57 protein-coding genes, 1 tRNA gene and 1 pseudogene are annotated in these 55278 nt (G+C 71.4%); 36 read left to right on the forward strand and 23 right to left on the reverse strand.

The genetic code is table 11. From position 1 onward, the window contains the following. Positions 1 to 91 precede the first annotated feature (91 nt). From ABZW32_RS04135 to ABZW32_RS04165, 7 genes are all read right to left on the reverse strand, one after another. On the reverse strand, positions 92 to 292 hold the full coding sequence (locus ABZW32_RS04135; protein WP_356210875.1) for a hypothetical protein: 201 nt from the start codon (positions 290 to 292) through the stop codon (positions 92 to 94). A gap of 58 nt (positions 293 to 350) precedes the next feature. Beyond that, entirely contained in the window at positions 351 to 719 is a 369-nt protein-coding gene (locus ABZW32_RS04140) for a hypothetical protein (RefSeq protein WP_356210877.1), read from the reverse strand. 121 nt (positions 720 to 840) lie between these two features. Next, positions 841 to 1425, reverse strand: coding sequence for a class F sortase (locus ABZW32_RS04145; RefSeq protein ID WP_356210879.1), 585 nt, complete (start codon positions 1423 to 1425; stop codon positions 841 to 843). 255 nt (positions 1426 to 1680) lie between these two features. Next, positions 1681 to 2790 carry a helix-turn-helix domain-containing protein gene (locus ABZW32_RS04150; RefSeq protein ID WP_356210882.1) on the reverse strand — a complete coding sequence of 370 codons (1110 nt, stop codon included), beginning with the start codon at positions 2788 to 2790 and terminating at the stop codon, positions 1681 to 1683. 77 nt (positions 2791 to 2867) lie between these two features. Beyond that, positions 2868 to 3113, reverse strand: coding sequence for a hypothetical protein (locus ABZW32_RS04155; protein ID WP_356210884.1), 246 nt, complete (start codon positions 3111 to 3113; stop codon positions 2868 to 2870). Between the two features lie 43 nt (positions 3114 to 3156). Further along, entirely contained in the window at positions 3157 to 3909 is a 753-nt protein-coding gene (locus ABZW32_RS04160; protein WP_356210885.1) for a CbtA family protein, read from the reverse strand. A gap of 204 nt (positions 3910 to 4113) precedes the next feature. Continuing rightward, positions 4114 to 4329: a CbtB-domain containing protein gene (locus tag ABZW32_RS04165; protein WP_356210887.1), complete on the reverse strand. Its 216-nt coding sequence runs from the start codon at positions 4327 to 4329 to the stop codon at positions 4114 to 4116. A 243-nt stretch (positions 4330 to 4572) separates the two neighbouring features. Between ABZW32_RS04165 and ABZW32_RS04170 the strand changes: the two genes are divergently transcribed. Continuing rightward, on the forward strand, positions 4573 to 5052 hold the full coding sequence (locus tag ABZW32_RS04170) for a histidine phosphatase family protein (protein WP_356210889.1): 480 nt from the start codon (positions 4573 to 4575) through the stop codon (positions 5050 to 5052). Positions 5053 to 5115: 63 nt separating this feature from the next. On the opposite strand, the gene pucL is transcribed toward ABZW32_RS04170, so the two are convergent. Together pucL and ABZW32_RS04180 are read right to left on the reverse strand one after the other, a co-directional pair. Beyond that, positions 5116 to 6033: a factor-independent urate hydroxylase gene (gene pucL, locus ABZW32_RS04175; protein ID WP_356210892.1), complete on the reverse strand. Its 918-nt coding sequence runs from the start codon at positions 6031 to 6033 to the stop codon at positions 5116 to 5118. 262 nt (positions 6034 to 6295) lie between these two features. Further along, positions 6296 to 7648, reverse strand: coding sequence for an aspartate aminotransferase family protein (locus ABZW32_RS04180; RefSeq protein ID WP_356210894.1), 1353 nt, complete (start codon positions 7646 to 7648; stop codon positions 6296 to 6298). Between the two features lie 276 nt (positions 7649 to 7924). Between ABZW32_RS04180 and ABZW32_RS04185 the strand changes: the two genes are divergently transcribed. Next, entirely contained in the window at positions 7925 to 8344 is a 420-nt protein-coding gene (locus tag ABZW32_RS04185) for an ATP-binding protein (RefSeq protein ID WP_356210896.1), read from the forward strand. A gap of 24 nt (positions 8345 to 8368) precedes the next feature. On the opposite strand, the gene ABZW32_RS04190 is transcribed toward ABZW32_RS04185, so the two are convergent. After that, a complete protein-coding gene (locus ABZW32_RS04190) occupies positions 8369 to 9325 on the reverse strand; it encodes a SigB/SigF/SigG family RNA polymerase sigma factor (protein WP_356210898.1) in 957 nt (318 codons plus the stop codon). Positions 9326 to 9695: 370 nt separating this feature from the next. Here ABZW32_RS04190 and ABZW32_RS04195 point away from each other — a divergent pair, with 370 nt between their 5' ends. Together ABZW32_RS04195 and ABZW32_RS04200 are read left to right on the forward strand one after the other, a co-directional pair. Then, a complete protein-coding gene (locus tag ABZW32_RS04195) occupies positions 9696 to 10691 on the forward strand; it encodes a DUF5937 family protein (RefSeq protein ID WP_356210900.1) in 996 nt (331 codons plus the stop codon). 68 nt (positions 10692 to 10759) lie between these two features. Continuing rightward, positions 10760 to 11152 (forward strand): TOBE domain-containing protein, encoded by a 393-nt coding sequence (locus tag ABZW32_RS04200; protein WP_356210901.1) that lies wholly within the window; start codon positions 10760 to 10762, stop codon positions 11150 to 11152. A 104-nt stretch (positions 11153 to 11256) separates the two neighbouring features. On the opposite strand, the gene ABZW32_RS04205 is transcribed toward ABZW32_RS04200, so the two are convergent. After that, positions 11257 to 11910 (reverse strand): TetR/AcrR family transcriptional regulator, encoded by a 654-nt coding sequence (locus ABZW32_RS04205; protein WP_356210904.1) that lies wholly within the window; start codon positions 11908 to 11910, stop codon positions 11257 to 11259. A 98-nt stretch (positions 11911 to 12008) separates the two neighbouring features. Here ABZW32_RS04205 and ABZW32_RS04210 point away from each other — a divergent pair, with 98 nt between their 5' ends. The 3 genes from ABZW32_RS04210 to ABZW32_RS04220 all read left to right on the forward strand — a co-directional run bounded on the left by ABZW32_RS04210 (position 12009) and on the right by ABZW32_RS04220 (position 14641). Then, positions 12009 to 13043 (forward strand): aldo/keto reductase, encoded by a 1035-nt coding sequence (locus ABZW32_RS04210; protein ID WP_356210906.1) that lies wholly within the window; start codon positions 12009 to 12011, stop codon positions 13041 to 13043. A 144-nt stretch (positions 13044 to 13187) separates the two neighbouring features. Beyond that, complete coding sequence (locus ABZW32_RS04215; RefSeq protein ID WP_356210909.1) at positions 13188 to 13616, forward strand: hypothetical protein; 429 nt, start codon at positions 13188 to 13190, stop codon at positions 13614 to 13616. A 149-nt stretch (positions 13617 to 13765) separates the two neighbouring features. After that, complete coding sequence (locus tag ABZW32_RS04220) at positions 13766 to 14641, forward strand: YhjD/YihY/BrkB family envelope integrity protein (RefSeq protein ID WP_356210912.1); 876 nt, start codon at positions 13766 to 13768, stop codon at positions 14639 to 14641. Positions 14642 to 14653: 12 nt separating this feature from the next. On the opposite strand, the gene ABZW32_RS04225 is transcribed toward ABZW32_RS04220, so the two are convergent. Continuing rightward, complete coding sequence (locus tag ABZW32_RS04225; RefSeq protein WP_356210914.1) at positions 14654 to 15937, reverse strand: hypothetical protein; 1284 nt, start codon at positions 15935 to 15937, stop codon at positions 14654 to 14656. Between the two features lie 302 nt (positions 15938 to 16239). Here ABZW32_RS04225 and ABZW32_RS04230 point away from each other — a divergent pair, with 302 nt between their 5' ends. The 11 genes and pseudogenes from ABZW32_RS04230 to ABZW32_RS04280 all read left to right on the forward strand — a co-directional run bounded on the left by ABZW32_RS04230 (position 16240) and on the right by ABZW32_RS04280 (position 26919). After that, positions 16240 to 16608 carry a hypothetical protein gene (locus tag ABZW32_RS04230; protein ID WP_356210917.1) on the forward strand — a complete coding sequence of 123 codons (369 nt, stop codon included), beginning with the start codon at positions 16240 to 16242 and terminating at the stop codon, positions 16606 to 16608. 339 nt (positions 16609 to 16947) lie between these two features. Next, positions 16948 to 19119: an RNA polymerase recycling motor ATPase HelR gene (helR, locus tag ABZW32_RS04235; protein ID WP_356210919.1), complete on the forward strand. Its 2172-nt coding sequence runs from the start codon at positions 16948 to 16950 to the stop codon at positions 19117 to 19119. 136 nt (positions 19120 to 19255) lie between these two features. Further along, positions 19256 to 20089 (forward strand): alpha/beta hydrolase, encoded by an 834-nt coding sequence (locus ABZW32_RS04240; protein WP_356210922.1) that lies wholly within the window; start codon positions 19256 to 19258, stop codon positions 20087 to 20089. A gap of 303 nt (positions 20090 to 20392) precedes the next feature. After that, positions 20393 to 21349, forward strand: coding sequence for a hypothetical protein (locus ABZW32_RS04245; protein ID WP_356210925.1), 957 nt, complete (start codon positions 20393 to 20395; stop codon positions 21347 to 21349). A gap of 96 nt (positions 21350 to 21445) precedes the next feature. Beyond that, positions 21446 to 22492: an FAD-dependent oxidoreductase gene (locus ABZW32_RS04250; RefSeq protein WP_356210928.1), complete on the forward strand. Its 1047-nt coding sequence runs from the start codon at positions 21446 to 21448 to the stop codon at positions 22490 to 22492. A gap of 22 nt (positions 22493 to 22514) precedes the next feature. After that, a complete protein-coding gene (locus ABZW32_RS04255) occupies positions 22515 to 24320 on the forward strand; it encodes a carbamoyltransferase C-terminal domain-containing protein (protein WP_356210931.1) in 1806 nt (601 codons plus the stop codon). A gap of 14 nt (positions 24321 to 24334) precedes the next feature. Then, positions 24335 to 24823 carry an SRPBCC family protein gene (locus ABZW32_RS04260; protein ID WP_266840116.1) on the forward strand — a complete coding sequence of 163 codons (489 nt, stop codon included), beginning with the start codon at positions 24335 to 24337 and terminating at the stop codon, positions 24821 to 24823. Between the two features lie 11 nt (positions 24824 to 24834). Continuing rightward, positions 24835 to 25446: pseudogene (locus tag ABZW32_RS04265) on the forward strand (histidine phosphatase family protein); the annotation flags it as partial. 200 nt (positions 25447 to 25646) lie between these two features. Then, a complete protein-coding gene (locus ABZW32_RS04270) occupies positions 25647 to 26165 on the forward strand; it encodes a hypothetical protein (RefSeq protein ID WP_356210935.1) in 519 nt (172 codons plus the stop codon). A 196-nt stretch (positions 26166 to 26361) separates the two neighbouring features. After that, complete coding sequence (locus ABZW32_RS04275) at positions 26362 to 26517, forward strand: hypothetical protein (RefSeq protein WP_356210938.1); 156 nt, start codon at positions 26362 to 26364, stop codon at positions 26515 to 26517. Positions 26518 to 26703: 186 nt separating this feature from the next. Continuing rightward, entirely contained in the window at positions 26704 to 26919 is a 216-nt protein-coding gene (locus ABZW32_RS04280; protein ID WP_356210941.1) for a DUF6243 family protein, read from the forward strand. Between the two features lie 123 nt (positions 26920 to 27042). Here ABZW32_RS04280 and ABZW32_RS04285 read toward each other — a convergent pair whose 3' ends face one another. The 3 genes from ABZW32_RS04285 to ABZW32_RS04295 form a co-directional block, all read right to left on the reverse strand. After that, positions 27043 to 27579, reverse strand: a complete 537-nt coding sequence (locus ABZW32_RS04285; RefSeq protein WP_356210943.1) for a GNAT family N-acetyltransferase — start codon at positions 27577 to 27579, stop codon at positions 27043 to 27045. Continuing rightward, positions 27576 to 28835 carry an MFS transporter gene (locus ABZW32_RS04290; RefSeq protein ID WP_356210945.1) on the reverse strand — a complete coding sequence of 420 codons (1260 nt, stop codon included), beginning with the start codon at positions 28833 to 28835 and terminating at the stop codon, positions 27576 to 27578. Before ABZW32_RS04290 ends, ABZW32_RS04285 begins: the two co-directional genes overlap by 4 nt. A 112-nt stretch (positions 28836 to 28947) precedes the next feature. Next, a complete protein-coding gene (locus ABZW32_RS04295; protein ID WP_356210948.1) occupies positions 28948 to 29382 on the reverse strand; it encodes an Rrf2 family transcriptional regulator in 435 nt (144 codons plus the stop codon). A 549-nt stretch (positions 29383 to 29931) separates the two neighbouring features. Here ABZW32_RS04295 and ABZW32_RS04300 point away from each other — a divergent pair. From ABZW32_RS04300 to ABZW32_RS04320, 5 genes are all read left to right on the forward strand, one after another. Further along, on the forward strand, positions 29932 to 31035 hold the full coding sequence (locus tag ABZW32_RS04300; RefSeq protein ID WP_356210950.1) for a DUF262 domain-containing protein: 1104 nt from the start codon (positions 29932 to 29934) through the stop codon (positions 31033 to 31035). 11 nt (positions 31036 to 31046) lie between these two features. Then, entirely contained in the window at positions 31047 to 31718 is a 672-nt protein-coding gene (locus ABZW32_RS04305; protein ID WP_356210952.1) for an MAE_28990/MAE_18760 family HEPN-like nuclease, read from the forward strand. Positions 31719 to 32548: 830 nt separating this feature from the next. Next, a complete protein-coding gene (locus ABZW32_RS04310) occupies positions 32549 to 32755 on the forward strand; it encodes an SDR family oxidoreductase (protein WP_356210955.1) in 207 nt (68 codons plus the stop codon). A gap of 29 nt (positions 32756 to 32784) precedes the next feature. Continuing rightward, entirely contained in the window at positions 32785 to 33222 is a 438-nt protein-coding gene (locus ABZW32_RS04315) for an NUDIX domain-containing protein (RefSeq protein WP_356210957.1), read from the forward strand. Between the two features lie 55 nt (positions 33223 to 33277). Further along, a complete protein-coding gene (locus ABZW32_RS04320; RefSeq protein WP_356210959.1) occupies positions 33278 to 33418 on the forward strand; it encodes a hypothetical protein in 141 nt (46 codons plus the stop codon). Between the two features lie 47 nt (positions 33419 to 33465). Here ABZW32_RS04320 and arsM read toward each other — a convergent pair whose 3' ends face one another. Continuing rightward, positions 33466 to 34248 (reverse strand): arsenite methyltransferase, encoded by a 783-nt coding sequence (gene arsM, locus ABZW32_RS04325; RefSeq protein ID WP_356210962.1) that lies wholly within the window; start codon positions 34246 to 34248, stop codon positions 33466 to 33468. Between the two features lie 115 nt (positions 34249 to 34363). Between arsM and ABZW32_RS04330 the strand changes: the two genes are divergently transcribed. The 3 genes from ABZW32_RS04330 to ABZW32_RS04340 are packed head-to-tail and all read left to right on the forward strand — an operon-like array spanning position 34364 to position 35917. Beyond that, positions 34364 to 34738 (forward strand): metalloregulator ArsR/SmtB family transcription factor, encoded by a 375-nt coding sequence (locus ABZW32_RS04330; protein WP_356210965.1) that lies wholly within the window; start codon positions 34364 to 34366, stop codon positions 34736 to 34738. After that, complete coding sequence (locus tag ABZW32_RS04335; RefSeq protein WP_356210967.1) at positions 34735 to 35475, forward strand: MIP/aquaporin family protein; 741 nt, start codon at positions 34735 to 34737, stop codon at positions 35473 to 35475. Before ABZW32_RS04330 ends, ABZW32_RS04335 begins: the two co-directional genes overlap by 4 nt. A gap of 19 nt (positions 35476 to 35494) precedes the next feature. Beyond that, positions 35495 to 35917: an arsenate reductase ArsC gene (locus ABZW32_RS04340; RefSeq protein WP_356210969.1), complete on the forward strand. Its 423-nt coding sequence runs from the start codon at positions 35495 to 35497 to the stop codon at positions 35915 to 35917. A 325-nt stretch (positions 35918 to 36242) separates the two neighbouring features. Here the strand turns inward: ABZW32_RS04340 and ABZW32_RS04345 are convergent, their stop codons facing one another. Further along, on the reverse strand, positions 36243 to 37745 hold the full coding sequence (locus tag ABZW32_RS04345) for a helix-turn-helix transcriptional regulator (protein ID WP_356210972.1): 1503 nt from the start codon (positions 37743 to 37745) through the stop codon (positions 36243 to 36245). Between the two features lie 329 nt (positions 37746 to 38074). Here ABZW32_RS04345 and ABZW32_RS04350 point away from each other — a divergent pair, with 329 nt between their 5' ends. Next, entirely contained in the window at positions 38075 to 38794 is a 720-nt protein-coding gene (locus tag ABZW32_RS04350; protein ID WP_356210975.1) for a DUF4232 domain-containing protein, read from the forward strand. A gap of 164 nt (positions 38795 to 38958) precedes the next feature. Here the strand turns inward: ABZW32_RS04350 and ABZW32_RS04355 are convergent. Continuing rightward, positions 38959 to 39032, reverse strand: a tRNA-Gly gene (locus ABZW32_RS04355). Positions 39033 to 39509: 477 nt separating this feature from the next. Between ABZW32_RS04355 and dcd the strand changes: the two genes are divergently transcribed. Both dcd and ABZW32_RS04365 read left to right on the forward strand, forming a co-directional pair. Next, on the forward strand, positions 39510 to 40097 hold the full coding sequence (gene dcd, locus ABZW32_RS04360; protein ID WP_249766703.1) for a dCTP deaminase: 588 nt from the start codon (positions 39510 to 39512) through the stop codon (positions 40095 to 40097). Then, positions 40094 to 40591 (forward strand): phosphoribosyltransferase, encoded by a 498-nt coding sequence (locus ABZW32_RS04365; RefSeq protein ID WP_030228732.1) that lies wholly within the window; start codon positions 40094 to 40096, stop codon positions 40589 to 40591. The genes dcd and ABZW32_RS04365 overlap by 4 nt, the downstream gene beginning before the upstream one ends. 56 nt (positions 40592 to 40647) lie before the next feature. Here ABZW32_RS04365 and ABZW32_RS04370 read toward each other — a convergent pair whose 3' ends face one another. From ABZW32_RS04370 to ABZW32_RS04380, 3 genes are all read right to left on the reverse strand, one after another. Next, complete coding sequence (locus ABZW32_RS04370) at positions 40648 to 41580, reverse strand: Yip1 family protein (protein WP_356210980.1); 933 nt, start codon at positions 41578 to 41580, stop codon at positions 40648 to 40650. Between the two features lie 395 nt (positions 41581 to 41975). After that, positions 41976 to 44747 (reverse strand): (Fe-S)-binding protein, encoded by a 2772-nt coding sequence (locus tag ABZW32_RS04375; protein ID WP_356210983.1) that lies wholly within the window; start codon positions 44745 to 44747, stop codon positions 41976 to 41978. 110 nt (positions 44748 to 44857) lie between these two features. Beyond that, the gene (locus ABZW32_RS04380; RefSeq protein WP_356210986.1) at positions 44858 to 45433 is read right to left on the reverse strand and encodes a sugar transferase; all 576 of its coding nucleotides are present in this window, start codon (positions 45431 to 45433) and stop codon (positions 44858 to 44860) included. Positions 45434 to 45800: 367 nt separating this feature from the next. Here ABZW32_RS04380 and dnaK point away from each other — a divergent pair, with 367 nt between their 5' ends. The 4 genes from dnaK to ABZW32_RS04400 are packed head-to-tail and all read left to right on the forward strand — an operon-like array spanning position 45801 to position 50015. Beyond that, positions 45801 to 47648, forward strand: coding sequence for a molecular chaperone DnaK (gene dnaK, locus ABZW32_RS04385; RefSeq protein ID WP_356210989.1), 1848 nt, complete (start codon positions 45801 to 45803; stop codon positions 47646 to 47648). Next, positions 47648 to 48319: a nucleotide exchange factor GrpE gene (gene grpE / locus ABZW32_RS04390; RefSeq protein ID WP_356210992.1), complete on the forward strand. Its 672-nt coding sequence runs from the start codon at positions 47648 to 47650 to the stop codon at positions 48317 to 48319. Before dnaK ends, grpE begins: the two co-directional genes overlap by 1 nt. 39 nt (positions 48320 to 48358) lie before the next feature. Further along, positions 48359 to 49549 (forward strand): molecular chaperone DnaJ, encoded by a 1191-nt coding sequence (dnaJ, locus tag ABZW32_RS04395; protein WP_356210994.1) that lies wholly within the window; start codon positions 48359 to 48361, stop codon positions 49547 to 49549. A gap of 1 nt (position 49550) precedes the next feature. After that, positions 49551 to 50015: a helix-turn-helix domain-containing protein gene (locus ABZW32_RS04400; protein ID WP_356210997.1), complete on the forward strand. Its 465-nt coding sequence runs from the start codon at positions 49551 to 49553 to the stop codon at positions 50013 to 50015. A gap of 121 nt (positions 50016 to 50136) precedes the next feature. On the opposite strand, the gene ABZW32_RS04405 is transcribed toward ABZW32_RS04400, so the two are convergent. Next, positions 50137 to 51168: a helix-turn-helix transcriptional regulator gene (locus tag ABZW32_RS04405; RefSeq protein ID WP_356210999.1), complete on the reverse strand. Its 1032-nt coding sequence runs from the start codon at positions 51166 to 51168 to the stop codon at positions 50137 to 50139. Positions 51169 to 51357: 189 nt separating this feature from the next. On the opposite strand from ABZW32_RS04405, the gene ABZW32_RS04410 reads away from it, so the two are divergent. Beyond that, entirely contained in the window at positions 51358 to 51606 is a 249-nt protein-coding gene (locus tag ABZW32_RS04410; protein ID WP_356211001.1) for a hypothetical protein, read from the forward strand. Beyond that, positions 51606 to 51920 (forward strand): hypothetical protein, encoded by a 315-nt coding sequence (locus ABZW32_RS04415; RefSeq protein WP_030228709.1) that lies wholly within the window; start codon positions 51606 to 51608, stop codon positions 51918 to 51920. The genes ABZW32_RS04410 and ABZW32_RS04415 overlap by 1 nt, the downstream gene beginning before the upstream one ends. 173 nt (positions 51921 to 52093) lie before the next feature. Here ABZW32_RS04415 and ABZW32_RS04420 read toward each other — a convergent pair whose 3' ends face one another. Next, positions 52094 to 52498, reverse strand: coding sequence for a TIGR03618 family F420-dependent PPOX class oxidoreductase (locus ABZW32_RS04420; RefSeq protein ID WP_266840066.1), 405 nt, complete (start codon positions 52496 to 52498; stop codon positions 52094 to 52096). A gap of 124 nt (positions 52499 to 52622) precedes the next feature. Between ABZW32_RS04420 and clpB the strand changes: the two genes are divergently transcribed. Next, complete coding sequence (clpB, locus tag ABZW32_RS04425) at positions 52623 to 55223, forward strand: ATP-dependent chaperone ClpB (protein WP_356211258.1); 2601 nt, start codon at positions 52623 to 52625, stop codon at positions 55221 to 55223. Positions 55224 to 55278 lie beyond the last annotated feature (55 nt).

Raw genomic sequence — 55278 nt, forward strand, 5'->3', positions numbered from 1 at the left:
GAAACGGCGCGGGTGCCCCGGGCGCGCGGCCGGGGGGCGGCGATCCGCCCCCGCACCCCCCCCCCGCCTCATGCGGTGGGCGCCCCGGTGGCTACGCGGCGGGAGTGGCCGGGCCCGGTCCGGCTCCCGCCTCCGGCTCCTCCTCCCGGCCCGCGGCCGTGGCCGTGGCCTCGGGGCCGGTCGGCCTCGGCGCGGACGCCGGCCGTTCCGGGGTCCGGCGGACCGGCGGGGAGTGGCGGGCGGCCTCGGCGCGGAGCATGGCGTTCAGGGCGGCGTACGGGTCGATGGGCATGGCGGAACCTCACGGTGGTTCGGGCGTGTGTGGGGGGACGCGCTGCTGCTCGGCCCGCTCAGCAGCGCAGGACCACGCTCCGTACCGTCCGCTGGGATCCTGCCGGTGCGGCCTCCCCGCCCCGGATCGCGTGCGGCGGCCCGGCCGCATCGCACACGTGTTTCACGTGAAACATCCCCGGCAGCCGCCGGACGGCGAGCGCCGTGCGCACCGCCGTCCGTACGGCCGCGCGGGCGTCGGAGTCCGCCGCCCCGTCCGACTGCCCTTCGGTGGGCTCGGCGGGGGCGGAGGAGGCCGAACGGGAGTCCGCGGCCAGGGCGGAGGCCGTACTGGCCGCCGGACCGGCGCCGAACAGGCACAGCAGCGCTACGCAGGCCACCGTCAGGGCCCGCGCCGCCACCGTCCGCGCGTACCGCGCACCGCTCATGACGCCCTCCATGCCCCGGCGCGCCGGGCGGCTCCCCCGCCGGGCACCAGAAGCCCCCGACCGGGGGACGAAGACACCCCCCTCGGCTGACATCCGCCACTGCCCCACCGGGACCCCGCGCTCAGCGGGTGCGCAGCGGCCCGGTCAGCCGCGCCAGGACCGTGGTCTCCCCGCTGATCAGCCGCAGCCGGGCCCGCCCGGGCCGGTCGGCGGAGCCGCCGACCACGCCGGGCGAGATCCGTTCGACGGTGAACACGGCCGTACGGTGGTCCGCGCGCGGGATCTCGATGGTCCGCCCCCGCCGCAGCTCGGCGAGCGGCAGCCCGTCCCCGCTGACCACGGCGGTGCCCGCGCTGCCGGGCACCGGGCCTTCGGGGTCCCAGCCGGCCACGCCTTCGGCGTTCTGCGGGCCCCGCGCCAGCGGGAGGTCCACCCCCAGGCTGGGGATGCGCAGCCGCAGCGGGCGCGAGGCGCGCAGCGGCGCGGCGGACACTCCCCGGGGCCCGGTGTCCGGGCCGTGCGCCCCGGAGTGTTCGAGCCCGCGCACGAGCCGCCGGTGTCCGGACAGGCCCAGCGCCCGGGAGGGCAGTGCGTCGGCGGTGCCGGCGGTGGTGGACTCCGCGCCCTGGCTGCCGCGCAACAGGCCCACTCCGGTGCAGATCAGAGTGACCGTCAGCGCGGCGACGATCCACTGGGCGCGGGCCATGGCGTTCCTCCCGGGCCGGCTCGGGCGGCCGGTTCCTGTGAGCAGTGGACCGCTCCCGGGCGTCCGGCACCGCACGGGCGCGCCGGGAAGTGACGGTTCGTCACCGGCGTGTCGCGGCCGTGCGCGGGTGTCTTCGCAGCTCGGGGCGGTGCGCCGGGCGCGCTTCCGGTGGGTCGACGCCGTGCGCCCGAACGGGTGAGGGCGGACCCGGCGGTGCGACGGCGCCCGCCCCGCGCGCCCTGCCGGGCGGCGTGTTCACGCCCCTGACGCGGCGTCCGGGTCCGTGACCGCGGCCGCGGCCGACGGCAGGGGCCGCGCGGGCCAGTCCAGCAACCGGGCCCCGATCGCCGCCGTCTGCAGGGTGTACCGCTGGACGGGATCCCCGGGGTCGTGGCCGGTCATCCGGTGGATCCGCTCCAGCCGGTAGGTCAGTGCCCGCACGCTCAGGCCCAGCCGCCGGGCCGACTCCGCGGCCACGCACCCGGAGTCGAAGTACGCCGCCAGGGTCTCCAGCAGCGGCCCGGCTCCGCCCCGTCCGGCCCGCAGCGGCCCGAGCACGCTCAGCACCAGGTCGGCCAGGGCGGCCCGGTCCCGGGTCAGCAGCGGGAACACCAGCAGGTCGGCGGCGCGCAGTACGGGTCCCTCGAAACCGAGCCGGTCCGCGAGGCCGAGGGCGTCGCGGGCCTCCTCGTACGAGGCCGCGATCCCGCCGGTGCCGGGACGCGGGCGCCCGACCGCGACGAGCCCCGTGCCCGGGAGCGCCGCGCACGCCTGCCGCGCGAAGTGGACCGGCACCTCGTCCCGGTCGCCCGGGGCCACGCAGACCAGCAGGCCGTCCTTGGTGGCGAGGAGGGCGGCGCCGTCCCCGAACCGCCCGGTCAGGGCCGCCTCCACGCGGCGGGCGGCCGGGCCCGCGTCCTCGCAGGGCTGCGGGCCGCGCGCGACGGCCACCGTGTACGCGGGCGCCGGGGCCGGTCCGAAGCGCGACGCCCGTTCGGCGAGGCGGCAGGGGTCTCCCCGGCCGAGCAGCAGGTCGTCGACGTACTCCCGGCGGGCGGCCTCCTCGCGGCGCACCAGCAGGTGCCGGGCCCGCTCGTAGCCCTCGGCGAAGGCGTCCACGGCCTGTTCCGCCGCCGCCAGCACGGGGTCCGGGGCGCCGTGTCCTTCGAGTGCGGCCCGGGTGGCGGCGAGATGGGCGCCGACGAGGCCGCGCAGCCCGTACCCGGCGGCGGCGGCCCGCGCGCCGAGGGCCCGCCGGGTGGCGAGTGCCTCGGGTCCGGGGCGGCGCCCGGTGGTCCGGACGTCCGCGAGGATCCCCGCGTACCCGGTCAGATATTCCTCGGGTACGTCCCGCCCTGACGCCACACCAGCTCCCCGCTCCGTTCGAACTCCCATTGTCGCCAGGGGGTTCGCGGGGGCCCGGGCCGGGGCGGGCGGGGCGCTCAGATCACCACGAACGCGACCGCCGCCGCCCCCATGAGGGCGGCGGCGAGGTGGATCGCGGGGTGGCCGTAGTCCCCGAACCAGAGTTGGCGGGCCAGTCCGCCCAGGGCGGCCAAGGCGGTGATGACCCCGATCTGCGCGAGCAGGGTCGCGGCCGTGAACGGGGCCAGGAGCAGGAGTAAGGAGTTCAGCCAGAAGGGTGCGGCGCCGGTCCAGCCCCGCCAATGCCAGATCGCGGTCGGCATGTCCCGGCTCCCACCTTCCACACCCGCAACAGGCGTGTCGTGCTCAACTCATCGGCTGTACAGCCTCCTGGGGTGCGGCGGCCGGGGCAATAGCGCGTTCGGCTAGAAATCCGAAGGCCAGGCCGAAAGTCGTCCACAGGGCCACCTGGATGCCCAGCGAGGCGAGGCGGAACTGCCAGATCAGGGCGGCCGGGAAGTCGGCCGGCACCTCGTTGATGCCGGGGAGCAGGGCGTAGGCGACGCCCACCGCCACGACGAAGGACAGCGCGGCGACGATCGAGGCGTTCCAGTTGCCCAGGGAGGGGGCCAGGCGCCGCCCCAGGATCAGGGCGCCCGCCGCGAGCAGCAGGCTCAGGGCGATCATCAGGACGAACAGGGTGGTGCGCCGCACGACCGTGTCCGGGTCGCCCACGGCCGGCGGGTTGGCCGGGTACTTGAGGAACGGGACCAGGTTCACGGTGAGGAACAGGCCCCCGGAGACCAGCGCGGCGGTGGCCCGCGGGCCGAAGCGGCCGAGCCGGCCCAGGGCGTAGCAGAAGACGAGGGCGGCGATGCCGCCGAGCGCGACGCCGTAGAGGAGGGTGCCGGTGCCGAGGCCGGCCGTGGCCTGCAGGGCCCGGCTGACCGGGGCGTCCTCGGCGTGGTCGTGCCCGGCGGAGGCGGCTTCCTCGATGGCGATGGCCGCGTCCACCTTGGACTCGCCGAGGACGTACGCGACGAGGAAGGCGGCCACGCCGGCGAGCAGGCCGGCCAGCATGCCCCGGATCAGCAGGACACGTGGGGAGATGCGGTTCATGCGTCGGTTTCCCTTGCTGGGGCGGAGAGGGGCGAGCGGGGGATCTCCGGGGTCCACAGGGCAGGCGGAAGCGGCGCGCGGGCCGTACGGCGCTCCGCGGGCTGGTGTCCCGCGGAGTCACGCGGGGGACGGGCCCCGCGCGGAGCCGTACCGGCGCCGCGCGCAGGGGAGTTCCCGGCGGCGCGTGGACCGGGGATCAGCCGGTCAGTGGCAGGGGAAACCGAGCAGGTGACGGCCGTCGTGCATCCACTCGTGAACGGTGTTGCCCTGGAAGACCGCGGTGGCACCCTGCTCGGCGCCGACGAGGTACAGCAGGACGAGCATGAGGACGCCGACGAACAGCGCCCAGGGGGCCAGTTCCTTCAGGGAGAGCGGGGTGACGGCTACGGGGGCCGACGACGGCACGGCGGAGTGGGCCATGGCAGAACCTCCAGGGGGAACACGCGTCCCGGTCAGTGGTGCTCTTGAAGAAGGTGGCGGGTCTGACTTCCCTGCCCGCACTGCTGCGGGAGGATTCACAGTGGCGCGACCGTGCCGGAATCTCACCGGTACTTCCGTCATACCTTCGTCATGTCGTCCGAGACCGTACCGCGCCCGTGGCCTGAACACCACGGCGCATGTCCGCCGTCTCACGCCCTGGGCGCGCGCTCTACGCTCCCTCCCATGCCCGAGACGACGCCCCAGGCCCCGCCGAGTCCACCCGTACGGCTGCACCTGACCACGCCCCCGCTCGACTCCGCCGCCCGCCAGGGCCGGTTCGGGTACGGGGACCCGTGCCCCGGCCACGCCGGTCTGGCCGGCCCGGCCACCGGGGACTGGGCGGGCCGGACCCTGGAGGAGGTCGCCGCCGAGGACCCGCAGGGGATCCGCGCCTGGCTCACCGACCCGGCGTACGCGCCACCGGGCGGCGGGGAGTCCGTGGCCGCGCTGATCGCCCGGACCGGGGCGCACCTGGCCGCGCTGCCGCCCGGTCCGCACCACGCGGTGGTCGGGCAGGCCGTCGTACGGGCCGCGGTGGTGTGGGCCCTGGAACTGCCCGCGCAGGCCTTCTGGCGGCTCGACGTGCGGCCTCGGACCGTGACCACCCTCAGCGGCCGCTCCGGCCGCTGGAACCTCCTGGTGGGCTCCCCGGCCGGGGAGTGAACGGCACGACGGCCCGGACCCCGCGACGCGGTCCGGGCCGAACGGTGCTGCGGGGCGGTGCTGTTACGCGACGATCCAGTCGGACGTGGCGATCACCGGCTGCACGCCGTCGCGGTGGATGGTGCCCTCGATCAGGCCGTACGGGCGGTCCGCCGCGAAGTACACCTCGTTGTCGTTCTTCAGCCCGAAGGGCTCCAGGTCGACGAGGAAGTGGTGCTTGTTGGGGAGGTTGAGGCGCACCTCGTTGACCTTGGGGCAGTTGTCGAGCACGCGCTCGGCCATCTGGTTCAGGGTCTGCTGGAGCGAGTACGAGTAGGTCTCCGCGAAGGCTTCCAGCATGTGCTTGCGGACCTTCTTGTACGACCCGTCCCAGTCGAAGTCCGCGTCGTCGGCGGCCAGCGCCGACTGCGCCCAGCGGGCGGTGACCTTGGTCGCCAGGATGCGGTCGTACGCCTCCTTGAGCGTCGTGTACTTGTCCTTGATGTAGCCGTGGAACTCGGAGTTGGTCGAGTTCATCACCGTCAGGTCCTTCAGACCGGAGATGACCTGGAGACCGGTGGTCTCGCTGTAGGTGACCTGCGCGGTGCGCACCTCCTGGCCCTTGCGGACGAAGGAGTGCTGCTCCTTGCGCGTCGGGACCGGGATCCGCTCCCAGGCGAACTCCTCGATCCGGATCTGCGCCTCGCGGATCGGCTGCTGGGAGGAGACGAAGTGCTTGGCGAGGTGGATGCCGAAGGCCTCGGGCGAGGCGACGCCGTGCTCCTTGCCGAAGGCGTACACCGTGTTCTTGGTGGTGTCCGTCGGCAGGCAGTTGGCGTTGTCGCCGGTCAGGTGGACGTCGCGGAACTCACCGCGCAGGGCGACCGAGACGTTCAGGTCGCGGATCTCGGCCCAGGAGCCGTCGCTGCCCTTGCGGGTCACCACGACGATGCGGTTCTCGGCCTTGCCGTACTGGTTCTGGCCCAGGACGTGCTTGCTCATGCTGTCTTCCTTCGGGTACTCGGGAACACGGAGTCCGTTGGTCTGGATCCCGTACGCCCGGCGTCCAGCGCGCGTCCCGCGTGAAGACGTGCCGCTCCCCGCCGTTCGGCCCCTGGGGGCCGCCCCGGGACTGACGTGCATCCCGGTCCGTAGGTGCTGAGTAGTACTGCACGGATTGCAGCATGTGTACGGCGGGTTAACCACCGTACGGATCCTCCGAACACCAGCACCCACGGCTTGGGCGACCGTACAGACCCGCAGGTCAGGCCATGTGCGCGTCGGCGACCGCGAGGGCCTCGTCGAGGACGGCCAGGCCCTTGGCCACGTCCTCGGCGGAGACGTTGCAGGGCGGGGCGACGTGCATCCGGTTCCCGGCGAGGAGCGGCCACAGGCCGCCCTTCTTCAGGGCCGCCCCGAAGGCCGCCATGGGCGCGTTGTCGGCGCCGGAGGCGTTGTACGGGACGAGCGGCTCGCGGGTGTCCGCGTCCCGTACGAGTTCCAGCGCCCAGAAGGTGCCCAGTCCGCGGACCTCGCCGACCGAGGGGTGGCGCGCGGCGATCTCGCGCAGGCCCGGTCCCAGCAGTTCGGCGCCGGTGCGGGCGGACTGCCCGACGATGTCCTCCTCCTCCATCGTGTTGATCGTCGCGACGGCGGCGGCGCAGGCCAGCACGTGCCCGGAGTACGTCAGCCCGCCCGGGTAGGGGCGGCGGGCGAAGGTCTCGGCGATCGCGGCGGAGATGGCGACACCGCCGAGCGGCACGTAGCCGCTGGTGATGCCCTTGGCGAAGCAGATCAGGTCGGGGGTGACGTCCCAGTGGTCGGCGGCGAACCAGGTGCCGGTGCGCCCGAAGCCGACCATGACCTCGTCGAGGATGAAGACGATGCCGTAGCGGTCGCAGAGCGCCCGCACGCCCGCCAGGTAGCCGGCCGGGGGCACGAGCACGCCCGGGGCGCCGCCGACGGTCTCCAGGATGATCGCGGCGATGGACTGCGGGCCCTCGAAGACGATCGTGTCCTCCAGGTGGCGCAGGGCGCGCTCGCACTCCTCGGCCTCGGTGCCGGCGTGGAAGGGCGAGCGGTAGAGGAACGGGCCCCAGAAGTGCACGACGCCGGCGGTGGCGGTGTCGTTGCCGAAGCGGCGGGCGTCACCGGTGAGGTTGATCGCGGTGGAGGTCGCGCCGTGGTACGAGCGGTACGCGGACATCACCTTGGGCCGGCCGGTGTGCAGCCGGGCCATCCGGACGGCGTTCTCGACCGCCTCGGCGCCCGCGTTCGTGAAGAAGATCTTGTCCAGGTCCCCGGGGGTGCGCTCGGCGATCAGCCGGGCGGCCTCGGAGCGGACGTCGACGGCGAAACCGGGCGCGACCGTGCACAGCCGGGCGGACTGCTCGGCGATCGCGGCCGCGACCTTGGGGTGCTGGTACCCGATGTTCGTGTAGACGAGCGCACTCGAAAAATCGAGGAAACGGTTGCCCTCGTAGTCCCAGAAGTACGAGCCCTCGGCGCCGGCGACGGCCAGCGGGTCGATGAGCTCCTGCGCCGACCAGGAATGGAAAACGTGCTTCCGGTCGGCGTCTTTCACGGCGGCGAGGGCGTCGGCGGCTTCTGCGTTCATATATCGAGGGTAGTTGTCCAGGATGTGGACCCGGGGGTGCCTCCGCCGGGGCGTGGCCGGGGGGTGACTTGACGTACGGGGGACGCGCCGCTCGACGGGTTCCGGTCCTCGCCGTAGCGTCGCCGTCATCGGCCGCTCCACGGGGGAGAACGGCGGAAAACTCATGGTGGGGCCCCGTCGTGCATGGGGGATCCGGCCGCCGCGTGGTGGGATTTGTCCGTCGATCCCGGGGGTAGGTGCGGCGCCGGGGGACGGGCGGCGGAGACGGGAGAGCCTGTGGCCGAGCAGACGCGGAAGCTGGTCCTGGGCGGTGGCACGGCGGGTGTCGTGACCCGCTGCCGGGACTTCACCCGGCGTGCCCTGGCCGACTGGCACTGGCCCGCCGGCGCCGAGGCCGAGGAGGACGTGCTCCTGCTGGTCTCCGAGGTGGTGACCAACGCCTGCCTGCACGCGGGCGGCCCGCGCGAGCTGGTCCTGCGGCACGCCCCCGGCCTGCTGCGCGTGGAGGTCACCGACGACAGCCCCGAACCGCCGGTCCCGCGGCCGCCGGACCGGGCCCGGCCGGGCGGGCACGGCCTGATCCTGCTGCAACGGCTCGCCCGGGGGTGGGGCTGCGTCCCGTCGCCGCCGGGCAAGACGGTGTGGCTGGAGGTTCCGGGCCCTGCGGCCCCGGCCCCGGCCGGGCCGGAGGCGTAGGCGGGGGCGGGGCGGCGGCCCGGTTCAGGCGGCGTCGGCGGCCCCGGGAGCGGCCCGGGGTCCCTCGGGGGCCTTCGCGGCCCCGGGAGCCCCCAGGGCCCCGTCGGGCTCGTCGGCCCCGTCGGGCTCGTCGGGCTCGTCGGTGAGGAGGCCGCAGCGCAGCCGGGCCAGGGTGCGCTGCAGCAGCCGGGACACGTGCATCTGGGACAGCCCCAGCCGCTCCCCGATCTCGGACTGGGTCAGCTCCTGCCCGAACCGCAGCGCCAGCAGGGTCCGCTCCCGCTCCGGCAGCCCGGCCAGCATCGGCTTGAGGGACTCCAGGCACTCGATCAGGTCGTACGCGGGCTCCTCCGCGCCCAGCGAGGACCGCTCGGTCCGCGGGTCGCGCTCCGGGTCGTCCTGGGCCGGGGCGTCCAGCGAGCGCGCGGAGTAGGCGCAGGCGGCCTTGCGGCCCTCGCCGAACTCCTCCGGCGTCACGTGCAGCTTCCGTGCCAGCTCGGCGTCGGTGGGCTCGCGGCCGAGGCCCTGTTCGAGGGCGTCGTGGGCCTTCGCCGTGTCGATCCGCAGCTCCTGGAGCCTGCGGGGGACCTTCACCGCCCAGCTGGTGTCGCGGAAGAACCGCTTGATCTCCCCGCTGATCGTGGGCATCGCGAAGGTGGTGAACTCTACCCCGCGTTCCGGGTCGAACCGGTTGATGGCCTTGATCAGCCCGATCGTGCCGACCTGGACGATGTCGTCCATCGGTTCGCTGCGTCCGCGGAACCTGCGGGCGGCGAACTTCACCAGGCTCAGGTTCAGCTCGACCAGGGTGTTGCGGACGTAGGAGTACTCCGCGGTGCCCTCTTCGAGCGCGGCCAGCCTGCGGAACAGGGCCACCGAGAGGGCCTTGGCCTCGCCGGTCGCGACATCGTTCCGATCGCCGTGATCGGTGTGCTCGGTCAGGCCGGGGTCGGTGAGGCCGGTGAGATCGGTGAGGTTCATCGCTCTGCGCTCCTCCGACGGAGGCTCCCCGGGCGGCCGTGGTCGTGTGCGGGCGCCACCGTCCTGAGGGATATACCCGCTCGAACCGGGTGATACCCGTATGGATCTTTCGCAGGCCGCAGGCCGAGGGCAGAGGGTGTGCGGGAAGGACGCGGGCCGCGTGCGGGAGGCTCCCCTGTGGCCCCCCGTACGCGGCCCGCGCCGGTCTCGTGCGTCCCCTCCCGCGCGGCGCCCGCCGCGGAGTCCGGCCCGCCGGCCGGCGCCCTGCGCACCGGAGGGCGCGGAGCACGGTAGGAGCCTGCGGCCCCGTGCCCGCCGGGCCCACTGATTAAGCTCAGGCCGAATCCAACTGGGCTGCGGGGGCGGGGACATGGCGACGGGGCTGACCTTTTCGGCGGCGGATCTGGCCCGCACGCGCTTCGCCGTCTCCCCGATGTGGGAGGTCGTCACCAGCTTCCGGCTGCTGAAGGATCCGGCCGGGTGTTCCCTGCACCGGCGCTGGGCGGCGCAGGTGCGGCCCCGGATGCGGTGCGCGGGTCTGCGGGGCGGCTGGCTGGACGAGCTGATCCCGGCGCGCGGCTACCTGGCGGACTTCCTCAACCCGACCCCGGACGGCCCCTTCCCCACCCTCGACGCCGAGTTGGCGGCCATCCGCGCCAGCCGTCCCGAGCAGGTCCGGGCCGACGTCGAGGACCTGCTCCACACCCGTCCGGGCGGCCCGGGACCGGGCCCCTCGCCCCGGCTGCGGCTGCTCCAGGAGGAGCCGGGGCCGGCGCTGGAGAAGGTCACGGCGGAGATCGAGACGTACTGGGAACTCGCCCTGGCCCCCTACTGGGCGCGGATCCGCCAGCTGCTGGAGGCGGACGTCTTCCACCGGGCCCGTCAGGTCGCCGAGCACGGGTCCGCCGCCGTCCTCAACGAGCTGCACGAATCGGTCCACTGGGACGAGGGCACCCTGCACCTGCTGCGCTGCGAGTGCGGGCTGACCCGTGAGCGGTCGGGACCGGGGCTGCTGCTGGTGCCGACGGCCTTCGCCTGGCCCCGCGTCCTGACCCGGTCCGTGGCCCCGGACCCGCCCCAGCTGGCCTATCCGGCCCGGGGCGTCGGCACCCTGTGGGAGCCCCGCCCCGCCTCCTCCGCCGACGCGGTGGCCGGCGTACTGGGCCGTTCCCGCGCGCTGCTGCTGGCGGAGCTGGACAGTCCGGCGTCCACCACCCAGTTGGCCCGCCACTGCGGCCTGTCCGCCGCGGGGGTCTCCCAGCACCTGACGGCGCTGCGCAACGCGGGCCTGGTCACGGCGCACCGCGCGGGCCGCTCGGTGCTCTACGCCCGCACCGCGATCGCCGACGCCCTGCTCGCGGCCTGACCGGCGCCGCCCCGGCGGCAGGACCGCGACCCGGCAAACCTTTCCGGCCACCGCACTAGGCTGCGTGCATGGAGTCGTACACCATCGGCCAGGCAGCGCGGCTGCTCGGCGTCAGCAGTGACACCGCCCGCCGCTGGGCGGATGCCGACCGGTTCCCCACCCGGCGCGAGGGGAACCGCAGGATCGTCGACGGGCCCGACCTGGCGGCGTTCTGCGTCGAGGTCGCCCAGGAGGCCGCGGAGGACGAGGACACCCCGTACACCTCGGCGCGCAACGCCTTCCCCGGCATCGTGACCGCCATCAAGCTGGGCTCGGTCGGGGCGCAGGTGGAGGTCCAGGCGGGCCCGCACCGGGTGGTGTCCCTGCTGACCCGGGAGGCGGTCGAGGAGCTGCGCCTGGAGGTCGGCATGCGGGCCACCGCCCGGGTGAAGTCCACCAGCGTGTTCATCGACCGCACCTGAGGCACCTGGGCCCCGCCCCTCCCTGCCCGTCCGCGCCCGCCCGGCCCCCGTATCCGCGCCCGCCCCAGCCCCCGTGCCGGCCCGGACGGGGCTGCGGGCACGCGTCAGCCGTGCTCCGGTTCCCGTACGAAGGCCCCCGCGCGGGCCGCGGCGACGGCCGCCCGCGCCGCGCGCCCGGCCGCGGCCCCGTCCAGGGGCTCACCGGTGGTGAGGAAGCGGTAGTACAGCGGTGCGGACACGGCGCGGACCACCTCGGCGGCGTCGGTCCCCTCCGGCAGCTCCCCCCGCTCCACGGCCTGCCGCACGCACGGCGCCCATTCCGCGACCCGGACCTCGTAGAAGCGGTGCAGGGCCTCGGCCGTGCGCGCGTCGCCCGTGGCGGCGGCGATCACGGCCTTGAACAGGGCCCCCTGACGCGGATCGGTCAGGGTGCGCCGGACGAGCTCCGCGTTGGCGAGCAGGTCCTCGGTCAGCGATCCCGTCTCGGTGCGCGGCGTCGACTGCTCGGCCATGTCCGTCAACAGGTCCGCGACCAGCCCGGCCACCGTGCCCCAGCGCCGGTACACGGTGGTCTTGCCCACGTCGGCGCGACGGGCGATCTCGGCCAGGTCCAGCCGGTGGAAGCCCTGTTCGGCGAGGGTGTCGCCGGCCGCCCGGAGCACTGCCGCGCGCACCCGCGCCGTACGCCCGCCGGGCCGGACGGTCCCCGGCTCCGCCGGGTCCTCCGCGGTGGGGGCGGCCTCATCGGAAAAGTCCATAACGGGGCTCCCGTTCCATTAGTGGCGATCTCCTGTTACGTTGGGATCACCTTAAAGGGTCTGCGGTGCCATTACCGCTTCGAGTCGGGGGATGCGTCATGGAATACAGGCAGCTGGGCACGTCCGGTCTCGAGGTCCCCGCCCTGAGCTTCGGAGCGGGAACCTTCGGAGGCCGGGGTCCGCTCTTCGGCGCGTGGGGCACGACGGACGCGCGGGAGGCCCGCCGCCTCGTCGACATCTGCCTGGAGGCGGGCATCACCCTGTTCGACACGGCCGACGTCTACTCCGCCGGCGCCTCGGAGGAGGTGCTCGGCCGGGCGGTCAAGGGCCGCCGGGACCGGGTACTGCTCTCCACCAAGGCCGGACTGCCCATGGGCGACGGCCCCGGCGACGCCGGCACCTCCCCCTCCCGCCTGATCCGCGCGACCGAGGACGCCCTGCGCCGCCTGGACACCGACCGCATCGACCTCTTCCAGCTGCACGCCTTCGACGCCGCCACCCCCGTCGAGGAGGTGCTCGGCGCCCTCGACGGCCTCGTGCGGGCCGGAAAGATCCGCCACGTCGGCGTCTCCAACTTCGCGGGCTGGCAGCTGATGAAGTCCCTCGCGGCCGCCGAGCGGCACGGATTCCCCCGCTACGCCGCCCACCAGGTCTACTACTCCCTCGTCGGCCGCGACTACGAGTGGGAGCTGATGCCGCTGGGCCACGACCAGGGCGTCGGCGCGATGGTGTGGAGCCCCCTCGGCTGGGGCCGGCTCACCGGCGGGCTGCGCCGAGGCCTCCCCCTCCCGGAAGGCAGCCGCCTGCACCGGACCGCCGACTACGGCCCGCCGGTGCAGGACGAGCACCTCTACGACGTGGTCGACGCCCTCGACGCCGTCGCGGAGGAGGCCGGTCGGACGATCCCGCAGGTGGCCATCAACTGGCTGCTGCGCCGGCCCACCGTCTCCTCCGTCATCGTGGGCGCCCGCAACGAGGAGCAGCTCCGCCAGAACATCGGCGCCGTCGGCTGGGAGCTGACGCCGGACCAGGTGGCCCGGCTCGACGCCGCGAGCCACCGTCCGGCCCCGTACCCGTACTTCCCCTACGAGCGCCAGGAGGGCTTCGCCCGCCTCAACCCGTCGCTGGTCTGAGCCGTCCGGGCGGCGCAAGGGGTCCGGGGGCGGACGCGGGGGGTGAGGGTGCGGATGCAGAAGGTGGTGGGTGTGTCTATTTTGTGGTTTGTGGTCATTGGTCGTGACTGCGTTGATCTGCCCCCTTTGAGGAAGGCCTCACCCATGAAGCGTTTCCCCGTGATCGGCGTGCTCTGCGTCACCGCGGCGTTCGGTCTCGCGGCCTGTTCCGACAACAGCAGCTCGCCGGCCGAGGAGGCCACCCAGGCGGCCGCGGACCTCTGCACCAACCTGAACGCACTCAAGGCCGACAACGCCAAACTGAAGGCCCTGAACCCCGCCGTGGCGACCAAGGACCAGGTGCAGAGCGCCGTCGAAGCGGTCCAGAAGGACTGGGAGAACGTCAAGAGCAACATGAAGAAGATGAAGCAGTCGGAGCAGGACGCCGTGAAGTCGGCCGCCGAGGGCCTCAAGAAGGGCTACCAGGACCTGCCCGGCGACACCACCGGCAAGGACGCGCTCACCCAGCTCCAGCCGCAGATCCAGAGCCTCGACCAGGCGGCGGCCAACGCCTCGACCGGGCTCAAGTGCTGACCCGGTGACACCCGCCCGCCCGGTGTGGCCCCCCGTTTCCGGGGAGGCCCCCACCGGGCGGCGGCGTGTCGGCGAAATGCGTGACATCTCCGATTTCGCCATGGTTCTCGGGCATGGTGGTGCTCCCGCGCCCTCCCGAGGAGTCCTCCGTGTCCGAACCGGAAGCCGGGCCCCGGCTGTTCGCCATCCCCGGCTGGATGCGCAGGCACACCCCGGTGCTCACCCGGCTGATCGAGCAGCTCGCGGCCGTCAGGGTGCTGGACTGCGCCACCCGGCTGGCCGCACAGGCCTTCCTCGGCGGGCTGCCCGCCCTCTTCGTCATCGGCACCATCGGCCCGGACTGGATGCAGGACCAGCTGGCGCACTCCCTCCGCGCGGCCATGGGCCTCCAGGACGCCGCCCTGGACCAGGTCCTCTCGGTCTACTCCGCCAAGGACTCCACGACCGCCACGACCACCGGCGCCGTGGGCATCATCGTGACGCTGGCATCGGCCACCGCCTGCAGCCGCGCCCTCCAGCGGACCTGCGAGCGCTCGTGGCACCTGCCCAAGGCCAAGGCCGCCGTGGCGGCCTGGCGCTGGATCGCCTGGCTCACCGTCTGGCTCGCCGCGCTGCTGTTCCAGGGACCGATGCAGAGCGCCTTCGGGGCCGGCGCGGTCACCGGTTTCATCGTGGCGGTGGTGGCCGGCACGCTGCTGTGGTGGTGGACCCAGCACCTGCTGCTCGGCGCCCGGATCCCGTGGCTCCCGCTGCTTCCGGGGGCCCTGCTGGCGGGGGCGGGGGAACAGGTGCTGACCGTGGCCTCGCGGGTCTACATGCCCCACGCCCTGAACCGCAGCCTGCAGGAGTTCGGCGCCCTAGGCTCGGTCTTCGTCGTGCTGTCCTGGCTGATCACGCTGTTCGTCGTGATCACCCTCGCCATCGCCGTCGGCTACGTGGTCGCGCACGAGCCCCCGTTCGCCCGCTGGCTGGGCACTCCGCCGCGGCCGGCCCCGACGAGGGCGTCGGGGCCGGCCGCGCAGTGACGGCGTACGGCGCTACCGGTTCCCGTGCCCGGGGCCCCCGGAGCCCGGATCCCGCCCGCCGTCCCCTGGCCCTGGCCCGGTCCCGGTGCCTGGTCCTGTCCCGGCCCCGGCCCCGGCCCCCGCTCCGTTTCCGGCGCGGCCGCCCGCCGCGAGCAGCGCGAGCACGGCGAGGGCGACCAGCAGGATGAGCACCAGCAGCAGGACCGTGAGCACCGTCGGGTGGTTCCACAGCGCGAACACCAGCGCCAGCACGATGAGCACGCCCACGGTGAGCGGACGCCGCCGGGCCTCCACCCAGCTGCCCGCGCCGCCCGTCGTCACCCCGTGGGCCGCGCTCCAGGCCATGGTGGAGTCGGCCCTGCGCTCGGCCCCGCCGCGGACGGCCCGCGGCAGCCGGCCGGCGCCGGACAGGTAGGCGCCGAGCGCGATCACGATCCCGAGGACGAGCGCGGTCCGCAGGCTGACCCGCAGGAACCGCACCAGCGTGTCGAAGACGGCCGCGGCGGCGTCCCGGGACTGGACCTGCTCAGGGAGGTGGTCCAGGTAGTAGCGGCGGGCGATGACCAGCCCGATGGCGACGAGCAGGCAGGCTCCGGCCCCGCACAGCGCCATGACCACCAGGGCCCGGCGGCGGCGCCGGGCGAGCAGCACCCCGCCCGCCGCGAGGAGCACGGTGATCACGGGGAGCCAGTTGCCGGCGATGTCGAGGAGCCGGACCCCGCCCCGGATCTTCTGCAGCTTGTCCGAGTGGAAGAGCACCATCTGCTTGTTGACGTCGGGGATCTTCTCGGCCGGGGAGAGCCCCGCCTTCACGAGGTCCTGTTTGACCGTCTCGACGGCCGCGCCGACGTCGAGGGTGACGGTGCCGCCGTCGACGCCGATCGCGCCGCGGCCCTTGCCCGTCAGCGCGCGCACGACGGACTGGTGGGCGACCCGGTTGGCCTGGGTCCAGACCGTGTCGAACGCCTGGCTCGACACGAAGCGGCTCGCCACCTTGGTGACGGCCTGGTCGGCCGCCGAGTCCAGCTGGGGGCCCAGCGCCTTGACCGCCGTGCCGACGCGCGGCGGCAGCCCCTGGGACTCCAGCCACTTCGCCAGGTCGGCGGTGACCTGCGACCCGTCGATCCGTACGTCGGCCGCCTCCGTGATGCGGTGGACGGCGGCGGCCTCGATCGCCGGGTCCGAGGCCAGGGGGGCGACCGTGGACACGTAGCGGTTGGTGTCCAGCACGATGTCGTGCACCCAGACGGTCAGGAGGGACACCGGTACGAGGAGGCAGGCCAGCGTGATCAGCACGGCGGAAGCGGTGCTCGCGGCGATCCGCCGCCCGCGCGACGGAGACGACGACGGCGACGACTGCGACGGCGGCGGGGGCGGCGGCGGAGGAGCGGGAGCCTGGCCCGGGGGTGAGGGCGGGGGCGGGGGCGGCTCGGACGGCAGACTCATGGCCCTCCCTGGGACGGGGGAGGCGCGACGCCTCTCGCGTCCATTGACGGCCCCCCGGACCGCGGTCGCACGCCGGGTTGAGCCCACCGGGTGGTGGCTCCGTCCGGATTCGGCACCGTACGGCGCGGGGTCGGTGAATAGAATCGGCTTCCATGTCGAAGCCCGACCAGCTGCTCGTGGACATCGCCGCCCTGGTGGAGTCCGCGCAGAGCAATCAGATGTCCCTGACCGTGGTCACCGGGGGTGGCGTCATCACCGGCCGGCTGGCCCCCGAAGCCGTCTGGAGGCAGCGCGTGGCGGAGGTCCTGACGGACTCGGCCCGGCTGACCGAGTTCTCCGCCGCCTTCACGGGTCCCGCGGGTCCCACGGCCACGGACGGCCCACCCACCCATCTGCACTTCCACGTCGCCCGCATCCTCCAGGGCACCGTGGGCATCCCCGAGACGGGCGGCATGTACCGCGTCGCGATCGAGGACGTCGGCGCCTGGACCGTCGGCGACTTCAGCTACTCCGACAGCTGAAGTCGCTCCCGCACCGCACACGGACGGGGCCCCACCGGCACGCGGCGGTGGGGCCCCGTCCGTGCGTCAGGACGTGACGGGAGGGGGCTGTCCGGGTGGTTCCGGAGGGGCCCGGGAGGCCGGCGGCAGGGTGCCGGCGGTGGTGAGCTGGTGGTGGTGCGGCCGAATTCCTCGACCCGGCAGCTACCGGGGAGCCATCGACGTGCACGGGGCGCAGAAGACATCAACTCCCCACCACTCTCAACGTATAGCGCACCGGGGGGCTTGTGGCAAGACCCCGGTGCCGGGTCAGAATCGCGGGCCAGGCCACGACCGGCCGGACCAGCGAAACAGGAGAGCATGCACCCCCTGACCCTCAGCGCGACCACCAGTGCGTTCGACCTTCCCGAGCACCTCGCCGCCAAGGCCGACCCCGCGTTGACCGCGGGCGACGAGCAGCACTTCGCGGCCGTCACGGAGACGCTCGACGAGGCGATCGCCGAACTCTCCGACCGCCTCGCCACCTTGCGCAAGGCACCCGGAGGCGCCGGCCGGGAGGCGATGGAGCGGGACACGGAGATCCACCGCCTCACGGGCCGCCTGCGCACCCTGCGTCGCTTCGGCCGGGACCTGTGCCTGGGACACGTCGTCGGCGCGGACGGCTCCGAACCCGTCTACATCGGGCGCCTCGGCCTCACCGACAGCTCCGGCCGCCGCCTGCTCCTCGACTGGCGCTCGCCCGCGGCCGAGCCGTTCTTCGCCGCGACCCACGCCAACCCGATGGGCCTCGCCAGCCGGCGCAGGTACCGCTGGACCCGCGGCCGGATCGGCGACTACTGGGACGAGGTCTTCACCGCCGACGGGCTCGAAGGACGCGCCGCGCTCGACGACCAGTCGGCCTTCATCGCCAGTCTCGGCGGCAACCGGTCCGCCCGGATGCGGGACGTCCTCACCACCATCCAGGCCGATCAGGACGCCATCATCCGGGCCGGCTCCCGCGGCGCCCTCGTCGTCGACGGCGGTCCGGGCACGGGCAAGACCGTCGTCGCCCTGCACCGGACCGCCCACCTCCTCTACTCCGACCCGCGGCTCGGCCACCGCCGCGGCGGCGTGCTGTTCGTCGGCCCGCACCGCCCCTACCTGGCCTACGTGGAAGACGTCCTGCCCAGCCTCGGCGAGGAGGGCGTGCGGACCTGCACCCTGCGCGACCTCGTCGAGGAGGGCGCCGGCGCCGGGGTCGAGGCCGACCCGGACGCGGCCCGCCTGAAGGCGTCCGCGGACATGGTGAAGGCGATCGAGACGGCCGTCGCGTTCTACGAGGAGCCGCCCTCCGAGGGGATGACGGTCACCACCGACTGGGCCGACCTGCGGCTGAGCGCCGACGACTGGGCCGACGCGTTCGACGCCGGACGCGGCACCCCGCACAACGAGGCCCGCGAACCGATCCTGGAGGAACTGGTCACGATCCTGGGCGACCGGCTCGGCGGCGGCATCCCGCACGAGGCACTGCGCGGGTCGCTCCTGCAGGACGAGGAACTGGTCGCGGCGCTCGACCGCGCGTGGCCGATGCTCGACGCGGCAGACCTCGTCGGGGACCTCTGGTCGGTCCCCGCCTACCTGCGGCTGTGCGCCCCCTGGCTCGGCCCGGACCACGTCCGCACGCTGCGCCGCGCCGACGCCCGTGCCTGGACGGTGTCCGACCTGCCGCTCCTGGACGCGGCGCGCCGACGCCTCGGCGACCCGGGGGCGTCCCTGCGCAAGCGCCGGCACGACGCCTCCGTCGCCGCGCAGCGCGAGCGCCTGGCCGGGGTCATCGACAACGTCCTGGCCGCCGACGACGACGGCGAGGGGGCGGTGACGATGCTGCGCGGACGGGACCTCCAGGACAGCCTCGTCGACGAGAGCGCCCTGCCCGCCGCCGACCCCGAGCCCTTCGCCGGTCCGTTCGCGCACATCGTCGTGGACGAGGCCCAGGAACTGACCGACGCCGAGTGGCAGATGCTGCTGCTCCGCTGCCCGTCCCGGAGCTTCACGATCGTCGGGGACCGCGCCCAGGACCGGCGCGGGTTCGCGGAGTCGTGGCGCGAACGCCTGGAGCGGGTCGGCCTGGACCGGATCGAGACGGCCTCCCTGGGCGTCAACTACCGCACCCCGGAAGAGATCATGGCCGTAGCCGAGCCGGTCATCCGCGCCGCGCTACCGGACGCCAACGTGCCGTCCTCCATCCGCGGCAGCGGCATCCCCGTCGTCCACGGCCCGGTCACCGCCCTGAGCGAGGTCCTCGACGGATGGCTCGCCGAACACGCCGAGGGGGTCGCCTGCGTCATCACCACGGGCGACCTCGCCGAGGGCGCCCTCCCGGCGACGCCCCGCGTGCGCGCCCTCACCCCGGAACTCTCGAAGGGACTCGAATTCGACCTGGTCGTCCTCATCGACCCGGCCTCCTTCGGCGAGGGCGTCGAAGGCGCCGTGAACCGCTACGTGGCCATGACCCGCGCCACCCACCGCCTGGTCGTCCTGACCACCACCTGACCCCGCCCCCGATCGACCGTCGCCCGGACGCGTGACGTGCGGGCCGGGGCGGTTGTCAGGGGCCGGGCGCGGTGCGTCAATGGCACCGGCCGCGGGCAGCAGCTCGCGTACGCCTCCCTCCGGTGAGGAGACCGGGATGTCACGGGTCGAAGCGAACGGTGTCGGACTCTTCTACGAGGTGGCGGGGGAGGGCGATCCGCTGGTTCTGGTGCACGGCTCCTGGGGGGACCACAAGACCTGGGTCCCGGTCCTGCCGGCCCTCGCGCAGAGGTTCCGGGTGCTCGTCTACGACCGGCGGGGGCACAGCCGCAGCGAACGCCCGCCGGGCCCCGGAACCCGGGTCGAGGACGAGGAGGACCTCGCCGCGCTGATGGAGACGCTGGGGTTCGCGCCGGCGTACGTGGCGGGCAACTCCTTCGGCGCCTCGACCGTACTCGGCCTGGCGTCCCGGCGGCCCGGGCTCTTCCGGGGGATCGTCGCCCACGACCCCCCGCTCATGGGCCTCCTGGCCGGAGATCCCGAACCGCCGTCGTCGGCCGTGGCCGGCGGCCGGAAGATCGATTCCGTGCTGGAGCACCTGCGGGCGGACCGGCCGCTCGAGGCGGCGCGGCAGTTCGTGGACGAGGTCGTGCTGGAGCCCGGGGCCTGGGACGCCCTGCCGGAACGGGTCCGCGACGCCCTCGTCGCCAACGCCCCCACCTTCCTGGACGAGCAGGCCGACCCGGGGTGGGCCCGGATCGACCTCGAAGGCCTCGCCGGTTACACCGGGCCCGCCCTGCTGACGAAGGGGACGCGGAGCCCGCGGTGGTTCGCCGCCATCACCGACCTGCTCTCGAAGGAAATGCCCCGGGCGCAGACGTACACCTTCGAGGGGGCCGGCCACATGCCCCACCTGAGCCACCCGCAGGCCTACGCGCAGCGATTGGTCCGCTTCGCCGACGAACAGCGGGTCGTTCGGGACGCTCCGTAGCCCCCTCAGACCTCGTTCGCGTCGGCTGCGACCGCGGCCGGGCCGAGGGAGTCGACGTCCTCCATGGAGCCCGGCATCCGGGCATTGACGAGGTCGGGGTGGTCGATCTGCGGCCCGTGGCCGGTCGTGGGTGAGAGGGGGCGGGGTCCGCGGCTTGACGGTCCGTCTGAGCTGGGGTTCCACAGAAAAGCACGAACTGTCGATCAAGTGATGATCAAGGTCTCGTGCTATCAACGCCTGTTTCGAACAGGCATGTTGGCGATGTACTCCTCGGGCAGGCAGAACCAAGAACGGGGAGAAACCATGTCCGAGAACAAGACGTTAACCGGTCGTCAGATCGAGATCTCCTGGCCCGACCTCGGCATCACGGTCACCGCCGATCTCGACGACCGCAACCCTGCACTCGCCGACGTCCTGTGGGAGTCGCTGCCCTACCAGAGCCTCCAGGGGCACGCCCTCATCGCGGGAGAGCACCTCTACCACGTGGCGCCGATACCGGCCCTGCTGCACACGCCCCACGCCACCCGGATCCCCGACCGGCGCGAGGCCCCCGACGGCACCGTGTTCTGCTCCGGCCTCCAGCACCTGGGCATCAAGTACGGCACCCTGACCGAGCCGATGCCCGCCACTCCCGTCGGCCGGGTCCGTGAGGCGGACATGCCCGCCCTGCTGGAGGCGGGGGCCGCGATCTGGGACGCCGTCTACTCCACGAAGAAGCAGATCCTCGCCGAAGTGCGCCGCGCGGGCGAGCCCGGCGGCCACCGCATCCCGAAGCTCGCGGCCACCGACGCGGACGCCGGCCGCCTGATCGCCGACATCCACGCCGAGACCGAGAGGATCTGGCTCGCACCGCCGGTCGAGCTGGAGGACCTCCACCAGGGCGTCATCCCCTCCGGGGCGGGGAACTTCGGCACCGTCCTTCCCACCCTCCTGTTCGTCAACGGGGAGACCCGGCCCCTGGGTTACGCGGCCTACGGCGGGCTCGTCCGCGCCGTCGTCCAGGACATGCCCCTGGACTCGCTCGTCCACATGACCCGCCTCCTGGTCGGCGTCCCCGCCGAGTTCCTGGGCTACTGCGGCCTGGAGCACCTGTGGGCGTTCACCCAGCGCTTCCTGGAGGTCCTGGACCGCCTCGACCGTGCCGACTTCTACGCCGTCACCAGCCAGATGGCCCTCTACATCAACTGCCTCGGCGGCTGGAACCTCCAGCTGTACCCGTGGGAGACCGGGGACCACCTGCGCCGGCAGGACGCCCGCTGAGGTCCTCGGCCGTGCCCGGAGCGGAGTCCGGTCGCGGGACGGGCGCAGCCGCGCCCGTCCCGCGCCGGACCCCCACACCACAGGAGAAGGAAGACCGTGAGCGCCTTACCCGACCGCGCTGAAGCCGTCGTCATCGGCGGGGGAGTGATCGGAACCTCCGCCGCCCACCACCTCGCCGAAGCCGGCGTGGACACCGTGCTGCTGGAACGCGGAACCCTCGGCGGCGGAGCCTCCGCACACACCGCGGGCATGGTCCGCACCTACTTCCCAGACGACCCGCACACCGGCCGGATGGCCGTGCGCAGCCTGAACGCCTACCACGAGTTCGCCCACCGCACCGGAGCCCCCCTCGGCCTGAGGAGGCTCGGGTTCATGGTGCTGTTCACCGACGAACAGCAGATCGCCGCCTTCGAGTCCGGCCTTGCGGCCCAGCGGGCCGCCGGGGTCGGAGTACACCTGATCAGCGCGGCCGAAGCCCGCGCGCTCAACCCGCTGATCAACGAGCGCGCCGTGCTGGCCGCCGCCTGGTCCCCCGAGGCGTACCACGTGGACGGCCTCGACATCGTCCGCGGCTACGCCGCCGGCGCCCGCAACCACGGCGCGCGCCTGTTCACCCACACGCCCGTCACACGCATCGACGACGACAACACCGTCCACACCCCGCGCGGCAGCATCACCGCGGACAGCATCGTGTGCACGGCCGGACCCTGGTCCGGCGAGGTGGCGTCCATGGCGTCGGTCGACCTGCCGATGACGCCCCACACGATCGAGATGCTGTTCACCGACGTCCCGGACGCCCCGCACCACGAGATCCCGATGACGATGCACGCCACGTCCGGGCTGCGGATCCGCTCGTGGAAGGACCGCGTCCTCCTCGCCATGGGAATGCCCAAGGCCGCTGAGACGCGCGAGGCCTGGCTCGGCCGCATCTCCGCTCACCTCGCCACCCTGTTCCCCGCCCTGGACGGCACCGGGCTGCACCGCGCCTGGTCCGGGGACTTCGACGCCGCCCCGGACAACACCGCGTTCATCGGCGAACACCCCACCCGCCGCTTCCTGTACGCGGCCGGGTTCACCGGTGCCGGCCTGTGCCAGGCACCCGCGGCCGGGGAGAAGCTCCGCGACCTGTTGATCGTCAAGTAGCCCCATAACAGGAGAGAATGCTGTGATCGTCCTTGGATGCAACGGTTTCAGCCGGGTGTCGGAGTTCTTCTCCGAACGCCTCGGTGCGACCGGCATCAACAAGCACTACCTCTTGGGCCACGACGCCGCCGCAGCGGTCCTGGTGGACGGCCGGCTGGTCGCCGCGGTGGAGGAGGAACGCCTCAACCGGGAGAAGAAGACCACCGACTTCCCCGTGCACGCGATCGGCTGGTGCCTGGAGGAAGCCGGGATCACCTTCGACGACGTCGACCTGTTCGCCTTCCCCTGGAACTGGACCCCAGAGGTCCTGGACGGGATCCGCGACGGCATCCGCGCCTCGTCGCTGTCCCAGGAGGCGAAGACCCGCCTCCTGGGCGACATGGCCGACCTGTTCGAGCAGGTCGTGAGCCACGAGGCGATCCTCGCGGACTTCGAGGCCCGCACCGGGCACCGTCCCGACCCCGCCAAGGTCCGCTTCGTTCCCCACCACCTGGCCCACGCCACGACCGGCTACTACCTCGCCGGGATGAAGGACTCCGCGTTCCTCGTCAGCGACGGCCGTGCCGAACGTTTCTCCACCCTGACGGGCGAGATCCGCGACGGCCGGATCACCGTCTTCGACGACACCGCCACCGGCGCGCAGTACTCCCTCGGCACCCTGTTCTCCTGCATCACCCGTTTCCTCGGTTTCGTCCCCAACAACGACGAGTACAAGGTGATGGGCCTGGCCGGATACGCCGAGCCCCCTTCTCCGAACCCGTTCGTCGACCACCTCCTGAGGCTGCACGACGACGGCCGCTACACCTTCGCCGAGCCCCTGCGGACGGACGACCTGCACAGCCACGACGCCCTGTTCGAGGAGTACTTCGGGCCCTTCGAGGACACCCTCGAATACACCTCCCGCGTCGCCGCCGCCGCGCAGCAGATGCTGAACGTCGCCACCGCCCACCAGGTCCGCCACCTGGAGAAGCGGACCGACCTCGACCGGCTGCTGTTCGAGGGCGGCGTCGCCCTGAACTGCCTGAACAACACCCCGATGTTCGAGGGCTCGCGCTTCGGGGACATGGAGGTCAGCTTCGGGGCCTCGGACACCGGCATCACCATCGGGGCCGCGGTCCACGCCTGGCTCGGCCACGCGGGCACCGGGCCCGCGGAGATCCTCGCCGCGTCGGCGCCCGTCAGCCCGTACCTGGGCCCGTCCTACGACGAGGCCGCGATCGAGGAGGCCCTCGCCGGTTTCGCCGGCCGTGTCGTCGCCACGCGCCTGGACGACGACGAGGTCATCGACCGGGTGGCGCGGCTGCTGACGGAGAAGGTCGTCATCGGCTGGTTCGACGGGCGCGTCGAACACGGGCCGCGCGCGCTGGGGCACCGCAGCATCCTCGCCAACCCCGGCTTCGACGACATCAAGGACATCATCAACACCCGGGTCAAACACCGTGAACCCTTCCGCCCGTTCGCTCCCCTCGTCCTGGAGGAGCAGGCGCCGGAGATCTTCGAGATGGGGCGCAAGACCAGGTCCCCGTACATGACGTTCGTCTTCCCCGTCCGCGACGCGTACAAGGACCGCATCCCCGGCGCCGTGCACGTGGACGGCACCTCCCGCATCCAGACCCTGACGGACGGGGGGACCCCGCGGCTCACGGCCCTGCTGCGGAGGTTCATCGAGCTCACCGGCACCCCGTGCCTGATCAACACCTCGTTCAACGTCGCCGGCGAACCCATCGTCTGCAGCCCCACCGACGCCCTGAACTGCTTCATGGGCACCGAGATCGACTACCTGATCCTCGGCAACCACCTGGTCGCCAAGACCGACGACGCCAACTGACCAAGGAGCACTCCGTGCCGATCCAGATCCAGCGCAAGCACACCATGTACCACTCCACCATCCTGGAGTCCGACCCGGACACCGTGTGGGCCACCGTCCGCGACGCCATGCAGATCCTGGCGATCGTGTCCCCGGGCGACCTGGACATCCACACCGACGTCACCTGGACGGAGGGCGGCTCGGTCGAGACGGTCCCGGCCCGCTACGACTTCAAGCTGACGCTCAACGGCGGCCTCGTCCAGCAGGAGATCGCCGCCCGCGACGAGATCAACAAGACCCAGTCCTACCGGGCCATCGCCCCCACCAGCGGGGTCCAGAGCTACGAGGCCACCATCCGGGTGCGCCCCATCACCAACGACCCGGCCCGCAGCTTCTTCGAGTGGTCGCGGATCCTGGAGATCGCCGAGGACGCCGACCTGAAGGTGGTCGAGGCCATCATCGACGTCATGGAGAAGCAGACCGACGCCGTCCGGGACCACTTCGCGGCGCAGACCGCGAAGTGAGCGACGTGACGACGCTCGTACTGCTGCGGCACGGCGAGACCCTGCTCACCCCCGGGCGGCGGATCTCCGGCAGCGGAGGGTCCAACCCGGGACTGTCACCGGCCGGACGCCGCCAGGCCCGGGCGACGGCGGACGCCCTCGCCCACCGCGGCGGCATCGAGGCGGTCGTCACGTCACCGATGCGGCGCTGCCAGGAGACCGCCCAGGCCGTGGCCGCGCGCCTCGGCCTGGGCGTCCAGGTCGACCGGGACCTGCGGGAAGCGGACTTCGGAGCCTGGGAGGGCCTGACCTTCGCCGAGGTGCGCGAACGCCACCCGGACGACCTGAACGCGTGGTTCGCCTCGCCCGAAAGCCCGCCCACGGGAGCGGGCGAGACCATGCAGCAGGTCAGCCGCCGCGTCGCCGCCGTACGGGACGGCCTCCGGGCCCGGTACCGCGGCGCGACGGTTCTGGTCGTCTCCCACGTCGTACCGGTGAGGACCCTGCTCCGCCTCGCCCTGCAGGCACCGCCGCACAGCCTGTTCCGCATGGAGGTCGCCGCGGCCTCGCTCTCGACGGTGACGTACGACGGGGACGGCACCGGCACGGTGCACACCCTCAACGACACCCACCACCTGGACTGAACCGCACACCGGGGCGGCCGAGGGCCGGCGCCGCGGAAGAGGTGTTGGAGGGGCTGGAGTTCGCCTGCCGAGGTCGTACGCCTACCGTGAAGGGGACCGGTTTCACCGCGATCGTCGGTTCTTCCGGACCGGGACTCCACCCGGCCGCCGGACCACAGCCGATCGACCGCCGGTCCCACCCGCACCGAAGGACCTGACGCATGAACGACCCGGACCGGATCCAGACCCCCATCGAGGACACCCGCTTCGGCGGGATCACCGTCCGCCAGGACGGCCAGGACCGCCTGGAGGTCGAGGGCGAGGGGATCCCCCACGTGGTCCTGGAGCGGGACCCCGGGTCGGAAGTGGACCCGCAGACCGCCATCGGCACCCGCGACCCCGCCTTCCTCACGCTGCGGATCGACGGCCGGGAAGCGGAGCTGAAGCCGGCCAAGGGCGCCCTGAGCAGGCGTTCGTACCGGGTGGACGTGGAGTTCGAGGGGGTGGGCTACCGCCTGGTCCCGGACTCGGTCCCCAGCAGCCGGCTGACCCGCGACGGCACGCACATCGGCGACTTCTCCTCGGACGGCGACGAGCTGGTCATCGCGGAGTGGCGGGAGGACGCCGAGACCCGGCCGCTCGACGCGTCGGTCGGCTACGCCCTGGCGTCGGCCTTCGGCACCGGCGGCCAGCCCATGTGGATGATGATCGTGGACGGCGTGAGCAGCGCGCTGCCCTAGCGCGGGCGGGCAGGTCGGGCAGCGCTGCGCTGCCGCGTCGTCCCCAGGTCCTTGACGCAGGCCGGGACGGTGGTCGCGGCGGCTCCCTCCCGGCCCGCCGCCCCGGCCGACGACTCGGCCGTCCGGGCCCGCATCGTGCGTACGGCGATCGGTCTCGCGGACGCGGAGGGTCTGGCGGCCCTGACCATGCGGCGACATGGAAGCCCAGCAGGCCCGCATGACGGCCCTCTTGGGCAACGGCACCTTCCCGGCCTTCACCGCGGCCCGCGCGGACGCCGACCTCTCCCCGGAGTCCCTCTTCCGCTTCGGCCTCACGGCCCTGCTCGACGGCCTGGCGCCCCGGGCGAGGTGAAGGCCGGACTGGTGTGCGGTGTGCGGGGTCGGCGGAACCGGGTACCGTCGTCGTCATGTTCTTCCAGACCCCGATTTACGAGTGAGGCCGTGATGGGCCCCCGCTGACGTCCTGCGACGTCGCCGCGCCCGTCCCCCACCGTTGAATCCGTAGATCGATCACTTCACACCGTTACCGGGAGAACCCATGACCGTGAGCAAGAACATCAACAACCCCGTGGGCCAGGGCGGCGGCCAGCGCAAGAGGCTGTCCCGCGCCGAACGGCAGAACAACGGCCCGCACCGCAACCGCGACCGCCAGGGCGCCGCCGACCAGAAGGCGGAGCTGGTGCGCAAGATGCGCGAGAAGGCGGAAGCGGCCGAGGGCGCCGGGCAGACGGGCGACGACGCCGCACAGAGCTGACGCGCCGCCGCCGCGGGGCGGCAGCGCACGGGGGCAGGGCCCGGACCGCGACGCGCGGTCCGGGCCCCTCGCGTCCGCCGACCCCTGACATCGTCGGCGAGGCGCGAGGCGCGAGGCGCGACGTCAGCGGCCCGCTCCGGCGCCGGTGGCCCGGGTCGCCGGGGAAAGGAAGTCTTCGCGGGTCAGGGCGTGGACGGTGCAGGGGCGGGCGAGGACGGTGTCCTCGCGCAGGGGCGTGAATCCGAGGCGCCGGGCGACGGCGGTGGATGCGGTGTTGCCGTGATGGATCATGGCGGTGATCTGCTGGAGCTCCAAGGTCCCGAAACCCCACGTGAGGACGGCTCTGGCCGCTTCCTGGGCGTAGCCCCGCCCCCAATGGGCGTGGGCGAAGGTCCAGCCGATCTCGGTCTCGCCGAACTGCTCCCACCAGTTCAGGCCGCAGCGTCCGATCGCTTGGCCGGTGCTGCGCAGTTCGACGGCGCACAGTCCGTGCCCCCGCTGATCCCACTGCAGCCGTATCTCGTGCAGGCGTGCCGCGGCCTGCTCTCGGGTGTAGCCGCCGACGAACCGGTTGACCGCCCCATCGGCGTGGAGTCGCACCCACCAATCGGTGTCGGCTTCGGTGAGCGGGCGCAGCCGGAGGCGTTCTGTGGTGATCACGAGTTCGATCCTTGCCTTTCCTGAGGCGTTGGGGCCAGTGCGCCGGTGTGCTGCCCGGCCGGCAGCGGTTGTGCCCGTGCCGTGGGCGCCGTCGGCACGCTGTGCCCGGCGCGTCGGTCGGTGACGGTGTGCGCCGCTTCCGCGGCCCCGAGACCGAGCACGATGAACACCGCGCCGACGGGCCCGAGCCAGTGCGCGCCGAACCATGCCATTCCCGTCCGCCCGACCAGGGGGGCGAGGGAGACACCGACGTAGACCATGGCCGAGCCGAGGCCGGTGAGCAGAGGTGCCGCCGTCGGCATGGCGGTGATCAGGCGATGCGTCTGGGGCGTCAGGAGTCCCCAGCCGCAGATGCCCCACACGAGGAGTGCCGCGATGGCCGAGGGCAGGTGTGCGCTCGTCCACGGCAGCAGTGCGAAGTCGACCGCGGCGACGGTGATCGCGGTGTTGATGACGAGCCGGCTGCCGAAGCGGTCGATCAGACGGCCCGAGCCGAGGGTTCCGGCGGTGGCGGCCAGTCCCCAGACGCACAGCAGGGCGGCGAGGACGGTGCCGCTGCCGCCGGTGGCGCGGTCGAGGCTCGCGTCGATGAAGGAGTAGACGGTGTACAGACCGGTGTAGACGAGGAGGGTGGTCAGCAGGGTCAGGCCGATGCACCGGTCCGCGAGCGGCGCGAGACGGGTGCGCAGCGGTACCGACAGGGGCGTCGGTAACGGGGGCAGGAACAGGGCTGTTCCCGCGGCGGCCGCCAGCCCGAGCGCGGAGACGAACAGCATGGTGGTCCGCCAGTCGCCGGTGGAGCTGCCGATCGCCGTGCCGATGGGCGCCCCCAGAGCGGTCGCGGCGCTGAGGCCGGTCATGACCGTGGCGATCGCGCGGCCGCGACGTTCCGGTGGCGCGAGCGCGGTGGCCGCGGCGACGGTGGCGGGGCTGACCATGGCGCCGCCGAGCCCGGCGAGTGCCCGTGCGGCCACGGCGACGCCGAAGGACGGAGCCAAGGCCGTGACGAGGTTGCCGGCGGTGAAGACGGCGAACCCGGCGAGGAACAGGGCGCGGCGCGGCCAACGGGTGGTGAGCGCCGCCATGACCGGGCCGAGGACGGCATAGGTGAAGGCGTAGGCGGTGAGCAGCCAGCCGGCGGTGCCGACCGGCACACCGAGGGAGTGCGCCGCGTCGGGCAGGATGCCGGCGATGACGAAGCTGTCGGTGCCGATGGCGAACATTCCGGCGGCGAGGACCAAGAGCGATCGGTTCACGATGCGGCGACCTCCGAATGATGAGATGTAACAAAACCAGTTACGACAAAGGGTCGAAGAGAGGCCGGCCCGAGAGGGCCGGCCGGAAGAGAACGGAACGGAGGGACTGGACTCAGGAGCCGGGAAGCGTCTCTCTCGCCACGTCGGCGATGGTGACGGCGCCCAGTTCGGCCTTCATCGACTCCTCCGCACGGTCGTACACGGCGCGCAGCACCGGCGGGATGCTCCGCCCGACGGGGCAGTCCTGATTGGGGGGTGCGGAGTGCAGGGCGATCACGGGGTCGGGCTCCACGGCGAGGTAGACGTCCCGAAGGGTGATCGACTCCGGTGCCCGGGTCAGCCGCCACCCCGCACCCTGCCCGCGCTGCGACTCCACCAGTCCCGCACTGCGCAAACTACCCAGGGCGCGGCGGATGACGACGGGGTTGGTCTTGACGCTGGTGGCGATCTGCTCGGACGTCACGATGCCGTCGGGGCGCTGGGGGCAGACCCATGCCATCCAGGTCAGCACATGGGTGGCCACGGTCATACGACTGCTCGTACTCACGCCACCCTCCACCCGAAACCACCGGCACCCGCCTGTGTCGCAACCAATTCTGTTACAACAGGTCGGCTCGTGTCCAGCACCAACGCCCCAAACGGCCACAGCGGCCGCCGGGGCGCCAGCTCCGTCGCAACTAGCCGCCCCATCAGGGCGCTTGGCACGCACGGCACGAGGGCGGCCTGGACGGGTCATCGACCAGGTTCCTCGCCCCTTTCCACGCCCGCCCTTGCCCGCTGCTCACGGCTCCTGCTTGCACGTTGTGGCACGACCTCACCCACGATGCAGGGGGACACACCAATCCCACCTGCCGAACAGTGCCCGGGGCCTGACATGCAACCTGCCGGCAAAACTGCACTGCTCGGGAAGGGGTAGCCGGCGGCCCGCCTCTGACCCCTCTGCAAGAAGGCCGGCAGAGACAGGGCCGACTTCCGTGCCCAGGCCTAGAGCTACTGCGAACTGGGAGATTCGCGATGTCAGGGTTGCCTGCATCCCAGGAGCGCTAGACTCCGCCGTAGTTGCTGCTAATGCCACTAAGCGGGGGGGAGAGCGCAAATGCTTCTTGAAGACCAGATCGAGATTTACAGGCGCCAGATTGCCACGGATTCATATCCCATGTCGATCGGAGAGCTGGCAAACCTCTATCGGGATGGAGAAATCGACATTCATCCTGAGTTCCAGCGAATCTTCAGGTGGCGGGATGGGCAGAAGAGTCGCTTGATCGAGAGTGTTCTTCTTGGTATCCCACTTCCCAGCATCTTCGTCGCTCAGAACGACAAGGGAATTTGGGATGTGGTCGATGGTGTGCAGAGGCTGTCAACCATCTTCCAGTTCATGGGGATTCTCCGGGACGAGGGCGGTAAGCTCTATGATCCCCTCATCTGTGTCGATGCCCCCTTCTTGACGCACCTGGATGGATGTTCGTACGAGGCGAATGATGGTACGGAGAAGGCCCTGACGCCGACGCAGCGATTGGATTTCAAGCGCGCTCGCGTGGACATGAAGATCATCAAGCGTGAAAGTGATAACAGGGCGAAGTATGATCTCTTTCAACGCCTGAATTCCTTTGGGTCTGTTGCGACGGAGCAGGAGCTCCGCAACTGCCTTCTCGTCAGTATGAGTAAGACCCACTTCGAGTGGCTGACTCAAGTCTCAAACGATCACAATTTCCTGGCGGTGCTCGATATGCCGCAGAGGCTTATTGACGAGCGATACCACATGGAGCTAGCTCTACGCTTTACATTCCTCCACTCGATTCCAGAACCTCGGTTGTCGTCCATCCGCAACATCGGGGACTTCCTTACTGAGCAGCTAGTGGATTTTGCCGACCTCTCTCCCCGAAAGCTCGAGGAGGAGATGGCAGTCTTCTCGCGAACCTTCGAGGTTCTCGCCGAGTCGGGTGGCGCCGACTTGCTCAGGCGTTGGAATTACACAAAGAGCCGGCCCGAGGGGTACTTTTCGCTTACGGCATTCGAGGCTCTGGCCCTGGGTATCGCATACAATCTTCCTGGGCGCCGATCGAGTTTTGGCGATATCGCCAGTAAGCAAAGGGAGCTGTGGTCGACATCGCAATTCTCGGCGGGGCATGCGACGGGCGTCCGCAGTGATCAGAGGATGAAGAGGACGATTCCCTTTGGTCGTCATCTTTTCTCCGGCTGACTGGATCCGCGATGGATATCCAGAAGTTTGCGGAAAGGGTGCAGAAGGGTTTGGCGCATCGGAAGGTCGAGCTCTCTCGGCTCAGCCTCCTAGTGACCGGGTCCCACCAGGACAGCTCGCAGCAGTCGGTTATATGCCGATCTTCGATCGTGCTTGCCTATGCGCATTGGGAAGGCTTCGTAAAGCAGATCAGTAAGCTCTATGTCGGGTATGTGAACTCTTGTGAAGTCCCCGTGCTCGACCTGAAGCCCTGCTTCCAGGCGGCGCACGTTCAGACTCACTTGAATCGCGCATCAAGGGGTGTTCGGATTCCTTTTCTGGCAGAATTGCTGGATAAGATAGATGTGGACAGGAGGGCTACTTTCTTTGTCGATCCAGCAAAACTCGTGGACACTGAAAGCAATTTGACGTCTGAGGTTTTCAGGAATATCATCGCCTCGATTGGTCTGGTTTACCTGGAATTCTATTCCACTCGTCAGGTGTTCATTGATGAAAAGTTGGTCTTCAGTCGAAATCAGGTCGCGCACGGAGAGTTGGTCCCCTTTCGGTCCGTGGAGGTGTTGGAGAGGATTGAGACTGTGAGGATTTTGTTGGACATGTACGCCAATCAGGTCCTGGATGCGGCTCGCGATGGCTCGTTCCTGAAGATTCCCGGCAATGCGTCAGCCACTGGATACCTGTGATCGAGTGCTGTGCCCGGGGGAGATTCTTGAATGCGAGAACGTCGTGCAGATTGCCTAGAAAGGCCTAGGGGCTTCGTCCTGGAGCGGATGGTAGGAGTCGAACCCTCGCTATAAACTTAGGCGTCTACTATGCAGAACGCGTCCACGCACCGTCTGACCTGCAGGTTCCTGTCTTCGCTGGCCTAGTCTGGTCTGCGGTTGCGCACCTCTTCTGACTGCTTTTCGCCACTCTTAAGGGCGTGTTCATGGCACGCTCTTGGTCCACGGAGTATTGGCGTCGGCAGGGGCAGGCAGTGGAAACCCCCAAATCCGGGAGTATTCTGTTCCAGTCGATCAACTGGGGAGCCTGGCCTCGGTATCGGGGCTCAGGCGCTACATCCGGATTCCGGCCGATCAGTTCCCAACCCACCCGCTCCAGTTCGTTCCACGCCGTCACGATGGCACCGACTGGCGAGGCGTCCGCCATGTGCCGAGCCTCCCTGAAACGCCTGGGATTGACGACACTGCCCCACACACCCTCACGACTTCGGCCGTCTGTCGTGCCACTGCGCTCCGGATCTGATTCCTCGTCTGCTTGGGGGGTAGCGGTCGTCAACTCCTCAGCTTCGTCGAGGGCTTCACGGGCGGCCGCAGCCCGGTAGCCGAGGCCGACGCATTGCAGGGCGCGACGGCAGCCCCCGGTATCGCGGCGAACGCCGACCTCACCGACGCCGGCGCCGTCCAGACCGTGGTCGAGCTCGTCCGGGCCGAAATCGGGTCAACGCCCGCGCTGGTCTCACCCGCTCCCTCGCACGCGAACCGGTCCGTACGGGGTATGCGTCAACACGGTCATGCCCGGCGCCATCCAGGTCGAGGCGGAGAACACCATCCCCGCCCAGCACCGTGCGCGTCCGGAGGGCCGGATCAAGCGCCAGTGCGTCCCCCGCCGTGGACGGCCCGAGGACGTCGCGGCCCTGGTGGCGTTCCTCGCGTGTCCCTCCGCGTCGTTCATCACTCGGCGATCCGTCCACGTCGACGGCGGCCGGCTGCTGCACTGAGACGCCAACGAGCAAGGAGACAGATCGAAATGAAGGAACGAGTCCGCGCCGTCCTCGTCACCGCCGACGACACGATGCTGGTCATCCGCCGCACCAAGCCCTGCATCCCCGAGTACTGGGTCCTTCCCGGCGGCGGCGTCGAGCCCGGCGACGAGTCCCGGGAGGCCGCCCTCCACAGGGAGATCCACGAGGAGATCGCGGGGAAGGCCCACATCATCCGCCTCCTCCACACCATGGAGTCCGAGGATGAGCGTCAGCTCTTCTACCTCGCCCGCATCGCGACGTGGTCCTTCGAGGATCGCACCGGTCCCGAATTCAGTGCCGAGGGCCGGGGCGAGTACATGCTGGAGGAGATCCCGCTGACCGTGGAGGCACTCGACGGCATCAACCTCAAGCCCGATGAGATCGCCCACGTTCTGCGAGGGACCATGGAGGCAGGCGCGCTCGGAGACGGGGCTGCGGCGTAGGCGGGCCCAATCGCTGGAGTGTGGCTTCCTCCCAAAGGCGCACGGCACGGCACCGGTGACTCTGTGGGCCACGGGCTCGATCGCCGGAGCCCTCCTCGGGGGATTCCTGCTCGGCGTCGTCCCCGACCGGGGCCTCATCCCCGCTCTTGCGATCGTCCTGCTGATCTCGGCGGTCAAGGTCGCGCGGCACGACTGACGCGGTGGGTGGGCCCGCAGGATGACGTCGGACCCACCCGCTCGCCGTCAGCCCGCACAGCCGCAGCCGGCTACGGCCGCGGCGACGGGCTTGACCGCGTGGACGATCGCCGAGTGCATGCCGTCGGCGACAACGTGGGTCGGGGTGATCTCGACGTCCGCGAACCCGGCGGCCTCGAGCCCGTGGCGGTACTCGGCGAACGAGAGGGCGCCGGCGATGCAGCCGACGTAGTCCCCGCGCTCGGCCCGCTGCTCCGGGGTGAGGGCGTCGTCGGCGACGACGTCGGAGACGCCGATCCGGCCGCCCGGCTTGAGGACGCGGAACGTCTCGGCGAAGACGGCCGGCTTGTCGGTGGACAGGTTGATCACGCAGTTCGAGATGACGACGTCGAGGGTGTCCGCGGGCAGCGGGATGGCCTCGATGGTGCCCTTGAGGAATTCCACGTTCGTCGCGCCGGCCTTCGCCGCGTTGGCGAGGGCGAGAGACAGCATCTCCTCGGTCATGTCCAGGCCGTACGCCTTGCCGGTGGGTCCGACGCGGCGGGCGGAGAGGAGGACGTCGATGCCGCCGCCGGAGCCCAGGTCCAGGACGCGTTCGCCTTCGGTCAGGCCGGCGACGGCGGTGGGGTTGCCGCAGCCCAGCGAGGCGGCGACGGCCTCGGCGGGCAGGGTCTCGCGCTCGTCGGCGGCGTAGAGGGTGGAGCCGAAGTTCTCGTCGACCTCGACGGCCTGCGGTCCGCAGCACGCGGTGCCGCCCTCGGTGACCTGGACGGCTGCCGCGGCGTAGCGGCGGCGGACGGTCTCGCGCAGGTCGGTGGACTGCTCGCTCATGACGACGACTCCCAACGGGCGATGGCCCTGCCTGCCGAAGAAGACAGGAGCAGGCTGCTTCGATGTTCTTCGATTCAAGCTTGCGCCTTGGATCGAAGGACGTCAACATAGAGGCATGTCGAAACAAGAGGTCGTGGTGCTCGGTCAGGACGCCGAGGGCTGCTGCGGCGGGCTCGCGGCCGCGCCGCTGGACGAGGAGCAGGCCGCCGACCTGGCGAAGGTGTTCAAGGCCCTGGGTGATCCGGTCCGGCTGCGGCTGCTGTCGATGATCGCCTCGCGGGACGGCGGCGAGGTCTGCGTGTGCGAGCTGACCCCGGCCTTCGAGCTGTCCCAGCCGACGATCTCCCACCACCTCAAGCTGCTGCGGCAGGCCGGCCTGGTCGACTGCGAACGCCGCGGCACCTGGGTCTACTACCGGGTCCTGCCCGCCGCCCTGGAACGCCTCGCCACCGTCCTCACGGCCCCACGGCCCGCCGAGGTGAAGGCGTGAGCGCGGACCCGGTGCCGCTCAGGCGCCGAGTGGCGGCCGAGGCGGTCGGGACCGCGCTGCTGGTGGCGGTCGTGGTCGGCTCCGGCATCCAGGCCACCGAGCTGTCGAACGACGTCGGCATCCAGCTGCTGGCCAACTGCCTGGCCACCGTGTTCGGCCTCGGCGTGCTGATCGCGGTACTCGGTCCGGTCTCCGGCGCCCACTTCAACCCCGCCGTCACCCTCGCGGCCTGGCTGAGCGGCCGCCGCTCCGGCGACGGGCCCTCCCCGCGGGAGGTGGCCGCGTACGTACCCGCCCAGATCGGCGGTGCGATCACCGGCTCTCTGCTCGCCAACGCCGTGTTCGGCCGGCCGGTGCCGGCCTTCTCCGCCCACGACCGGTCCGCTCCCCACCTGTGGCTGGGCGAGGTCGTCGCGACGGCCGGACTGCTGCTGGTGGCCTTCGGTCTGAACCGCGCCGGACGGGCGAACCTCGCCCCGGCGGTGGTGGCCGCGTTCATCGGCGCCGCGTACTGGTTCACCTCCTCCACCTCCTTCGCGAACCCCGCGGTCACCATCGGCCGGGCCTTCACCGACTCCTTCGCCGGAATCGCCCCCGCCTCGGTCCCCGCGTTCATCGCCGCCCAGCTCATCGGCGCCGCCGTGGGCCTTGGCCTGCTCGCCCTCGTCTTCGGCCCGTCCGCCCGGCAGGCCGCCGACCCGTCCGTGCCGATCGCCGCCGTCCCCGCGGCCCGCTGAACCCCTGGAGCCTCCTGCCGTGAACCCGTCCCCCGTGCGCCCGTCGGTGCTGTTCGTCTGCGTCCACAACGCCGGCCGCTCCCAGATGGGCGCCGCCTTCCTCACCCACCTGGGCCGGGGCCGCGTCGAGGTCCGCTCCGCCGGCTCGGCCCCGGCCGACACCGTCAACCCCGCCGTGGTCGAGGCCATGAACGAGGTCGGCATCGACATCTCCGCCGAGACCCCCAAGGTCCTCACCGCCACGGCCGTCCAGGCGTCCGACGTCGTGATCACCATGGGCTGCGGCGACGCCTGCCCGTACTTCCCCGGCAAGCGCTACCTCGACTGGACCCTCGACGACCCGGCCGGCCAGGGCGTCGCCGCCGTCCGCCCCATCCGCGACCGGATCGAGCAGCGTGTCCGCGGCCTCCTCGACGAGCTCGGGATCCCGGCAGCCGGGTGAGCGCATCGGCAACCGGCGCTCCTGGCACGGCGATTGGCCGCGACCTTTCGGGCGGCGAATGCGCGAATCCTCACGAGAGCGTGACGCGGAGGGCGCGGCAAGACCGGACAGGTCTGGACAACGACGAAGGCCCAGGTCGCTGACCTGGGCCTTCGTTCAAGAGCGGATGACGGGAATCGAACCTGCGCTATAAGCTTGGGAATCTACTGCCCTTGGCGCGCTCACATGGGTGCTGACCTGCCCGGATCGTCTGCGTGCTGCCGTTGTCGGTAGGCCACCAGCCCAGGGGGGCTGCACTCGCAAGCGGTCAGGTGCAATGGGTCTTTCATCCCGTGTCCGGCAGCCAGGCGTTGTTGTTCGCGTTGTACCAGTAGCTGTGGCCGGTGTTCAGGGCAACCGTGCGGAACGGGCGGCCGTGGTCGTCGATCCGGGTGGTGCCCTGGCGGTCGCCACCGCTCCAGGTCAGCTCCAGGTACCAGCTGACGTCCTGACCGAGTGTGGCGGCGTCGATGTTCAGCACTTGGGGGTCAGTGGCGGAGACCTTGTACGGGAAGTCGGTCGAGGTCGTCGGCCGCTCGCCCTCCTTGCCGGGTACGGGCCTGGCCCTCGGGGAGGCGTCGTCCAGGTCCACGGCGAAGGACGCCGGCACCAGTGCGCCGCCGCAACCGGCGCCCATGGTGTACGCGTTCCAGCCGGGAGCCTTGCGGCCGCTCACGACGTGGACGTACAGCGCGTGCAGGACCGCGGCCTTGCCTTCGATGCCCTGGACGGTCAGCTGCATGCGCAGGTGCCCCGCAGGGACAGCCTCCAGGGCCCGGGCCCAGCCTTCGGTCGCCTGCCCGGCGGGGGGCGGGGGGACTGCGCCGGGTGCCTTGTCCAGGGCGAACCACTGGCCGCAGGGGCTGTCCCAGTTGTCGGGCAGGACGTTGACCGTGAACGGGGCGGTGGGGGAGGCCCCCTCCTTGGCGGTGGCCGGCGAGGAGGACGCGGACGTTGTCGAGGGGGACGACGGTCCGGGGCTGGACGGGGGTGCGGAACCGGCTGTGGCCGTGGGTGACGACGACCCGCCGGACGGCATGGCCGGGCCCGCCTCCGCCCGCTCGCGCGAGGACGGCTGGACGGCGCCGTGGCGCGTGTCCCCGTGACCCGTGTCTCCCATGGCGGAGACGGCGGCGGCGGTCCCCGCCACCGCGGCGGTGGCCACGGCGGCCGCAACGGCGAGCAGCAGCCGAGGACGCCGGGCCCGCGGTACGGAGGCCCGGGCGGGGCCCGGCTGGACAAGGGCGGCGGGGGCGTGTGCCGGTGCCGGTGCCGGGGCCTCCGCCGGTGCCGGCGCGGGAGCGGAGGTAAGCGCCGAGGTGGGTGCTTCCGCAGCAGCAGGTCCGGGCGCCGGGGCGGACCCGGCTGCGGACGCCGGGGCCGGTGCGGGGGCGTCGGTCTCCGCCCGCGGCCGGGTCTCCGAAGGCTCCCCAGCCGCCACCACCGCCGATGCGGGCGGCACCTCCGGCGCGGCGTCACTGCCCCGCGGCGCCGCGGAGTTCGCCGCCCCCGGCCCCGAGGCCTGCCCCTCCGCCAGCCCCCGCCGCCGCTCCACCAGCGCCAGCAGCCACTGCCGGTGCAGCGCGAGCAGTTCGTCGGCCGAGGCACCGCAGACCCGCGCGAACCGTTCCACCGGGGCGTAGTCCGTGGGCACCGCCGCGCCGCTGCAATAGCGGTGCAGCGTCGAGTTGCTGGAGTGCAGACGCTTCGCGAGCGTGCCGTAGCTGCGCCCCGAGCGCTCTTTGAATCCGCGCATCAGCTCCGCGAACCGTTCCGTCTCCGTGGCCATTCCACCCTCCCCCTCGTCCCGGAAGCACGTTCCAGGCTCACCCGATCGCCCAGGTGAGAGGGGTCGGGAGCGTTCCAGGGTTTCTACTATCCCGGCTCAGACGCCACTGGGACAAAACCCGCCCCACAGTTGCGTCATCAGCCCGTCGGTCCGCCGATCGGATCGGCGGGCGGATTCGGCGGTCGGTGGGGCGGGCCCCCACCCGCCCCACCGACCGCCCTTGGCCGCCTGCGGCAGCAGCCGACCGGAACAGCAGCCTCACCCAACGTCTCGTCAGGCGAGAAGCGGAAGCCTCCGTCTGACGACCGCACCGACACGGAGAGTTCCCCATGCGCACCTACCGACTCCGCACCGCTGCCCTGGCCACCGCCACCGTCGGCCTCGCTCTGGCCCTGACCGCCTGCGGCGGCTCGGACAGCGCCGGCGGTCCGACCGGGAACCCCGCCGCGACCAAGAGCGGGGACAAGCCGGTTTCGAGCGGGACCGGGACGCCGTCCGGGGAGGGCGCCTCTGCCGCCCCATCCGCAGGCAAGGTCACCGGAACCGGCACGGTCACCGTCACCCCGGCGAAGGCCGGTTCGGGCGGCAAGGGCACGGGGGACACCACCGGTGACTCCTACGCCTACACCCACCCCTGCTCGGCACGCAGCCTGACCGTCAAGGTCACTTCCCCGAAGGGCACTCCGGCCACCGTCCGCGTCATCACCGTGACCAACAACGGTTCCACCTCCTGCGGTCTGGACTACTTCCCCACCGTCGGCTTCAGCGCCAAGGGCGGCGCGCTCGGTCTCCAGGCCACTGCCCCCGGCGGACTGGGCGGCGCCCCGGCGTACCCGGTGCACCCCGGCGCCACCGCGTACGCGGCCGTGGACCTCAACCCGTCGGGTGGCAACGGCCCCGTGGCCGACGAGGTCAACGTCCTGGCCGACAAGGAGCACATGCCGAACGCGGACGGCGTCAGCCTCCCGCTGGCCAAGCCGGGCAGCGTCGCCAACCCGAAGGTCGGCCTGTACCGCACCAACACCCGCGACGCGCTGAGCGCCTTCTGAACGGAGTTCCGGGGCCGCGGCCGTCCCACGGGGTGTGTCGCCGGGCAGGCAAGGACACGATGGTGCGGGCCGGGCCAAGGCATCTGGCGCGGATCTGGCACGGGACCTTTAGAAAGGTCTAGGCAACACAAAAGCCCCAGGTCGCTGACCTGGGGCTTTTGTCATGGAGCGGATGACGGGAATCGAACCCGCGCTATAAGCTTGGGAAGCTCATGTTCTACCATTAAACTACATCCGCACGGTGGTCCAGTTGCCTGGAGCCTTACCGTTGCACACTGTACCCCATGATCGACCCGCGGTGAATTCCCCCGTGGTGCGGCGGTCCCCGAAGTGGTGCAGCAGGGTTCGTGCGTGCGGGAGTTGGGGCGTAGCGTGTGGGGGCGGAGCGGCGGCTGGAGTGGGTCCCGATCATCCCCTAATGTGGCGATTCATCGCAGTACGGCTCGTTGGGGAAAGGGACTCGATGGAGCACACAGTCGTCCGTTGTGCCGAAGGGCATGTTTTCAGTACCGCCTCGTTCCCGTTGCAGCACCTCGGTGCCGGCCGGATCGGTCCCGGGCGGCTGCTGCGCTGTCCGCGGTGCGCGCGGCTGAGGCACGCGGTGCCCGTGGGTGGCGTCAAGCGCTAGGCGGGCGGGCCGGCAGGCCGGGCAAGGCGGGCGCGCGGGCGTCGCTCCGATTGGGGGTGGCCCGCGCGCTCTGCGTATCCTCGGGACGTGCTTCTCTCCGACAAAGACATCCGGGCCGAGATCGACAGCGGACGGGTTCGCATTGACCCGTTCGACGAGTCGATGGTGCAGCCCTCCAGCATCGACGTGCGTCTCGACCGGTTCTTCCGGGTGTTCGAGAACCACCGCTACGCGCACATCGACCCCGCGATCGAGCAGGCCGACCTGACGCGCATGGTCGAGCCCGACGGGGACGAGGCCTTCATCCTGCACCCGGGCGAGTTCGTGCTCGCCTCGACGTACGAGGTCATCTCGCTGCCCGAGGACATCGCCTCCAGACTGGAGGGGAAGTCCAGCCTGGGCCGTCTGGGTCTGGTGACGCATTCGACCGCCGGGTTCATCGACCCCGGGTTCTCGGGTCACGTGACCCTGGAGCTGTCGAACCTCGCCACCCTGCCGATCAAGCTCTGGCCGGGCATGAAGATCGGGCAGCTGTGCATGTTCCGCCTCAGCTCGCCCGCGGAGTTCCCGTACGGCAGCGAGCGGTACGGGTCCAGGTACCAGGGGCAGCGCGGCCCGACCGCCTCGCGCTCCTTCCAGAACTTCCACCGCACCCAGGTGAGGCACGAGGCATGAGCGCAGTACGGGAGAACCTGACCTACGAGGGGTTCGGCAACGCCGTCCGCGAGCTGGCGCAGACCATCGCCGACGACGGCTACGAGCCGGACATCATCCTCAGCATCGCCCGCGGCGGGGTGTTCGTGGCCGGCGGTCTGGCGTACGCGCTGGACTGCAAGAACATCCACCTCGTCAACGTGGAGTTCTACACGGGCGTGGGCACGACCCTCGAAATGCCGGTCATGCTGGCGCCGGTGCCCGAGGCGATCGACTTCACCGACAAGAAGGTGCTGATCGCCGACGACGTCGCCGACACCGGCAAGACGCTCAAGCTCGTCCACGACTTCTGCCTCGGCCACGTCGCCGAGGTGCGGTCCGCGGTCATCTACGAGAAGTCGCACTCCCTGGTGAAGTGCGAGTACGTGTGGAAGAAGACCGACGAGTGGATCAACTTCCCGTGGTCGGTCGAGCCGCCCGTGGTCAAGCGCGAGGGCCAGGTCCTCGACGCGTGAACGACGAGAGGGGCCCGGTGCGCAGCGCGCGCCGGGCCCCTCTCGCGTACCCGGGGCTAGAGGGTCCCGAGCTTGATGATCGACAGCAGGGCGACCAGCTGGATGGCGGAGGCGCCGAGCGCCTTCTGCCACGGCAGGTCGTGCGACTTGCTGATCAGTGAGGTGAACAGGGCGCCGGCGGCCACCCAGGTGGCCCAGCCGAGGATCTGGACGAGCATGTTGTCGCCGCCCAGGAAGATCGCGAACAGCAGGCGCGGCGCGTCCGTGAGGGACATCACCAGCATCGACAGGCCGACGGTCGGCTGCCACGCGCCGTCGCCGCCCAGCTGGCGGGCCATGGTGTGGGTGACCCCGCCCAGGATCAGCCCGCAGATGACGAAGGCCACGCCGGTGCTGAGGGCGATCGGGATCGCCTGGGTGAGGGTCGCCTTGATCGCGTCCTCGCGGGCCTTGTCGAAGCCGAAGACCGCGAGCAGGCCGTAGAGGAAGGTGACGGTCAGCGCGGGGCCCCAGACGGCGTAGTCGCGCATCTGGAAGAAGGTCGGGCCCGGGCGCAGGACGATGCCGCGCAGCAGTTCCTTCCACGGCAGCCGCGGTCCGGCGGGGGCGGCCGGAGCGACGCCCGCCTGGTAGGTCGCGCCGTTGCCGTACGGGTCCTCGCCGACGGAGAAGGCCTGGGTGTGACCCGGGTCGTTCGCGTACGAGGGCTCGTGCGGGGCCGCGTACTGGCCCTGCGGCGGCTGCTGCGCGTGCTGCGGGCGGCCGTACGGGTCGAAGTACTCGGGCTCGTCGTGGCCCCCTGCGCCGCCCTGCTGCGGCCAGTGCTGCTGCGGGGGCGGGCCGGCGTTCGGGTACGGCTGGTGGCCGTACGGCGGCTGCGGCGCTTGTGGCGCCTGCTGCTGACCGTACGGCTGCTGCCGAGGGGCGTGCGGGGGTTGTTGCGGGGGGCGGTTGTTGTCCCGGCCCCGTCCGATCCTGAATCCAGCCACGTGATCGAAAGTACCTGCTCCGCGCGGCGGCCGTGGCCGGGCCGTCGGAACACGTGCCCTTTGCGGCTGACCTGTGACATCCCCTAGGGGTACCCGGGTTCGGGTGTTTTGCGTGACTGCGTCGAGGTCTGTGGGGATTCGTTGCGTTGCCTACGGAATGGGTGGGTATTGGGCCCGTGGGTTCGTGACCGTCGCCGTTGCCGTCACCGAGTCACGAACGACCCCGCCGCGGAGGCGCCGGTCCGGGTCGTCCCGAAGGGCGGAGGCATGGCGGCGATGTGCGCGGCCGGGCCGGGCCGGGCTTCGCGATGCGGGGGCGCGGGCGCGGCTGGTCCGTACACGGCGACGGCCGGTCCCCCTGGTGGGGGACCGGCCGTCGCGTGCGGTGCCGGGGCCTACTTGGCGCCCGCGGCCTCGTCCTTGACCTCGGGCTTCTCCTCGGTCTCGGGCTCGGGCTCGTCCTTGGCCTCGGGCTTGGCCTCGGTCTCGGGCTTGGGCTCGTCCTTGATCTCGGCCTCGGCCTCGGGCTCGGCGGGAGCCTCCGCCTTGTCGGCGTCCGCGTCCGCGTCCGCGTCGGCTGCGGCCTTCGTCTCGGCTTCGGGCTTGGCTTCGGCGGCCGGAGCGTCGGACTCGGACTCGGCCTCGGCGGCCGGCTCGGACTCGGGCTTCGCGTCGGCGTCAGCTGCCGTCTTCGCCGCAGCGGCCTCGGCTTCCGCCTCCGCCTCGGCCTCCGCCTCGGCCTTCGCCTCGGCTTCCGCCTCCGCCTCGGCCTTCGCCTTGGCTTCCGCCTCCGCGTCCGCCTTCGCCTTCGCTTCCGCCTCGGCCTTCGCCTTGGCGGCAGCCTCCGCCTCGGCCTTGGCCTTCGCTTCCGCTTCCGCCTCGGCCTTGGCGGCGGCCGCCGCGGCCTCCTCCTCGGCCTGCGCGGCCGCGGCGGCGGCCAGTTCGGCCTCCGTCGGCTCCGGGGCCTTGACCGACTCCAGCAGGAGCTGGGCGACGTCGACGACCTGGACGGATTCCTTGGCCTGGCCGTCGTTCTTCTTGCCGTTGACCGAGTCCGTCAGCATGACCAGGCAGAACGGGCACGCGGTGGAGACGATGTCCGGGTTCAGGGACAGGGCCTCGTCGACGCGCTCGTTGTTGATGCGCTTGCCGATGCGCTCTTCCATCCACATCCGCGCGCCGCCCGCGCCGCAGCAGAAGCCCCGCTCCTTGTGGCGGTGCATCTCCTGCTGGCGCAGGCCCGGCACGGCGGACATGATCTCGCGCGGCGGCGTGTAGACCTTGTTGTGCCGGCCCAGGTAGCAGGGGTCGTGGTACGTGATCAGGCCGTCGACCGGGGTGACCGGCGTGAGGCGGCCCTCGTCGATCAGGTGCTGGAGCAGCTGCGTGTGGTGGATGACCTCGTACTCGCCGCCCAGCTGCGGGTACTCGTTCGCGATGGTGTTGAAGCAGTGCGGGCAGGTCGAGACGATCCGCTTCGCCGACTTCGGCTTACGGGTCGAAGGATCTTCGTCGTCCTCGCCGAAGGCCATGTTCAGCATGGCCACGTTCTCCTGGCCCAGCTGCTGGAACAGCGGCTCGTTGCCCAGGCGGCGCGGCGAGTCACCGGTGCACTTCTCGTCGCCGCCCATGATCGCGAACTTGACGCCCGCGATGTTCAGCAGCTCCGCGAAGGCCTTCGTGGTCTTCTTGGCCCGGTCCTCCAGCGCACCCGCGCAGCCGACCCAGTAGAGGTAGTCGAACTCGGAGAGGTCCTCCGCGTCCTTCCCGATGATCGGGACCTCGAAGTCGACCTCCTTCGTCCACTCCACGCGCTGCTTCTTGGCCAGGCCCCAGGGGTTGCCCTTCTTCTCCAGGTTCTTGAGCATCGTGCCCGCCTCCGACGGGAACGCGCTCTCGATCATCACCTGGTAGCGGCGCATGTCGACGATGTGGTCGATGTGCTCGATGTCGACGGGGCACTGCTCCACGCACGCACCGCAGGTGGTGCAGGACCACAGCACGTCCGGGTCGATGACGCCGTTCTCCTCGGCGGTGCCGATGAGGGGGCGCTCGGCCTCCGCCAGCGCCGCGGCCGGGACGTCCGCCAGCTGCTCCGCCGTCGCCTTCTCGTTGCCCTCCATGTCCTTGCCGCCGCCGGCCAGCAGGTACGGGGCCTTGGCGTGCGCGTGGTCGCGCAGGGACATGATGAGGAGCTTCGGGGACAGGGGCTTGCCCGTGTTCCAGGCCGGGCACTGCGACTGGCAGCGGCCGCACTCGGTGCAGGTGGAGAAGTCGAGGATGCCCTTCCAGGAGAACTGCTCGACCTGGGAGACGCCGAAGACGTCGTCCTCGCCCGGCTCCTCGAAGTCGATCTCCTTGCCGCCGCTCGTCATCGGCTGGAGCGCGCCGAGCGCGGTGGCGCCGTCGGCGTTGCGCTTGAACCAGATGTTCGGGAAGGCGAGGAAGCGGTGCCAGGCGACACCCATGTTGGTGTTGAGGCCGACCGTGATCGCCCAGCCCATGGTGGTGCCGAGCTTGATCATGGCGGTCAGGTAGATCAGGTTCTGCAGGGCGGCGTAGCTGAGCCCGTTGAACGCGGCGACCAGCGGGTACGAGGCCCAGTACGCGGCTTCGTAGTGGTCGACGCCGTGGATGGCGCCTTCCAGGCCGCGCAGGGTCATGATCGCCAGGCCGATGGTGAGGATGACGTACTCGACGAAGTACGCCTGCCCGGCCTTGGAGCCCGCGAAGCGCGACTTGCGGCCCGCCCGGGAGGGCAGGTTCGCCAGCCGGATCCCGATCAGGGTCACGATGCCGAGGGTCGTGAACAGCGCGATGAACTCGGTGTAGAGCTCGTAGGGGAGCCAGCCGCCGATGATCGGCAGCACCCAGTCGGCCTTGAAGAGCTGGCCGTACGCCGTCACGATCGTCAGGCCCAGGGTCAGGAAGCCCACGGCGACGAACCAGTGGGCGACGCCGATGACGCCCCAGCGGTTCATCCTGGTGTGGCCTACGAACTCCTTGGCGAGCGTGATGCTCCGGGCCTTCGGGTCGTCGGTGCGGCTGCCCGAGGGCACCGGCTGGCCGAGCTTGACGAAGCGGTAGATCTGCGCGACGGCTCGGGAGATGAGCGCAACGCCGACCACGGTCAGGACCAGCGACACGATGATCGCGGCGAGTTGCATGGGAGGGCTCCTCGGGCGGGACTTACTAAGCGGTAACTTATTGAGTCAAGGCTTGAGGTTACCCAGTTCCCGCGCCGCAATGTAGGTGGGCGAGCGGTGATCTGTGTCGCTCAGGCATGCCTCTGTCGGTAGGCCGCCCGAGGGGTCTGAGCGAGGATCGCGAGATCCATCCCCAGCCAATGGCTCTCCACATAGTGCCGGTCGAGCAGGGCCATCTCCTCCCAGGGGAGGTCGGAACGTGCGCTGACCTGCCACAATCCGGTCATTCCGGGCCTTACGAAGAGCCGGTCGGGCCGGTTCGCGCGCGCCTCGGGCCGCGGCCCCACCAGCGACATCTCCCCGCGCAGCACGTTGAGCAGCTGCGGCAGCGCGTCCAGGGCGCAGCGGTCCACCAGTTCTCCGGCCCACCCCGAGTCCTCGGTACGCAGCCGCCAGGTGCGGAACGGCCGCCCGCCGAGGCCGAGGGCCGGGTCCCGTACGAGGACGCCCGCGCGCCGGGTCGCGTAGAGCAGCGCGGCGGCCAGCAGCACCGGGACGGCGCACACCGCCAGCAGGACCAGTGCGCCGGCGAGGTCGAGCACCCGCTTGGCCGGGGGCCTGGCCGGCCACGGCCGGTGCGGCCGGAGCGGCAGCCGGGGGCGGGGCCGGGGCCCCGGCCGGGCGGGGAGCGTGAGCAGCGAAGGCATGCCAGCACCGTGCCGGACGGCCGCCGCGGCCCCGGCGCGCCGCGCGGCCGGGCGCGGCGGCTCGAACCCGTTCGGGTGCGGGGCCCCGACGTGGCGGAGCCCCGCACCCGGGCTCCGCGGCGGCGGCTCCGGCCTGGACCCCGCCTCAAGCCCGGGTGAGGTCGGACTTGCCCCGAGGTAACCGGAGTTGTAGGGGTTGGCGGCGGCTCGGGCGGGGCCGTGCGCGGGCCGGGGAGGATCGGGGGAGGATCACTTGAGCGTAAGGGGCACCTAAAGGTTGAGTCCCATCGACTCACGTCTGTTGACGCCCGCGCGGCGATGCGGCATTCTTGAGTCCGTTGCACTCAAGTCAGCTGGAGGAATTGAAATGGCACGTGCGGTCGGCATCGACCTGGGCACCACTAACTCCGTCGTCAGCGTTCTCGAAGGCGGCGAGCCCACCGTCATCACCAACGCCGAGGGCGCCAGGACCACGCCGTCCGTCGTCGCCTTCGCCAAGAACGGCGAGGTCCTCGTCGGCGAGGTGGCCAAGCGCCAGGCGGTCACGAACGTGGACCGGACCATCCGCTCCGTCAAGCGCCACATGGGCACTGACTGGAAGATCAACCTGGATGGCAAGGACTTCAACCCGCAGCAGATGAGCGCCTTCATCCTGCAGAAGCTGAAGCGCGACGCCGAGGCGTACCTGGGTGAGAAGGTCACGGACGCGGTCATCACCGTCCCGGCGTACTTCAACGACTCCGAGCGTCAGGCGACGAAGGAGGCCGGCGAGATCGCGGGCCTGAACGTCCTGCGCATCGTCAACGAGCCGACGGCCGCCGCCCTGGCCTACGGCCTCGACAAGGACGACCAGACCATTCTCGTCTTCGACCTCGGTGGCGGCACCTTCGACGTGTCGCTCCTGGAGATCGGCGACGGCGTCGTCGAGGTCAAGGCCACCAACGGTGACAACCACCTCGGTGGCGACGACTGGGACCAGCGCGTCGTCGACTACCTGGTGAAGCAGTTCGCCAACGGCCACGGCGTCGACCTGTCCAAGGACAAGATGGCGCTCCAGCGTCTGCGCGAGGCCGCCGAGAAGGCGAAGATCGAGCTGTCCTCCTCCACGGAGACCACGATCAACCTGCCGTACATCACGGCCTCCGCCGAGGGCCCGCTGCACCTGGACGAGAAGCTCACGCGCTCGCAGTTCCAGCAGCTCACCGCGGACCTGCTCGACCGCTGCAAGACCCCGTTCCACAACGTCATCAAGGACGCGGGCATCAACCTGTCCGAGATCGACCACGTGGTCCTGGTCGGCGGCTCCACCCGCATGCCGGCCGTCGCCGAGCTCGTCAAGGAGCTCACCGGCGGTCAGGACGCCAACAAGGGCGTCAACCCGGACGAGGTCGTCGCCATCGGCGCCACCCTCCAGGCCGGTGTGCTCAAGGGTGAGGTCAAGGACGTCCTGCTCCTCGACGTGACCCCGCTGTCCCTCGGCATCGAGACCAAGGGCGGCATCATGACCAAGCTCATCGAGCGCAACACCACGATCCCGACCAAGCGGTCCGAGATCTTCACGACGGCCGAGGACAACCAGCCGTCGGTGCAGATCCAGGTCTACCAGGGCGAGCGCGAGATCGCGGCGTACAACAAGAAGCTCGGCATGTTCGAGCTGACCGGCCTGCCGCCGGCCCCGCGTGGCGTCCCGCAGATCGAGGTCTCCTTCGACATCGACGCGAACGGCATCATGCACGTGACCGCGAAGGACCTCGGCACGGGCAAGGAGCAGAAGATGACCGTCACCGGCGGCTCTTCGCTCGGCAAGGACGAGGTCGACCGCATGCGCCAGGAGGCGGAGCAGTACGCGGACGAGGACCTGCGCCGCAAGGAGGCCGCCGAGTCCCGCAACCAGGGTGAGCAGCTCGTCTACCAGACGGAGAAGTTCCTCTCGGAGAACGCGGACAAGGTCCCCGGTGACGTCAAGACCGAGGTCGAGACGGCCATCACCGAGCTGAAGGAGAAGCTGAAGGGCGACGACGCGGCCGAGATCCGCACGTCGACCGAGAAGCTCGCCGCGATCAGCCAGAAGCTGGGCCAGGCCATCTACGCCGACGCCCAGGCCGCCCAGGCCGCCGGCGCCCCCGCCGGTGACGCGGGCCAGGCCAAGGCCGACGACGACGTCGTCGACGCCGAGATCGTCGACGACGAGAAGCCGAAGGGCGGCGCTGCCTGATGTCGGAGGAGACCCCGGGCTTCGACGAGAAGCCCGAAGTCCCCGCCGACGGCACGTCCGACGACGCCGCCGAGCCGAAGGCCGCCGCTTCCTCCGACAAGGAGGAGGCCGCGGCCCCGGCCGGGGACTCCGCAGCAGCAGACGTCGCTCTGCTGGCGCAGCTGGACCAGGCCCGTACCGCGCTCGGTGAGCGCACCGCGGACCTCCAGCGGCTCCAGGCGGAGTACCAGAACTACCGCCGCCGCGTGGAGCGGGACCGGATCGCCGTCAAGGAGATCGCGGTCGCGTCCCTCCTGACGGAGCTCCTGCCGACGCTCGACGACATCGGCCGGGCGCGCGAGCACGGCGAACTGGTCGGCGGCTTCAAGTCGGTGGCCGAGTCGCTGGAGACCGCGGCGGCCAAGATGGGCCTGCAGCAGTTCGGCAAGGAGGGCGAGCCCTTCGACCCGACGATTCACGAGGCCCTGATGCACTCGTACGCGCCGGACGTCACGGAGGACACCTGCGTGGCGATCCTCCAGCCGGGGTACCGGATCGGCGAGCGTACGATCCGTCCCGCGCGGGTCGCGGTGGCCGAGCCCCAGCCGGGGGCGGCACCCGCCGCCAAGTCCGAGTCCGCGGAGGGCGACGAGCCGTCCGACAAGGACACGGATGCCCCCGAAAAGGGCTGACGCACCACATGTAGGGATCCGAGAGGAGGGCCACCGGGGATGAGCACGAAGGACTTCGTCGAGAAGGACTACTACAAGGTCCTCGGTGTCCCGAAGGACGCCACCGAGGCAGAGATCAAGAAGGCGTACCGGAAGCTCGCCCGCGAGTTCCACCCGGACGCCAACAAGGGCGACGCCTCGGCCGAGGAGCGCTTCAAGGAGATCTCCGAGGCGAACGACATCCTCGGTGACGCCAAGAAGCGCAAGGAGTACGACGAGGCCCGCGCGCTGTTCGGAAACGGTGGCTTCCGCCCCGGTCCGGGCGGCGGCGGCGCCGGCTCCTTCAACTTCGACCTGGGCGACCTCTTCGGAGGCGCCCAGGGCGGCGGAGCGGGCGGGGCCGGCGGCTTCGGCGGCGGCCTCGGCGACGTCTTCGGCGGCCTGTTCAACCGCGGCGCCGGCCCGGGTGCGGGGACCCGCGCCCAGCCGCGCCGCGGCCAGGACATCGAGTCCGAGGTGACGCTCTCCTTCACGGAGGCGGTGGACGGCGCGACCGTCCCGCTGCGGATGTCCTCGCAGGCCCCCTGCAAGGCCTGCTCCGGCACCGGTGACAAGAACGGCACCCCCCGGGTGTGCCCGACCTGCGTCGGCACCGGCCAGGTGTCGCGGGGCAGCGGCGGCGGCTTCTCGCTGACCGATCCCTGCGCGGACTGCAAGGGCCGCGGCCTGATCGCGGAGACCCCCTGCGACGTCTGCAAGGGCAGCGGGCGCGCCCGCAGCTCGCGGACCATGCAGGTCCGGATCCCGGCGGGCGTCTCCGACGGCCAGCGGATCCGGCTGCGCGGCAAGGGCGCCCCGGGCGAGCGCGGCGGCCCCGCGGGCGACCTCTACGTGGTGGTGCACGTGGACGGCCACCCGGTGTTCGGCCGCAAGGGCGACAACCTCACGGTGACGGTCCCGGTGACCTTCACGGAGGCCGCCCTGGGCGCCGACATCAAGGTGCCCACGCTCAACGGCCCGGCGGTCACGCTGAAACTCCCCCCGGGCACCCCCGGCGGACGTACGATGCGGGCCCGCGGCAAGGGAGCGGTCCGCAAGGACGGCACCCGCGGCGACCTGCTCGTCACGGTGGAGGTGGCGGTTCCGACGGAACTGTCCGACAAGGCCCGCGAGGCCCTGGAGATGTTCCGCGACGCGACGGGTTCCGAGGACCCGCGCGCCCTGCTGTTCGAGTCCGCGAAGGGAGCATGACATGGACGGCCACCGACGACAGCCCCGTTTCGGCAACGGTGCGTACCAGCTCACCGATGAGACCCCGGTCTACGTGATCTCGGTGGCCGCCCAGCTCTCGGGCCTGCATCCGCAGACCCTGCGGCAGTACGACCGGCTCGGTCTGGTCTCCCCTGACCGGACGGCCGGCCGCGGCCGGCGCTACTCGGCCCGGGACATCGAGCTGCTCCGCACGGTGCAGCAGCTGTCCCAGGACGAGGGCATCAACCTGGCGGGCATCAAGCGCATCATCGAACTGGAGAACCAGGTGGCCGCGCTCCAGCAGCGCGTCGCCGAGCTCTCCAGCGCCGTGGACGGGGCGGCCGCCGCCCTCCAGGCCCGCGAGGCCCAGGTGCACGCCTCGTACCGGCGCGACCTGGTCCCGTACCAGCCGCCGCAGCCCGGCAGCGCCCTGGTCGTCTGGCGCCCCAAGCGCCCGATGGACTGACCGCGGACCGACCGGCCCGCCGTACGCGTACGAAGGCCCCGCCCGGGAATCCCGGGCGGGGCCTTCGCGTACCGGCGGCCGTGGTCGTACCGGCGGCCGTGGGTGCCCCTGTACGGCCCTCTCAGGCCTCCGGAAGGCCCGGGGGGCCCTCGGTGTGCAGGATGCCCGACTGGGCGATCAGGAAGCCGAGCTGGGCCCTGCTGCCGCTGCCCAGGGCGGTGGCCAGCCGGGCGATGTGCGCCCGGCAGGTCCGTACGTTCATTCCGAGCCGGCGCGCGATGGCCTCGTCCACGTGTCCCTCGACCAGCAGCTGGGCGATGGACCGCTGGACGCCCGAGATCCCGTCGGGCGTGTGCGTGTAGGTGATCTCGTCGTTGAGCGGGACGGCGCGCCGCCACAACTGCTCGAAGACCTTGATCAGGTACTCGACGAGCCCGGGGTGGCGCAGCTCCAGTGCCACCCTGCGGTCGTCGCTCACCGGGATGAAGGCCACGGTCCGGTCGAAGATGATCAGCCGTTCGATCAGCTCCTCCAGGGTGCGGATCTCCACCTTGCCCGCGGAGATCCGGTCCACGTAGGCGAGGGTGCCCTGGCTGTGCCGCGCGGTGTGCTGGTACAGCGTTCTTATGCTGATGCCGCGGTCGATCAGCGGAGCGTCCCGTTCCAGGGCCTGGGTGAGGGCCAGGGAGGGCCGGGCGCCGCCCGGCTGGACGGTGAGCACCTCCGTATGACATTCGGCCGTCGCCAGGTCCAGCGCCGCGTTGATCCGTTCGAATCCTTCCAGCACGGTGATGGCGTGCGTGTCCGCGGGGCTCTGCGCGCTGATGGCGAGGAACGGCTCGAAAGCATCGGTGAGATCTACAGCGGTGCGACGGCGGTCCTGGATCTCGCGTTCAATCGGATGCAGCCGTTGCGCCAGTGCAACGGATGGGGGAACCGGACGGAGCTGGTTGGCGTCATCGGGGTCGGGCTGCAGAAGGGCGAATTCAAGCAGGCAGGGAGCCTGTTTGACCTCGCTCCGCGCGATCCGGCCGGTGCTGAGCGCCGCCGCGTACAGCCGCGTTCCCTCGGGGCACAGGGCCGTGACGGAGTGGGGATGTGTCGGGTTTGTCGCACTATTGGGCAAATCTCCACCCCCCAGGGTCCTGAACATGCAAGAACATGATGCATCGTCCCTGTGGCATTGACGTGCCTGAATGAGCCATCGTCTGTCAGGCGGGGGAGAGGATTCCATCAAGTGAGGACGAAGCCGACCATGTATAAGAGAATGCTTCGCTCGGCGCTTGCCGTTGGTTTCTCCGCTGTTGCGGTGTTTGGGACAGTCAGTGCTGTCGGTGGTGGCGTGGGGAGCGCTCTGGCCGGCGACACGGGCTGGACCACCAGCGGTGCGATAGCCAAGTCGGACACGGGGTGGACCGCCACCCCCGCCGGCTTCGACACGGGCTGGACCGCCAACCCCGCCGACATCGACACCGGCTGGACCACGACCCCCGCCAGTATCGACACCGGCTGGACCGCGACCCCGGCGGGCGCCGAGGACAACGGCAAGTTCGACACCGGCTGGACCGCTCTTCCTGCGATGGACGTCTGATGACCCCCGACGACCGCGACTTCCGACGTGAGATGGCTTCCGCCTACCGGTCCGGCTGGCAGTTCATAGACCTCGCGACCGCCATCCCCTACGCGGGCGACTCGCTGATGGTCACCCTCTTCGGCCAGCCCATCGTCGTCGTGCGCGAGGAGGACGAGGACGTCCGCGCCTACCGCTGTCTGCGCCGCCCCCGGGGCGCACCGCAGCCCGTCCGCTGCGAGGTGCGGTACGGCATGGTCTTCGTCAATCTCGATCAGCGGGACCACCAGCTCTTCGAACCCGATATCACCACCGCCACCCCCCGCAGTGCCTGAGGCGATTCCCCCGTCGTTGCAGATCGCCCCAGGTGCTACCCCCACACAACGGCGCCATCGTGGACCTGACCACGATGGCGCCGTTGTGATGTCCGCGTCCAGTGGTTGAACCGGACAATCACATGAGGATCCGCTGAGAACGCCCGGCGGCCCCGGAGGGCGGGCCCCGCGCGTCAGGCCCGGCCCATCGCCCGGTCCAGGGTGATCTCCAGGACCACGCGGTCGGGGTTGGGCGAGGGCGTCCGCCCGTACCGCTCCGCGTAGCGCGCCACCGCGTCGGCGACCGACGCCTCGTCCGTACGGACCACCGCGCGCCCCTCCAGGGTGGCCCAGCGGCGGCCCTCCATCTGGCACACCGCCACCCGCGCCGCACCGTCCGGCGCGGTCAGGACGTTGCGCACCTTCTTGCTGTGCTTGTTGCTGATCACCCGGGCCAGCCCCGCCTCGGGGTCGTACGTCACGCCCACCGGCACCACGTGCGGCGTGCCGTCGGGCCGCGGGGTGGTCAGGGTGCAGACGTGCCGCTCCCGCCAGAAGGCGAGGTATTCGGGCGTCGGATCGAATACGTCATGGGACATGCGCCGAAGCGTACGTAACTCGCCTTGAGTGGAATAGACTCAACTTTGCAGACGCTGAACGTGTCAGAGTTACGCAGTGCCGCGCACCGTGCGCGGCACCCCCGCCGGAGAGGAGAGCCACAGAGTGGAAGCCGAGCTGACGAACAAGAGCCGCGACGCCCTGAACGCGGCCACCAGCAGGGCCGTCAAGGACGGCCACGCCGACCTGACCCCCGCACACCTGCTGCTGGCGCTCCTCGCGGGCGAGGACAACGAGAACGTCACCGACCTGCTCGCCGCGACCGAGGCCGACCAGGCCGCCGTCCGCTCCGGCGCGGAGCGGCTGCTCGCCGCCCTGCCCAGCGTCACGGGCTCCACCGTCGCGCCCCCGCAGCCCACCCGCGAGCTGCTCGCCGTACTCGCCGAGGCCGACGCCGAGGCGGGCAAGCTCGGCGACGACTACCTCTCCACCGAACACCTCCTCATCGCGATCGCCGCCAAGGGCGGGGCCGCCGGTGAGGTCCTTTCCGCACAGGGCGCGACGGCGAAGAAGCTGCTGGCCGCCTTCGAGAACGCACGAGGAGGGCGGCGGGTGACCACCCCCGATCCCGAAGGCCAGTACAAGGCCCTGGAGAAGTTCGGCACGGACTTCACGGCGGCCGCCCGCGAGGGCAAGCTCGACCCCGTCATCGGCCGCGATCACGAGATCCGCCGCGTTGTACAGGTCCTTTCGCGCCGAACCAAGAACAACCCGGTGCTGATCGGCGAGCCCGGCGTCGGCAAGACCGCCGTCGTCGAGGGCCTCGCCCAGCGGATCGTCAAGGGCGACGTCCCCGAGTCGCTGAAGAACAAGCGGCTGGTCTCCCTCGACCTCGGCGCGATGGTCGCCGGCGCGAAGTACCGCGGCGAGTTCGAGGAGCGCCTCAAGACCGTCCTGGCGGAGATCAAGTCGAGCGACGGCCAGATCATCACCTTCATCGACGAGCTGCACACCGTCGTCGGCGCGGGTGCCGGCGGGGACTCCGCCATGGACGCGGGCAACATGCTCAAGCCCATGCTGGCCCGCGGCGAGCTGCGGATGGTCGGCGCGACCACCCTGGACGAGTACCGCGAGCGCATCGAGAAGGACCCGGCGCTGGAGCGCCGCTTCCAGCAGGTGCTGGTCGCCGAGCCGTCCGTCGAGGACACGATCGCGATCCTGCGCGGTCTCAAGGGCCGCTACGAGGCCCACCACAAGGTGGTCATCAACGACAGCGCCCTCGTGGCCGCCGCCACCCTCTCCGACCGCTACATCACCTCCCGTTTCCTGCCCGACAAGGCCATCGACCTCGTCGACGAGGCCGCGTCCCGGCTGCGCATGGAGATCGACTCCTCGCCGCTGGAGATCGACGAGCTGCAGCGCTCCGTCGACCGGCTGCGGATGGAGGAGCTGGCGCTGAAGAACGAGTCCGACCCGGCCTCCATCGAGCGCCTGGAGAAGATCCGCAAGGACCTGGCGGACAAGGAGGAGGAGCTGCGCGGCCTGACCGCCCGCTGGGAGAAGGAGAAGCAGTCCCTCAACCGCGTCGGCGAGCTCAAGGAGCGCCTGGACGACCTGCGCGGCCAGGCCGAGCGCGCCCAGCGCGACGGAGACTTCGACACCGCCTCCAAGCTGCTCTACGGCGAGATCCCGACGCTGGAGCGCGAGCTGGCCGAGGCCACCGAGGCCGAGGCGGAGGCCTCCAAGACCGGCCACTCCAAGGACTCGATGGTCAAGGACGAGGTCGGCCCCGACGACATCGCCGACGTGGTCGGCGCCTGGACCGGCATCCCGGCCGGCCGCCTGCTGGAGGGCGAGACCCAGAAGCTGCTGCGCATGGAGGAGGAGCTGGGACGCCGCCTGATCGGCCAGGGCGAGGCCGTACGGGCCGTCTCGGACGCGGTGCGCCGCACCCGCGCCGGCATCGCCGACCCGGACCGCCCCACCGGCTCCTTCCTCTTCCTGGGCCCCACGGGCGTGGGCAAGACCGAGCTGGCCAAGGCCCTCGCGGACTTCCTCTTCGACGACGAGCGGGCCATGGTCCGCATCGACATGTCCGAGTACTCGGAGAAGCACAGCGTGGCCCGCCTCGTCGGCGCCCCGCCCGGCTACGTCGGCTACGAGGAGGGCGGCCAGCTCACCGAGGCCGTCCGCCGCCGCCCCTACAGCGTGGTCCTGCTCGACGAGGTGGAGAAGGCCCACCCGGAGGTCTTCGACATCCTGCTCCAGGTCCTCGACGACGGCCGCCTCACCGACGGCCAGGGCCGCACGGTGGACTTCCGCAACACCATCCTGATCCTGACCTCCAACCTCGGCAGCCAGTTCCTGGTGGACCCGGCGACCTCCGCCGAGGACAAGAAGGCCCGGGTCCTGGACGTGGTGCGGGCGAGCTTCAAGCCGGAGTTCCTCAACCGGCTCGACGACCTGGTGGTCTTCTCCGCCCTCACCCGCGACGAGCTGGCCCACATCGCCGAGCTCCAGATCGGACGTCTCGCCCGGCGGCTCGCGGCGCGCCGGCTCACCCTGGACGTCACGCCCGGCGCCCTGGCCTGGCTGGCGGACGAGGGCAACGACCCGGCGTACGGCGCCCGCCCCCTGCGCCGCCTGATCCAGACGGCGGTCGGTGACCGCCTCGCCAAGGAGATCCTCTCCGGCGAGGTCAAGGACGGCGACACCGTCCGCGTCGACGTGGCGGGCGACGGCCTGCTGGTCGGCAAGGCCCTGTAGCCCGTCCGGCACGCCCGGTTTCCGCCCGGAGCGGATCGGGCGTGCGGGGGTGGAC

Source organism: Streptomyces sp. NPDC004667 (assembly GCF_040609475.1).
Lineage (GTDB): Bacteria > Actinomycetota > Actinomycetes > Streptomycetales > Streptomycetaceae > Streptomyces.

Excerpts from the sequence above, each read along its gene's own strand:
- ABZW32_RS04280 (WP_356210941.1), top strand. The coding sequence starts at position 26,704 with ATGACCGTGAGCAAGAACATCAACAACCCCGTGGGCCAGGGCGGCGGC.
- ABZW32_RS04195 (WP_356210900.1), top strand. The coding sequence starts at position 9,696 with ATGGCGACGGGGCTGACCTTTTCGGCGGCGGATCTGGCCCGCACGCGC.
- ABZW32_RS04275 (WP_356210938.1), top strand. The coding sequence starts at position 26,362 with ATGGAAGCCCAGCAGGCCCGCATGACGGCCCTCTTGGGCAACGGCACC.
- dnaJ (WP_356210994.1), top strand. The coding sequence starts at position 48,359 with ATGAGCACGAAGGACTTCGTCGAGAAGGACTACTACAAGGTCCTCGGT.
- ABZW32_RS04230 (WP_356210917.1), top strand. The coding sequence starts at position 16,240 with ATGTCGAAGCCCGACCAGCTGCTCGTGGACATCGCCGCCCTGGTGGAG.
- ABZW32_RS04170 (WP_356210889.1), top strand. The coding sequence starts at position 4,573 with ATGCCCGAGACGACGCCCCAGGCCCCGCCGAGTCCACCCGTACGGCTG.
- ABZW32_RS04205 (WP_356210904.1), bottom strand. The coding sequence starts at position 11,910 with ATGGACTTTTCCGATGAGGCCGCCCCCACCGCGGAGGACCCGGCGGAG.
- ABZW32_RS04270 (WP_356210935.1), top strand. The coding sequence starts at position 25,647 with ATGAACGACCCGGACCGGATCCAGACCCCCATCGAGGACACCCGCTTC.
- ABZW32_RS04400 (WP_356210997.1), top strand. The coding sequence starts at position 49,551 with ATGGACGGCCACCGACGACAGCCCCGTTTCGGCAACGGTGCGTACCAG.
- ABZW32_RS04160 (WP_356210885.1), bottom strand. The coding sequence starts at position 3,909 with ATGAACCGCATCTCCCCACGTGTCCTGCTGATCCGGGGCATGCTGGCC.
- ABZW32_RS04330 (WP_356210965.1), top strand. The coding sequence starts at position 34,364 with ATGTCGAAACAAGAGGTCGTGGTGCTCGGTCAGGACGCCGAGGGCTGC.
- ABZW32_RS04165 (WP_356210887.1), bottom strand. The coding sequence starts at position 4,329 with ATGGCCCACTCCGCCGTGCCGTCGTCGGCCCCCGTAGCCGTCACCCCG.
- ABZW32_RS04375 (WP_356210983.1), bottom strand. The coding sequence starts at position 44,747 with ATGCAACTCGCCGCGATCATCGTGTCGCTGGTCCTGACCGTGGTCGGC.
- ABZW32_RS04420 (WP_266840066.1), bottom strand. The coding sequence starts at position 52,498 with ATGTCCCATGACGTATTCGATCCGACGCCCGAATACCTCGCCTTCTGG.
- ABZW32_RS04415 (WP_030228709.1), top strand. The coding sequence starts at position 51,606 with ATGACCCCCGACGACCGCGACTTCCGACGTGAGATGGCTTCCGCCTAC.
- ABZW32_RS04210 (WP_356210906.1), top strand. The coding sequence starts at position 12,009 with ATGGAATACAGGCAGCTGGGCACGTCCGGTCTCGAGGTCCCCGCCCTG.
- ABZW32_RS04215 (WP_356210909.1), top strand. The coding sequence starts at position 13,188 with ATGAAGCGTTTCCCCGTGATCGGCGTGCTCTGCGTCACCGCGGCGTTC.
- ABZW32_RS04190 (WP_356210898.1), bottom strand. The coding sequence starts at position 9,325 with ATGAACCTCACCGATCTCACCGGCCTCACCGACCCCGGCCTGACCGAG.
- ABZW32_RS04365 (WP_030228732.1), top strand. The coding sequence starts at position 40,094 with ATGAGCGCAGTACGGGAGAACCTGACCTACGAGGGGTTCGGCAACGCC.
- ABZW32_RS04140 (WP_356210877.1), bottom strand. The coding sequence starts at position 719 with ATGAGCGGTGCGCGGTACGCGCGGACGGTGGCGGCGCGGGCCCTGACG.
- helR (WP_356210919.1), top strand. The coding sequence starts at position 16,948 with ATGCACCCCCTGACCCTCAGCGCGACCACCAGTGCGTTCGACCTTCCC.
- ABZW32_RS04345 (WP_356210972.1), bottom strand. The coding sequence starts at position 37,745 with ATGGCCACGGAGACGGAACGGTTCGCGGAGCTGATGCGCGGATTCAAA.
- grpE (WP_356210992.1), top strand. The coding sequence starts at position 47,648 with ATGTCGGAGGAGACCCCGGGCTTCGACGAGAAGCCCGAAGTCCCCGCC.
- dnaK (WP_356210989.1), top strand. The coding sequence starts at position 45,801 with ATGGCACGTGCGGTCGGCATCGACCTGGGCACCACTAACTCCGTCGTC.
- ABZW32_RS04180 (WP_356210894.1), bottom strand. The coding sequence starts at position 7,648 with ATGAACGCAGAAGCCGCCGACGCCCTCGCCGCCGTGAAAGACGCCGAC.
- ABZW32_RS04145 (WP_356210879.1), bottom strand. The coding sequence starts at position 1,425 with ATGGCCCGCGCCCAGTGGATCGTCGCCGCGCTGACGGTCACTCTGATC.
- ABZW32_RS04350 (WP_356210975.1), top strand. The coding sequence starts at position 38,075 with ATGCGCACCTACCGACTCCGCACCGCTGCCCTGGCCACCGCCACCGTC.
- ABZW32_RS04245 (WP_356210925.1), top strand. The coding sequence starts at position 20,393 with ATGTCCGAGAACAAGACGTTAACCGGTCGTCAGATCGAGATCTCCTGG.
- ABZW32_RS04315 (WP_356210957.1), top strand. The coding sequence starts at position 32,785 with ATGAAGGAACGAGTCCGCGCCGTCCTCGTCACCGCCGACGACACGATG.
- ABZW32_RS04155 (WP_356210884.1), bottom strand. The coding sequence starts at position 3,113 with ATGCCGACCGCGATCTGGCATTGGCGGGGCTGGACCGGCGCCGCACCC.
- ABZW32_RS04380 (WP_356210986.1), bottom strand. The coding sequence starts at position 45,433 with ATGCCTTCGCTGCTCACGCTCCCCGCCCGGCCGGGGCCCCGGCCCCGC.
- ABZW32_RS04310 (WP_356210955.1), top strand. The coding sequence starts at position 32,549 with ATGCCCGGCGCCATCCAGGTCGAGGCGGAGAACACCATCCCCGCCCAG.
- ABZW32_RS04305 (WP_356210952.1), top strand. The coding sequence starts at position 31,047 with ATGGATATCCAGAAGTTTGCGGAAAGGGTGCAGAAGGGTTTGGCGCAT.
- ABZW32_RS04135 (WP_356210875.1), bottom strand. The coding sequence starts at position 292 with ATGCCCATCGACCCGTACGCCGCCCTGAACGCCATGCTCCGCGCCGAG.
- pucL (WP_356210892.1), bottom strand. The coding sequence starts at position 6,033 with ATGAGCAAGCACGTCCTGGGCCAGAACCAGTACGGCAAGGCCGAGAAC.
- arsM (WP_356210962.1), bottom strand. The coding sequence starts at position 34,248 with ATGAGCGAGCAGTCCACCGACCTGCGCGAGACCGTCCGCCGCCGCTAC.
- ABZW32_RS04200 (WP_356210901.1), top strand. The coding sequence starts at position 10,760 with ATGGAGTCGTACACCATCGGCCAGGCAGCGCGGCTGCTCGGCGTCAGC.
- ABZW32_RS04300 (WP_356210950.1), top strand. The coding sequence starts at position 29,932 with ATGCTTCTTGAAGACCAGATCGAGATTTACAGGCGCCAGATTGCCACG.
- ABZW32_RS04240 (WP_356210922.1), top strand. The coding sequence starts at position 19,256 with ATGTCACGGGTCGAAGCGAACGGTGTCGGACTCTTCTACGAGGTGGCG.
- ABZW32_RS04405 (WP_356210999.1), bottom strand. The coding sequence starts at position 51,168 with ATGTTCAGGACCCTGGGGGGTGGAGATTTGCCCAATAGTGCGACAAAC.